General features: G+C 72.5%; 52 protein-coding genes and 1 pseudogene. 20 read left to right on the top strand and 33 right to left on the bottom strand.

Going from position 1 to position 55847, the window contains the following annotated elements:
• Nucleotides 1-3: 3 nt before the first annotated feature.
• Nucleotides 4-480: a MarR family transcriptional regulator gene (locus ACZ56V_RS35730; RefSeq protein WP_398913936.1), complete on the bottom strand. Its 477-nt coding sequence runs from the start codon at nt 478-480 to the stop codon at nt 4-6.
• 113 nt (nt 481-593) lie between these two features.
• Here ACZ56V_RS35730 and ACZ56V_RS35725 point away from each other — a divergent pair, with 113 nt between their 5' ends.
• Nucleotides 594-1466: an alpha/beta fold hydrolase gene (locus ACZ56V_RS35725; RefSeq protein ID WP_468947784.1), complete on the top strand. Its 873-nt coding sequence runs from the start codon at nt 594-596 to the stop codon at nt 1464-1466.
• 3 nt (nt 1467-1469) lie between these two features.
• Here ACZ56V_RS35725 and ACZ56V_RS35720 read toward each other — a convergent pair whose 3' ends face one another.
• Together ACZ56V_RS35720 and ACZ56V_RS35715 are read right to left on the bottom strand one after the other, a co-directional pair.
• Nucleotides 1470-2123, bottom strand: coding sequence for an RlpA-like double-psi beta-barrel domain-containing protein (locus tag ACZ56V_RS35720; protein WP_467383269.1), 654 nt, complete (start codon nt 2121-2123; stop codon nt 1470-1472).
• Nucleotides 2124-2221: 98 nt separating this feature from the next.
• Nucleotides 2222-2599, bottom strand: a complete 378-nt coding sequence (locus ACZ56V_RS35715; protein ID WP_398913930.1) for an arsenate reductase family protein — start codon at nt 2597-2599, stop codon at nt 2222-2224.
• Nucleotides 2600-2774: 175 nt separating this feature from the next.
• Here ACZ56V_RS35715 and ACZ56V_RS35710 point away from each other — a divergent pair, with 175 nt between their 5' ends.
• Nucleotides 2775-3089: a hypothetical protein gene (locus ACZ56V_RS35710; RefSeq protein ID WP_052840238.1), complete on the top strand. Its 315-nt coding sequence runs from the start codon at nt 2775-2777 to the stop codon at nt 3087-3089.
• Nucleotides 3090-3146: 57 nt separating this feature from the next.
• Here ACZ56V_RS35710 and pspAB read toward each other — a convergent pair whose 3' ends face one another.
• The 3 genes from pspAB to ACZ56V_RS35695 form a co-directional block, all read right to left on the bottom strand.
• Complete coding sequence (gene pspAB, locus ACZ56V_RS35705; protein WP_467383272.1) at nt 3147-3725, bottom strand: PspA-associated protein PspAB; 579 nt, start codon at nt 3723-3725, stop codon at nt 3147-3149.
• Between the two features lie 35 nt (nt 3726-3760).
• On the bottom strand, nt 3761-4675 hold the full coding sequence (gene htpX, locus ACZ56V_RS35700; RefSeq protein ID WP_398913925.1) for a zinc metalloprotease HtpX: 915 nt from the start codon (nt 4673-4675) through the stop codon (nt 3761-3763).
• Between the two features lie 65 nt (nt 4676-4740).
• Nucleotides 4741-5112 carry a winged helix-turn-helix transcriptional regulator gene (locus ACZ56V_RS35695; RefSeq protein WP_398913923.1) on the bottom strand — a complete coding sequence of 124 codons (372 nt, stop codon included), beginning with the start codon at nt 5110-5112 and terminating at the stop codon, nt 4741-4743.
• Between the two features lie 93 nt (nt 5113-5205).
• On the opposite strand from ACZ56V_RS35695, the gene ACZ56V_RS35690 reads away from it, so the two are divergent.
• Nucleotides 5206-6045 (top strand): SDR family oxidoreductase, encoded by an 840-nt coding sequence (locus tag ACZ56V_RS35690; RefSeq protein WP_468947781.1) that lies wholly within the window; start codon nt 5206-5208, stop codon nt 6043-6045.
• 23 nt (nt 6046-6068) lie between these two features.
• Here ACZ56V_RS35690 and ACZ56V_RS35685 read toward each other — a convergent pair whose 3' ends face one another.
• Nucleotides 6069-6329, bottom strand: coding sequence for an SCO2583/SCO2584 N-terminal domain-containing protein (locus ACZ56V_RS35685; RefSeq protein ID WP_356362281.1), 261 nt, complete (start codon nt 6327-6329; stop codon nt 6069-6071).
• 159 nt (nt 6330-6488) lie between these two features.
• Nucleotides 6489-7898, bottom strand: coding sequence for a type I glutamate--ammonia ligase (gene glnA, locus ACZ56V_RS35680; RefSeq protein WP_104630851.1), 1410 nt, complete (start codon nt 7896-7898; stop codon nt 6489-6491).
• Nucleotides 7899-8118: 220 nt separating this feature from the next.
• Between glnA and ACZ56V_RS35675 the strand changes: the two genes are divergently transcribed.
• Entirely contained in the window at nt 8119-8586 is a 468-nt protein-coding gene (locus tag ACZ56V_RS35675; protein WP_052839906.1) for an RDD family protein, read from the top strand.
• A 106-nt stretch (nt 8587-8692) separates the two neighbouring features.
• On the opposite strand, the gene ACZ56V_RS35670 is transcribed toward ACZ56V_RS35675, so the two are convergent.
• The 4 genes from ACZ56V_RS35670 to lipB form a co-directional block, all read right to left on the bottom strand.
• Nucleotides 8693-9397 (bottom strand): DUF4191 domain-containing protein, encoded by a 705-nt coding sequence (locus ACZ56V_RS35670; protein ID WP_104630849.1) that lies wholly within the window; start codon nt 9395-9397, stop codon nt 8693-8695.
• Between the two features lie 81 nt (nt 9398-9478).
• Complete coding sequence (locus tag ACZ56V_RS35665; RefSeq protein ID WP_398913917.1) at nt 9479-9694, bottom strand: SCO2195 family GlnR-regulated protein; 216 nt, start codon at nt 9692-9694, stop codon at nt 9479-9481.
• A gap of 244 nt (nt 9695-9938) precedes the next feature.
• The gene (gene lipA / locus ACZ56V_RS35660; protein ID WP_468947777.1) at nt 9939-10892 is read right to left on the bottom strand and encodes a lipoyl synthase; all 954 of its coding nucleotides are present in this window, start codon (nt 10890-10892) and stop codon (nt 9939-9941) included.
• 153 nt (nt 10893-11045) lie between these two features.
• Nucleotides 11046-11846, bottom strand: coding sequence for a lipoyl(octanoyl) transferase LipB (lipB, locus tag ACZ56V_RS35655; protein ID WP_398913915.1), 801 nt, complete (start codon nt 11844-11846; stop codon nt 11046-11048).
• Nucleotides 11847-12081: 235 nt separating this feature from the next.
• Here lipB and ACZ56V_RS35650 point away from each other — a divergent pair, with 235 nt between their 5' ends.
• Entirely contained in the window at nt 12082-13545 is a 1464-nt protein-coding gene (locus tag ACZ56V_RS35650; RefSeq protein WP_104630845.1) for a regulator, read from the top strand.
• A 15-nt stretch (nt 13546-13560) separates the two neighbouring features.
• Here the strand turns inward: ACZ56V_RS35650 and ACZ56V_RS35645 are convergent, their stop codons facing one another.
• Both ACZ56V_RS35645 and ACZ56V_RS35640 read right to left on the bottom strand, forming a co-directional pair.
• The gene (locus ACZ56V_RS35645) at nt 13561-14964 is read right to left on the bottom strand and encodes an NAD(P)/FAD-dependent oxidoreductase (protein ID WP_468947774.1); all 1404 of its coding nucleotides are present in this window, start codon (nt 14962-14964) and stop codon (nt 13561-13563) included.
• A gap of 155 nt (nt 14965-15119) precedes the next feature.
• A complete protein-coding gene (locus tag ACZ56V_RS35640) occupies nt 15120-16064 on the bottom strand; it encodes a TIGR01777 family oxidoreductase (protein ID WP_467383279.1) in 945 nt (314 codons plus the stop codon).
• A 72-nt stretch (nt 16065-16136) separates the two neighbouring features.
• Between ACZ56V_RS35640 and ACZ56V_RS35635 the strand changes: the two genes are divergently transcribed.
• On the top strand, nt 16137-16661 hold the full coding sequence (locus tag ACZ56V_RS35635; protein ID WP_467383281.1) for a GNAT family N-acetyltransferase: 525 nt from the start codon (nt 16137-16139) through the stop codon (nt 16659-16661).
• Here ACZ56V_RS35635 and ACZ56V_RS35630 read toward each other — a convergent pair.
• Entirely contained in the window at nt 16651-17835 is a 1185-nt protein-coding gene (locus tag ACZ56V_RS35630) for a MarP family serine protease (RefSeq protein WP_467383283.1), read from the bottom strand. The genes ACZ56V_RS35635 and ACZ56V_RS35630 overlap by 11 nt on opposite strands.
• Nucleotides 17836-18114: 279 nt before the next feature.
• Here ACZ56V_RS35630 and ACZ56V_RS35625 point away from each other — a divergent pair, with 279 nt between their 5' ends.
• A complete protein-coding gene (locus ACZ56V_RS35625; RefSeq protein ID WP_468947827.1) occupies nt 18115-18861 on the top strand; it encodes a peptidoglycan recognition protein family protein in 747 nt (248 codons plus the stop codon).
• Nucleotides 18862-18883: 22 nt separating this feature from the next.
• On the opposite strand, the gene ACZ56V_RS35620 is transcribed toward ACZ56V_RS35625, so the two are convergent.
• The 7 genes from ACZ56V_RS35620 to ACZ56V_RS35590 all read right to left on the bottom strand — a co-directional run bounded on the left by ACZ56V_RS35620 (nt 18884) and on the right by ACZ56V_RS35590 (nt 30072).
• Nucleotides 18884-19405: a DUF4240 domain-containing protein gene (locus ACZ56V_RS35620; protein WP_398914281.1), complete on the bottom strand. Its 522-nt coding sequence runs from the start codon at nt 19403-19405 to the stop codon at nt 18884-18886.
• Between the two features lie 305 nt (nt 19406-19710).
• Nucleotides 19711-20694, bottom strand: a complete 984-nt coding sequence (locus ACZ56V_RS35615) for a helix-turn-helix transcriptional regulator (protein WP_398913903.1) — start codon at nt 20692-20694, stop codon at nt 19711-19713.
• 72 nt (nt 20695-20766) lie between these two features.
• The gene (gene aceE / locus ACZ56V_RS35610) at nt 20767-23472 is read right to left on the bottom strand and encodes a pyruvate dehydrogenase (acetyl-transferring), homodimeric type (RefSeq protein ID WP_398913901.1); all 2706 of its coding nucleotides are present in this window, start codon (nt 23470-23472) and stop codon (nt 20767-20769) included.
• Nucleotides 23473-23840: 368 nt separating this feature from the next.
• A complete protein-coding gene (locus ACZ56V_RS35605; protein ID WP_052839895.1) occupies nt 23841-24464 on the bottom strand; it encodes a GntR family transcriptional regulator in 624 nt (207 codons plus the stop codon).
• A 211-nt stretch (nt 24465-24675) separates the two neighbouring features.
• Entirely contained in the window at nt 24676-26469 is a 1794-nt protein-coding gene (sucB, locus tag ACZ56V_RS35600; RefSeq protein ID WP_467383287.1) for a 2-oxoglutarate dehydrogenase, E2 component, dihydrolipoamide succinyltransferase, read from the bottom strand.
• 62 nt (nt 26470-26531) lie between these two features.
• Entirely contained in the window at nt 26532-27920 is a 1389-nt protein-coding gene (gene lpdA / locus ACZ56V_RS35595; protein ID WP_356372559.1) for a dihydrolipoyl dehydrogenase, read from the bottom strand.
• 613 nt (nt 27921-28533) lie between these two features.
• Nucleotides 28534-30072 (bottom strand): leucyl aminopeptidase, encoded by a 1539-nt coding sequence (locus ACZ56V_RS35590; protein ID WP_398913897.1) that lies wholly within the window; start codon nt 30070-30072, stop codon nt 28534-28536.
• Between the two features lie 251 nt (nt 30073-30323).
• Here ACZ56V_RS35590 and ACZ56V_RS35585 point away from each other — a divergent pair, with 251 nt between their 5' ends.
• Nucleotides 30324-31112 carry an endo alpha-1,4 polygalactosaminidase gene (locus ACZ56V_RS35585; protein WP_468947770.1) on the top strand — a complete coding sequence of 263 codons (789 nt, stop codon included), beginning with the start codon at nt 30324-30326 and terminating at the stop codon, nt 31110-31112.
• A gap of 9 nt (nt 31113-31121) precedes the next feature.
• Here the strand turns inward: ACZ56V_RS35585 and ACZ56V_RS35580 are convergent, their stop codons facing one another.
• Nucleotides 31122-31907, bottom strand: a complete 786-nt coding sequence (locus ACZ56V_RS35580) for an adenosylcobinamide-GDP ribazoletransferase (RefSeq protein WP_467383291.1) — start codon at nt 31905-31907, stop codon at nt 31122-31124.
• Nucleotides 31908-32046: 139 nt separating this feature from the next.
• Between ACZ56V_RS35580 and ACZ56V_RS35575 the strand changes: the two genes are divergently transcribed.
• On the top strand, nt 32047-32787 hold the full coding sequence (locus ACZ56V_RS35575; RefSeq protein WP_468947768.1) for a hypothetical protein: 741 nt from the start codon (nt 32047-32049) through the stop codon (nt 32785-32787).
• A 460-nt stretch (nt 32788-33247) separates the two neighbouring features.
• Here the strand turns inward: ACZ56V_RS35575 and cobT are convergent, their stop codons facing one another.
• A complete protein-coding gene (cobT, locus tag ACZ56V_RS35570) occupies nt 33248-34321 on the bottom strand; it encodes a nicotinate-nucleotide--dimethylbenzimidazole phosphoribosyltransferase (protein WP_468947766.1) in 1074 nt (357 codons plus the stop codon).
• Nucleotides 34322-34433: 112 nt separating this feature from the next.
• On the opposite strand from cobT, the gene ACZ56V_RS35565 reads away from it, so the two are divergent.
• Nucleotides 34434-35189: a class I SAM-dependent methyltransferase gene (locus ACZ56V_RS35565; protein WP_467383293.1), complete on the top strand. Its 756-nt coding sequence runs from the start codon at nt 34434-34436 to the stop codon at nt 35187-35189.
• On the opposite strand, the gene ACZ56V_RS35560 is transcribed toward ACZ56V_RS35565, so the two are convergent.
• Complete coding sequence (locus ACZ56V_RS35560) at nt 35178-36377, bottom strand: bifunctional adenosylcobinamide kinase/adenosylcobinamide-phosphate guanylyltransferase (protein WP_467383295.1); 1200 nt, start codon at nt 36375-36377, stop codon at nt 35178-35180. The genes ACZ56V_RS35565 and ACZ56V_RS35560 overlap by 12 nt on opposite strands.
• Before the next feature lie 195 nt (nt 36378-36572).
• On the opposite strand from ACZ56V_RS35560, the gene ACZ56V_RS35555 reads away from it, so the two are divergent.
• Nucleotides 36573-36812: a hypothetical protein gene (locus ACZ56V_RS35555; protein WP_468947764.1), complete on the top strand. Its 240-nt coding sequence runs from the start codon at nt 36573-36575 to the stop codon at nt 36810-36812.
• A gap of 42 nt (nt 36813-36854) precedes the next feature.
• Here ACZ56V_RS35555 and ACZ56V_RS35550 read toward each other — a convergent pair whose 3' ends face one another.
• From ACZ56V_RS35550 to ACZ56V_RS35540, 3 genes are all read right to left on the bottom strand, one after another.
• Nucleotides 36855-37943 carry a S1C family serine protease gene (locus ACZ56V_RS35550; RefSeq protein ID WP_467383298.1) on the bottom strand — a complete coding sequence of 363 codons (1089 nt, stop codon included), beginning with the start codon at nt 37941-37943 and terminating at the stop codon, nt 36855-36857.
• 78 nt (nt 37944-38021) lie between these two features.
• The gene (locus tag ACZ56V_RS35545; RefSeq protein WP_468947762.1) at nt 38022-38723 is read right to left on the bottom strand and encodes a class I SAM-dependent methyltransferase; all 702 of its coding nucleotides are present in this window, start codon (nt 38721-38723) and stop codon (nt 38022-38024) included.
• Between the two features lie 83 nt (nt 38724-38806).
• A complete protein-coding gene (locus tag ACZ56V_RS35540; RefSeq protein WP_356372092.1) occupies nt 38807-39445 on the bottom strand; it encodes a DUF3043 domain-containing protein in 639 nt (212 codons plus the stop codon).
• Between the two features lie 271 nt (nt 39446-39716).
• Between ACZ56V_RS35540 and ACZ56V_RS35535 the strand changes: the two genes are divergently transcribed.
• The 5 genes from ACZ56V_RS35535 to ACZ56V_RS35515 all read left to right on the top strand — a co-directional run bounded on the left by ACZ56V_RS35535 (nt 39717) and on the right by ACZ56V_RS35515 (nt 46237).
• Nucleotides 39717-40514 carry a PspA/IM30 family protein gene (locus tag ACZ56V_RS35535; RefSeq protein WP_274543304.1) on the top strand — a complete coding sequence of 266 codons (798 nt, stop codon included), beginning with the start codon at nt 39717-39719 and terminating at the stop codon, nt 40512-40514.
• Between the two features lie 21 nt (nt 40515-40535).
• Entirely contained in the window at nt 40536-40820 is a 285-nt protein-coding gene (gene pspAA / locus ACZ56V_RS35530) for a PspA-associated protein PspAA (RefSeq protein ID WP_159330632.1), read from the top strand.
• 189 nt (nt 40821-41009) lie between these two features.
• Nucleotides 41010-42260 carry a sensor histidine kinase gene (locus tag ACZ56V_RS35525; protein ID WP_467383302.1) on the top strand — a complete coding sequence of 417 codons (1251 nt, stop codon included), beginning with the start codon at nt 41010-41012 and terminating at the stop codon, nt 42258-42260.
• Entirely contained in the window at nt 42257-42940 is a 684-nt protein-coding gene (locus ACZ56V_RS35520; protein WP_356372083.1) for a response regulator transcription factor, read from the top strand. The genes ACZ56V_RS35525 and ACZ56V_RS35520 overlap by 4 nt, the downstream gene beginning before the upstream one ends.
• Nucleotides 42941-43120: 180 nt before the next feature.
• Nucleotides 43121-46237 carry an efflux RND transporter permease subunit gene (locus ACZ56V_RS35515; protein ID WP_468947758.1) on the top strand — a complete coding sequence of 1039 codons (3117 nt, stop codon included), beginning with the start codon at nt 43121-43123 and terminating at the stop codon, nt 46235-46237.
• Nucleotides 46238-46299: 62 nt separating this feature from the next.
• Here ACZ56V_RS35515 and ACZ56V_RS35510 read toward each other — a convergent pair whose 3' ends face one another.
• Complete coding sequence (locus ACZ56V_RS35510; RefSeq protein WP_468947756.1) at nt 46300-47802, bottom strand: DUF4246 domain-containing protein; 1503 nt, start codon at nt 47800-47802, stop codon at nt 46300-46302.
• A gap of 100 nt (nt 47803-47902) precedes the next feature.
• Nucleotides 47903-49087, bottom strand: a complete 1185-nt coding sequence (gene nadA / locus ACZ56V_RS35505) for a quinolinate synthase NadA (protein ID WP_076973977.1) — start codon at nt 49085-49087, stop codon at nt 47903-47905.
• 290 nt (nt 49088-49377) lie between these two features.
• Between nadA and ACZ56V_RS35500 the strand changes: the two genes are divergently transcribed.
• Nucleotides 49378-49734 (top strand): HesB/IscA family protein, encoded by a 357-nt coding sequence (locus ACZ56V_RS35500; RefSeq protein WP_052839876.1) that lies wholly within the window; start codon nt 49378-49380, stop codon nt 49732-49734.
• A 120-nt stretch (nt 49735-49854) separates the two neighbouring features.
• Here ACZ56V_RS35500 and ACZ56V_RS35495 read toward each other — a convergent pair whose 3' ends face one another.
• The gene (locus ACZ56V_RS35495; protein ID WP_468947754.1) at nt 49855-51393 is read right to left on the bottom strand and encodes a hypothetical protein; all 1539 of its coding nucleotides are present in this window, start codon (nt 51391-51393) and stop codon (nt 49855-49857) included.
• A gap of 115 nt (nt 51394-51508) precedes the next feature.
• On the bottom strand, nt 51509-51718 hold the full coding sequence (locus ACZ56V_RS35490) for a hypothetical protein (RefSeq protein ID WP_398912860.1): 210 nt from the start codon (nt 51716-51718) through the stop codon (nt 51509-51511).
• Nucleotides 51719-51850: 132 nt separating this feature from the next.
• On the opposite strand from ACZ56V_RS35490, the gene ACZ56V_RS35485 reads away from it, so the two are divergent.
• The gene (locus tag ACZ56V_RS35485; protein WP_356372089.1) at nt 51851-52825 is read left to right on the top strand and encodes a carbohydrate kinase family protein; all 975 of its coding nucleotides are present in this window, start codon (nt 51851-51853) and stop codon (nt 52823-52825) included.
• Between the two features lie 114 nt (nt 52826-52939).
• Here the strand turns inward: ACZ56V_RS35485 and ACZ56V_RS35480 are convergent, their stop codons facing one another.
• Nucleotides 52940-54325 carry an aminotransferase class V-fold PLP-dependent enzyme gene (locus tag ACZ56V_RS35480; protein WP_468947752.1) on the bottom strand — a complete coding sequence of 462 codons (1386 nt, stop codon included), beginning with the start codon at nt 54323-54325 and terminating at the stop codon, nt 52940-52942.
• A gap of 327 nt (nt 54326-54652) precedes the next feature.
• On the opposite strand from ACZ56V_RS35480, the gene ctaC reads away from it, so the two are divergent.
• Together ctaC and ACZ56V_RS35470 are read left to right on the top strand one after the other, a co-directional pair.
• The gene (gene ctaC, locus ACZ56V_RS35475; protein WP_104636199.1) at nt 54653-55612 is read left to right on the top strand and encodes an aa3-type cytochrome oxidase subunit II; all 960 of its coding nucleotides are present in this window, start codon (nt 54653-54655) and stop codon (nt 55610-55612) included.
• A pseudogene (locus ACZ56V_RS35470) lies at nt 55609-55847 on the top strand (aa3-type cytochrome oxidase subunit I); the annotation flags it as partial. The gene ctaC and the pseudogene ACZ56V_RS35470, both read left to right, overlap by 4 nt.

Genomic DNA, 55847 nt, shown 5'->3' with positions numbered 1-55847 from the left:
GTGTTACCTGGCGTCGTTGTGGTCCGCCTCACGCCCGTCGTCCCCGGCCGCCTCCCGTACGCCGGTCAAAAAGCCCCTGATCGCCGCCAGTTCTCGCTCGTCGTACCCGCGCAGCAGCTCCACCGCCCGCCCGATCAGCGGTCCGAAGTGGGACCAGCCCAGCGCCACGGCCCGTTCGTCCACCTCGACGGTGACCCGGCGCCGGTCCCGCTCGTCGCGCACCCGGCGTACGTGTCCGGCCCGCTCCAGCCGGTCGACCAGCGCCGTGGTGCCCGCGGAGTTCAGCCCGAGCGCGGCGCCCAGGCGCCCGGCGGTCATCGCCTCGCCCGCCCGCGCGGCGTCCATGAGCGCGATGAGCGCACGGACGTCGGTGGGGTGCATGCCGTTGCGCTGCGCGAACCGGGCGCTGTGCGCGCCCAGTTCGACGGCGACCGCGCGCAGGAGGTGGACGAGCTCCATCTCCGGTCCCTGGTCGGGCATGGGGCGCTCCCTTCGGCCCTTTGGGCGATCTTCTCGCTCGACAAGTATCTCGTTCGGCGAGATAATACCGGAGCAGCAGGAACAGGGAGCAAGCGAAACAGGGGGCACCGCTCATGAGCACTCGCGGTCCGTACGACGCCGGCCGTTTCCAGGACGCCTACGACAAGGTCATCGCCAAGTGGCCCGCGGGGACCGAGGCGGTGACCGTGCCCACCCCCTTCGGCGAGACGTACGTCAACGTGACCGGCCCGGCCGGCGGCCGCCCCCTCCTCCTGCTGCCGGGCGGCGGGGCGGCGACCTCCGCGTCCTGGTACGCCCAGGCCGCCGAGCTGTCCCGCACCCACCGCGTGCACGCCGTCGACCTGGTCGGCGCCCCCGGCCGCAGCACACCGGCCGGCGACCGCCACCCCCGTACGGTCGCCGACCTCACCGGCTGGCTGGACGCGCTCCTCGACGGCCTCGGCATCGAGGAGACGGACCTCGGCGGCCACTCCTACGGCGCCTGGATCGCCCTGCACCACGCCCTGCACGCGCCCGACCGGGTACGCCGCCTGTTCCTCCTGGACCCGACCCAGTGCTTCGCCGGGTTCAAGGCGGCCTACCTGCTGCACGCGCTGCCGATGCTGCTGCGGCCGACTCCCCGCCGGGTCCGCGCCTTCCTGGACTGGGAGACCGGCGCGACCCCGCTGGACGCCGACTGGCTCGCCCTCCAGGAGGCCGCCGTCGGCTTCCCGGAGCGGAAGCCGGTCACCGGACCGCGCCCGGCCCCGGAGGCGCTGCGCGCCCTGGACGTACCGGTCCTGCTGCTCCTGGCCCAGAACAGCAGGACGCACGACCCCGCCGAGGTGGCGGACCGGGCGCGGGCCCTGCTGCCGCACGTGGAGTCGGCCGTCCTGCCGGACGTCTCCCACCACGCGCTGCCGCAGTCCGCGCCGTCCGGTCTTGGCCGCCGCCTCGGCGACTTCCTGGCCGCGCCGGGCGACTGAGCCTCAGCCGACCTTCTCGATCAGCGCCCGCCGGATCAGGAACTTGCCCTCCTCGCGGACCTGCTCGAACGCCGCGTTGTTGAGCAGCGCACAGCTTCCCGAGACCGAGTTCACCTCCACGGTCGTGGACTTGTCGTTGTCGAGGTTGGTCACCCTGAGCCTGGTGCCCACCGGGAACTGGTTGCTGGAGGCGGCGGGCGCGCCGCCCTCGCCGGAGAGGGTGACGGTGGAACCGGCACAGACCTGCTCGCCGGCCTGGTCGTCCGCCGGGGCCCCGGCGTCCTGGCCCGCCTCCTGCCCGGCTTGGGGCGGCTGCGCGGTCTGGGAGTCCTGAGCCGATTCCCCGACCGCGCACCCGGACGCCGCCTGCTTGCGCTCGATCTCCGCGACGACGGCCTCGCGGTTCTCGATCCGGGCCTGCGACTGCGCGTCCGGATCGGCCCGCTGGCCCGCGATGAACCGCTGGTTGTTGCCGAGCGCGGTGGCCAGGCCCTGGCAGACGCCCGAGTCCTGGGCGGCCTTCGTCCGCGCGTCCTCGGTGGTCTGCGCGGCGTTCGAGGCGTTCGCCATGACGAAGGCGCCGCCACCGGCCATCGTGGCGGCGCCGACCAGTAGGGCGATCTTCTTCTTCGTGCCGAGAGTTCTCCTGCGCGACATCCGCGCCTCCTGAAGAGGTAGGGGAGCGTACGCCGCTATGTACGAGATACCGAACGGAGTTGCTCACCGGTCGCGTCGACGCGTGCGCGTAACCTGCGTCACACCTCCGGACCGGCCTGACGGGACAGGGCGTCCCGGACCGCCTCGTCGGTGCGGCCCACCACGGCCGTTCCGTCGTCCGCCGTGATGATCGGGCGCTGGATCAGCTTGGGGTGTTCGGCGAGCGCGGTGACCCACCGGTCGCGTGACGCCTCGTCACGGGGCCAGTCCTTCAGGCCCAGTTCCTTGGCGGCCGCCTCCTGGGTGCGGGTGATGTCCCACGGTTCGAGTCCGAGCCGGGTGAGCACCTCGCGGATCTCCGCCGCGCTCGGTACGTCCTCCAGGTAGCGGCGGACGGTGTACTCGGCCCCTTCCGCGTCGAGCAGGCTGATCGCGCTGCGGCACTTCGAGCAGGCCGGGTTGATCCAGATCTCCATGCCGCACACGGTAACCGGAGGGGTGCGGAAACTCGTTCACCACGTGGGTCACAGCGACCCCGAAAGCCCTTGTGGGCAGGGGCTTTTGTCAGTGGTGGGCGGTAAAATAGAAGCAGTGTTCGAGGGTGTCGCCGGGAAGTCCGGACGGCGCCCCGACCGCGACAGGAGGATGCCTGTGCCCGCTGCCGCACTGAAGCCGAAGCCGTTGCCCACCCAGTCCACCGCCAAGCGGCCCGTCCTGCTCGACCTGCCGTACGCGCCCGTGGAGAAGCGTCCGCTGCCGGCGGGCCGCCCCCGCGAGTGGTACGTGACGCACAACCGCCGGCTCAAGGCGATGCGCCTCGCCATCGCCCTGCTCGACTCCGGCGTCTACCTGCCCGACCAGGCGCGCAACGAGAGGATACGGAGCGCCGCGCTGGCCATCGGGGTTCATCCGCCGTCGGACACGACGTGCCACATGGTGCGGGCGTTGATGCGGTACTCGCGGTGACCCCGGCGCCGGGTGCCCTCTCTGCCATGGGTGCCCGGCGTTCGCGTCCCGCGGCGCTCAGAGTCCGGGCGCTCCCCACACGGGGAACCAGCGGCCCAGGTCGCCCTCCACCGGCAGCTCGTCGTCGAGCGCGGCCCGTATCCGCAGCTCGAGCGCGTTGTCCCGCTGCTGCCGCCCGCCGGACAGCGGCGCGAAGGGGTAGAACGTGCCGCGCTTGTAGAGGTAGACGAGGGCGAGCCGCCGCCCGTCGTCGGCCACGAAACCGGCCAGGGAGCACAGCAGCCGTGGGCCGAAACCGGCCGCCTCCAAGGTGCTGTTCACCGCGTGCAGGTCGTTCACCAGGACCGGCAGCTCTCCCGGAGAGCGGTGCGAGACGAGCCAGGAGTAGCCGTAGGCGTCGTGGCTCAGCTCCACCGGGGTGCGGCCGGCGTCCGCGTCCAGCAGGGCGCGGATCTCGCGGTGCGTGCGCTCGAAGGCGGCGCCCTCGACCGTCGCGAAGCACACCGCCCCCTGTCCGGTGGGCCTGAACCCGGCCGCGGCCTCCAGGCCCACCGCCGCCGAGGGCAGGGCGAAGAGCCGGTCGAGATCCGGGCCCACCGCCCTGGACCGGCCGAGCAGGATGTCCAGCAGTCCCATGCCCGTGTGCCCGCCTTCCCGTGACGTCCCGCGCCTCACGCCTTGCCGGGGGCCGTCGCCTCGCCCAGCTCGGCGGAGATCCGGCCCAGCTGGTCGAGCCGCTGCTCCAGGCTGGGGTGAGTGGCGAAGAACCGGCCGAGGCCGGGCTCACTGCCGAAGGCCGGGGTGAAGTAGAAGGCGTTGAAGGCCTGGGCCGTGCGCAGGTCCTTGGTCGGGATCCGGGCGATGTCGCCGGTGACCTTGGTGAGGGCCGCCGCCAGGGCCGAGGGGCGCCCGGTGAGCAGGGCCGCGGCCCGGTCGGCCGCCAGCTCCCGGTACCGGGACAGGGCCCGGATCAGCAGGAAGCTGAGCGCGTACACGGCCGCCGAGACGCCCATGACGACCGCCAGGACCGCCATCGTGTTCTGGTCGCGGCGCCCGCCGAAGAGCTGGGAGTAGAAGGCGAACCGCACGATCAGCCCCGCGATCACGCCGAGGAACGACGCCACCGTGATCACCGCGACGTCCTTGTGCGCCACGTGCGACAGCTCGTGCGCCAGCACGCCCTCCAGCTCCGCGGGCTCCAGCCGCCGCAGCAGCCCGGTGGTGACACAGACCACCGCGTTGTCCGGATTGCGGCCGGTGGCGAAGGCGTTGGGCATCTCCATCTCCGACACCGCGACCACCGGCTTCGGCATGTCGGCCATCGCCGCCAGCCGGTCCACCACCCCGTGCAGCTCCGGATACTCGTCCCGCTCCACGATCCGGCCGCGCATCGCGAACAGCGCGATCCGGTCGGAGAACCAGTACTGCGCCCCGAACAGCAGCGCCACGATCACCACGACCAGGACCCAGGACTTCAGCAGCGCGATCAGCGCGGCGACGAACCCCACGTACAACAGGCCGAGCAGGAAAAGAGTGATCCCCATGCGCACGGTCAACCGCCGGTCACTCCGGAAGCGGCTCTGCATCTGCACCACCTCACACAGTCGGGCACTCGTCCCGCTGTCCAGTGTGCACCCGGCACCCCGGGAGGTCAGGGGGCGCCGAGTGGCGAAAGCCGCCGGGTGATCCGGTCGAACAGGTCCGTCAGCGGCTCCCCGATGTCCCGGCCGAACCCGGTGAGCCCGTACGTGACCTGCGGCGGCGTCGTCGGCTCGACCTTCCGCCAGACCAGGCCGTCCTCGACCAGGACGCGCAGGGTCTGGGCGAGCATCTTCTCGCTGATGCCCTGGATGCTCTCGCGCAGCTCGTAGAACCGGAGGTCGTTGCGCCGCAGGGCGATCAGCACCCAGATGCCCCACCTGCTGGTCACATGGTCGACCACGTCGCGCGCCAGGCAGTCGGTGTGAAACACGTCATACCGCTCGCCGGTCCCGACCCGTCTGTGCTGCACGCCTTCCGTCATGTCATGAGCTTACCTCCAGGTATGCCCTTACCAAAAGTTAGTCCGCGCTCCTAGCGTGCAGGTACACAGAGGACATCCGAGAAGGAGCTGGACATGATCGTGGTGACCGGGGCGACCGGCAACATCGGGCGGCCGCTGACGCGGGCGCTGGCAGCGGCGGGCGAGCAGGTGACGGCGGTGTCACGGCACCCGGCCGCGGTCCCGGACGGCGTCCGCCACCTGGTGGCCGACCTCGCCGACCCGGCCGGCCTGCGGCCCGCGCTGGCCGGGGCGAAGTCGCTGTTCCTGCTGCTCTCCGGCGACCTGCACGCCCTCGGCGCCCACCCGGCCGACATCATCGGCGAAGCCGTGGACAGCGGGGTCCGCCGCATCGTCCTGCTCTCCACGCTCGGCGTGGTGACCAGGCCCTTCGGGGCGACGCGGATCGCGATGCGGGAGCTGGAGGACACGGTGCGGGAATCCGGCCTGGAATGGGCCGTGCTGCGGCCCGGCGGCTTCGCCTCCAACGCCCTGTGGTGGGCCGAGTCCGTCCGCGAACGACGGGTCGTCGCCGCGCCCTTCGGCGACGTCGGAGTACCGGTCGTCGACCCCGCGGACATCGCCGCGGTGGCGGCGGCCTGTCTGCTGGAGGACCGGCACACCGGCGGCGCGTACGAGCTGACCGGCCCGGAGGTGATCACTCCGCGCGGGCAGACCAAGGCCGTCGCCGCCGCGCTGGGCTCACCCGTGGCCTTCCACGAGCTGACCCGCGACGAGGCCAGGGCCGCCATGGCACGGAGCATGCCGACGGAGCTGGCCGACGACACCCTGGACATCCTCGGCAACCCGAGCCCGGCCGAACAGCGCGTCAGCCCGGACGTCGAGCGGGTCCTCGGCCGCGCCCCGCGCCCCTTCGCCGACTGGGCCGCCCGCAACGTCACCGCGTTCCGCTGAGACCGGCGCCGCCCCTGGTACGGCTAGTACGGCGCACGGAAGTTGAGGTAGCCCAGCAGCACGATCACCGCGGCCACGCAGCCGAGGACCACGGCGGTGGACACCCACGACGACCGGCGCCCGGAGCCCACGTGATCGGGGTCGGCGCGGAAGGGGACCGGGCCGGGAGGGTTCTCCTTCCAGCGCGCGGCGAGCATCCGGGCACGCGCCGAGGGCTCCTTGTGCTGGGCGCCGTCCGCCCACCTCAGGTCGTACTCGCGCTCCTCGTCGTCGCGCTCCGGCATCTCCGGCACTCTCCCCGTCCCCCTGACTCGAACAACCGTGTCAGTAGACATGATCCCGGCCCGCCCGCACCCTGTGAAGGGTTTCGGCCACGCACGACGGCGCCCCCGCCCCCGGGAAACGGGGACGGGGGCGCCGTCCGGGTCGGCGTGAGGCGTCGATCACACGTCGAAGTACAGCTCGAACTCGTGCGGGTGCGGACGCAGCTGCAGCGGCGCGATCTCGTTGGCGCGCTTGAAGTCGATCCACGTCTCGATCAGGTCCGGCGTGAAGACGTCGCCCTGGAGCAGGAACTCGTGGTCGGCCTCCAGGCGGTCCAGGACCGCGCCCAGGGAGGTCGGGACCTGCGCCACGTTCGCGTGCTCCTCGGGAGCCAGCTCGTAGAGGTCCTTGTCGATCGGCTCGGCCGGCTCGATCTTGTTCCTGATGCCGTCCAGGCCCGCCATCAGCAGCGCCGAGAACGCCAGGTACGGGTTGCCGGAGGCGTCCGGGGCGCGGAACTCGACGCGCTTGGCCTTCGGGTTCGAGCCCGTGATCGGGATCCGCATCGCGGCCGAGCGGTTGCGCTGCGAGTACACCAGGTTCACCGGCGCCTCGAAGCCCGGCACCAGGCGGTGGTACGAGTTCACCGTCGGGTTGGTGAAGGCCAGCAGCGACGGGGCGTGCTTGAGGATGCCGCCGATGTAGTAGCGGGCGGTGTCCGACAGGCCGGCGTAGCCCTGCTCGTCGTAGAAGAGCGGCTCGCCGCCCGACCACAGCGACTGGTGGACGTGCATGCCCGAGCCGTTGTCACCGAAGATCGGCTTCGGCATGAAGGTCGCCGTCTTGCCGTTCTTCCAGGCCACGTTCTTCACGATGTACTTGAAGAGCTGGAGGTCGTCCGCGGCCGCGAGCAGCGTGTTGAACTTGTAGTTGATCTCGGCCTGGCCGGCGGTGCCCACCTCGTGGTGCTGGCGCTCGACCTTCAGGCCGGACCGCTCCAGCTCCAGGGAGATCTCGGCGCGCAGGTCGGCGAAGTGGTCGACCGGCGGGACCGGGAAGTAACCGCCCTTGTAGCGGACCTTGTAACCGCGGTTGTCCTCCAGGGCACCGGTGTTCCAGGCGCCGGCCTCGGAGTCGATGTGGTAAAAGGACTCGTTCGCACTGGTGGCGAAGCGGACGGAGTCGAAGACGTAGAACTCGGCCTCGGGGCCGAAGAACGCCGTGTCGGCGATGCCCGTGGAGGCCAGGTACGCCTCGGCCTTCTTCGCCACGTTCCGCGGGTCGCGGGAGTACTGCTCGCCCGTGATCGGGTCGTGGATGAAGAAGTTGATGTTGAGCGTCTTGTCGCGGCGGAACGGGTCGACGCGCGCGGTGGACAGGTCGGGGCGCAGGGCCATGTCCGACTCGTGGATGGCCTGGAAGCCGCGGATCGAGGATCCGTCGAAGGCCTGCTCGTCGTCGGGGTCGAACGCCTCGGCGGGCAACGTGAAGTGCTGCATGACGCCCGGCAGGTCGCAGAACCGGACATCGACGAACTTGACGTCCTCGTCCGCGATGAACTTCTTGACGTCGTCGGCGTTCTGGAACATCCAGCTCCTCCTACTCCCGACCGTCCCGCCGGGTTGGTAGATCGTTCGTGCGGCCAGTGCGGGTGGCACACGCTTCCTCGACCCTAGGGACGGGTGATTTCTCGGGCGTGACCCATTTGTTTCGCAGAAGTTAACCGGCTCCCTCCCCAGCCTAGGCCGGATCGGGGGCCCGCACACCCCGCCGTTCCCGGTACGTATACGGGCGCAGTACCGTGTTCGGGTGGACAACAGGCAAGCAATCGGATCGTGGCTCTCCGGCCCCCGCGCGGCCGTGGAAGAGGCCGGCGCCGATCTCGGGCACCGCGGCGAGCAGCTCGGTCTGCCCGAGGAGGGACCGGGTTCGATCGCCCGGCCGGGCAGGCGGCTCGGCGCGCTGGCCGTCGACTGGGCCCTGTGCTCCCTGATCGCATACGGGCTGATCACGGGCAGCTACGGGCAGACGGCGAGCAACTGGGCGCTGCTGATCTTCTTCGTGCTGAGCGTGCTGACCGTCGGCACGGTCGGCTTCACCCCGGGCAAGCGCCTGCTGGGCCTGCGGGTCGTGGACCTCGCCACCGGACGCCCCAGCCCGCTGCGCGCCCTGCTGCGCTCGGTCCTGCTGTGCCTCGCCCTTCCGGCGCTGATCTGGGACCGCGACGGCCGGGGCCTGCACGACCGGCTGGCGCGCACCGTCGAAGTCCGGATCTGACCCGCACGCCACACGACGCCGGCACGACGACCGGTACGGCGAAGGGGGCGGCCCGAGTGATCGGGCCGCCCCCTTCGCCGTACCGGCGTCTCGGAGTCCTACGGGGTCAGCGCTGCCTGGGGTTGCCGCCCCTGGGCATCCGCATGCCCTTGGGCATCGGGCCCTTGGGCAGCGGCATGTTGCTCATCAGGTCGCCCAGGGCGCGCAGCCGGTCGTTGGTCACGGTGACCTGCGGACCGCTCAGGACGCGGGGGAGCTTGAGCATGGTCGTGCGCAGCTTCTTCAGCTCGACCTGGCCCTCGCCGGTGCCCACGAGCAGGTCGTGCACGGGGACGTCGGAGACGATGCGGTTCATCTTCTTCTTCTCGGCCGCGAGCAGGGACTTCACCCGGTTCGGGTTGCCCTCCGCGACCAGCACGATGCCCGCCTTGCCGACCGCGCGGTGCACCACGTCCTGGTTGCGGTTCATCGCCACCGCGGGGGTCGTGGTCCAGCCCCGGCCGATGTTGTCCAGTACGGCCGCCGCGGCGCCCGGCTGTCCCTCCATCTGGCCGAAGGCCGCCCGCTCGGCCCGGCGCCCGAAGACGATCGCCGTCGCGAGGAAGGCGAGCAGCAGGCCCAGGATGCCGAGATAGATGGGGTGACCGATCAGGAAACCGATCGCGAGGAGGACACCGAAGACGACGATGCCGACACCCGCGAGCACAAGACCGATCTTCTTGTCGGCCTTGCGGGTCATCTTGTAGGTCAGAGCGATCTGCTTCAGTCGCCCGGGATTCGCAGCGTCCGCTGCAGGTTCCTTCCTCGCCATGGCACGAAGTCTACGTGTCCCCGAAAGCGCCGACGACGCCAGTGCCCGGCAGTGCCCGGCGAGGGGAGAGGCGGGACGCGGTCAGGGGCGGCCGGCGACGGACTGCCGCAGCGCGCGCTCCGTCTCGATCCGGTCCTTGGCGCGGCGGCGGTCCTCCAGGACGGAGTTCCAGGCGTTGCGCCGGGCGGTGCGCTGGCCGCCGCTCATCAGCAGCGACTCGACGGCCCGCAGGGCGGTGGTGAACGACGGGATGGCGGTGGCGCGGACGGCGGTGGGGCGAACGGGCGCGGCCTGCATCGTGGAGGTCCCCCCTCGGTACGGCTCCGGGTACGGAGACGGGTGTACGTGATGGTGTACGTGCTGTGATTCCAGGGTCACTGATTGGTGTTACCAGGGCGTGACCCGCCGGTCAAACGCACATGAATCCGCGTGGCCGGGTCCCGGAACGGGCTCGCGGCCCCGACCGGTGTCCTCATCAGCGAGGACGGTCGGAGCCGCGGCATCTCGGCCATTACCGGCCGGTAGTGGCTTGTGCGGGACTTCACACGGTGGCGGACCGGCGCTGCTCCATGGCCATGCCGTAGAGCCGTCCGGCCCGGTACGACGAGCGCACCAGCGGGCCCGACATCACGCCGGAGAAACCGATCTGCTCGGCCTCCTCCTTCAGCTCCACGAACTCGTGCGGCTTGACCCAGCGCTCCACGGGGTGGTGGCGCACGGACGGGCGAAGGTACTGCGTGATGGTGATCAGCTCGCAGCCGGCCTCGTGCAACTGCTCCAGCGCCTCGCTGATCTCCTGGCGGGTCTCGCCCATGCCGAGGATCAGGTTCGACTTGGTGACCAGGCCGTAGTCGCGGGCCTCGGTGATGACCTTCAGGGAGCGGTCGTAGCGGAAGCCCGGGCGGATGCGCTTGAAGATCCGCGGGACCGTCTCGACGTTGTGCGCGAAGACCTCGGGGCGGGAGTCGAAGACCTCCCGGAGCAGCTCCGGGACCGCGTTGAAGTCGGGGGCCAGCAGCTCGACCTTGGTGCGGCCGGCCTCGCGGCCGGCGGTCTGCTGGTGGATCTGGCGCACCGTCTCCGCGTACAGCCACGCGCCGCCGTCCGGGAGGTCGTCGCGGGCGACGCCGGTGATGGTGGCGTAGTTCAGGTCCATGGTGACCACGGACTCGCCGACGCGGCGCGGCTCGTCCCGGTCGAGCGCCTCGGGCTTGCCGGTGTCGATCTGGCAGAAGTCACAGCGCCGGGTGCACTGGTCGCCGCCGATGAGGAAGGTCGCCTCGCGGTCCTCCCAGCACTCGTAGATGTTGGGGCAGCCGGCTTCCTGGCAGACCGTGTGCAGGCCCTCGCTCTTCACGAGGTTCTGCATCTTGGTGTATTCGGGGCCCATTTTCGCCCGGGTCTTGATCCACTCGGGCTTGCGCTCGATGGGGGTCTGGCTGTTGCGGACCTCCAGGCGCAGCATCTTGCGTCCGTCGGGTGCGACTGCGGACACGACCGGCTCCCTAGCGTTTGATTCTTCGGCGTTCTTCAGGGTACGCCCGTTGATTTGGTGGTCGGCTTTGGTGCTGGCCCTGCCGGGGGCTGCCGCCCCCAGGCCCCGCTCCGGCCTGAACGGCCTCGTCCTCAAACGCCGGACGGGCTGGTTTTATGCCGCCGGGGCTTTCTCGATCACCCTCGGCTTCAGGTCCGCGTGCTCAAGGACGTCCCGGAGATGGCGTTCGGCCACCGGGAGGACCTCCTCGATGGTCACGTCGCGGCCGAGTTCGCCCGCCAGGGACGCGACGCCCGCATCGCGGATGCCGCAGGGGATGATCTTGTCGAACCACTTGTTGTCGGGGTTCACGTTCAGTGCGAAGCCGTGCATCGTGACGCCCTTGGCGACCCGGATGCCGATCGCGGCGATCTTGCGGTCCTCGCGGCGCTGGCCGGCGTTGGACGGGGCGTAGTCGGGGCCGTTGAGGCGGGGGTCGAACTCCTCGTCCGTCAGGCGCGGGTCGAAGTCCAGGGACAGGCCGCCGAGCTTCGGCCGCTGCTCGACCGGGTCACCGAGGACCCAGACGCCGCTGCGTCCCTCGACCCGGCTGGTCCGAAGGCCGAACTCCGCGCAGGTGCGGATCAGGGCCTCCTCCAGGCGGCGGACGTGGGCCACCACGTCGACCGGACGCGGGAGCTTCTGGATGGGGTAGCCCACCAGCTGGCCCGGACCGTGCCAGGTGATCTTGCCTCCCCGGTCCACGTCGACGACCGGGGTGCCGTCCAGGGGACGCTCGCTGTCCTGGGTGCGCCGGCCTGCGGTGTAGACCGGCGGGTGTTCGAGAAGCAGTACGGTGTCGGGGATCTCGTCGGCGAACCGCGCGGCGTGCACCCGGCGCTGCTCGTCCCACGCCTCCTGGTACTCGACGCGTTCGGCACCGAACCCCATCCGGACGAAGCGCAGCTCACTCACGGCACGTGCCTCCCTGCAAGGTCGTAAGGCACGAAGCGTGCCCAAGCCACTGTACGACCGCCCGCTCGTCGTCAGCCGGGCGGGCAATCCTCACACGATCGGATGAATGCTGGGCGAATTGTGCGATCGGGTGCTTACTCTCCGCTACATTCACGCCGTTCACGAGGCCATAAGGGCTGCTCACAGGCGCTCCGGGCACTTCGAACGCCCGGAAGGCAGGAGACCGCACCGCACCATGACGGAACGACCCGCGCAGCGCACCCCCAACCGCCAGCTCGCCGCGCTCATCGCCGAAGCGGGGTTCTCGAACGCGGGTCTCGCGCGTCGCGTCGACCAGCTGGGACTCGAACACGGCCTGGACCTGAGATATGACAAGACGTCCGTCACCCGGTGGCTGCGCGGTCAGCAGCCCCGCGGCACCACCCCGGCCCTGATCGCCGAGGTCTTCACCCGGCGCCTGGGCCGCCGCCTGACCGCCCAGGACCTCGGCCTGGACGCCTGCGCGCCCGTCTACGCGGGCCTGGAGTTCGCCGGGAGCCCGGAAGAGGCCGTCGACATCGTCGGCGGGCTGTGGCGCAAGGACTCCGGCAGCCACGCCGAACTGCGGAAGATCGCCTTCACTCCGGCCGGGCTCGTGGTGCCCAGCCGCGACTGGCTGATCGGCCGCGCCGACGAGAAGGTGGCCCGCACCGAGGTGCCCGTCCGCATCCCCGCGCAGGGCCGCCCCTCGACCCCCAGGCTCGCCGTCCCGCTCGACCCGTCCAGGCGCCGGGCCCCCGCCGAGCGCGGCCCCGGCCAGAAGGTCAGCGGCGGCGACCTCGCCGCGCTGCGCTCGGTCGGCGAGCTGTTCCGCAGCCTCGACGACCGGTACGGCGGGGGCCACGCCCGCCAGGCCCTGGTGCGCTACCTGGAGCACGAGCTGGAACCGATGCTCCGCGGCACCTACGGCGAGCAGACCGGCCGCCGCCTCTTCGCGGCCGCCGCCGACCTCACCCGGCTCGCGGGCTGGACCTCGTACGACATCGCCGCGCACGGTCTCGCCCAGCGGTACTTCGTGCAGGCGCTGCGGCTGTCGCAGGCGGCGGCGGACCGGGCGTACGGCTCGTACGTGCTGGTCACCATGAGCCGGCAGGCCGTCTACCTGGGCCACGGGCGGGAGGCCGTGCAGCTCGCCCGGGTGGCCCAGCAGGGCGTGGGGACCTCCGCGCCGCCGGTCGTGCAGACCCTGCTGCACGCCGCCGAGGCGCGGGCGCACGGCGTCCTCGGGGAGGTGCGGGCGTGCACGGCGGCGCTGGTGCGGGCCGAGCGCGCGATGGAGGCCGCCCGGCCCGGCGACGAGGTGCCGCACTGGGCGCGCTTCTTCGACGAGGCGCAGCTCGCCGACGAGTTCGGGCACTGCCACCGCGACCTGCAGCAGTTCCGCGCCGCCGCCCAGCACGCGGAGCGCTCGCTGCAACTGCGCGCGCCGGTCTACGCTCGCAGCCGGCTGTTCTGCCGGGTCGTCCTCGCCACCGCGCGCCTCGGTCTCGGCGAGCTGGACCAGGCCTGCCAGCTGGCCGCCGAGGCGGCGGGGCAGGCGGCCGAGATGCGCTCGGTGCGGGCCGCGGAGTACGTCCGCGACTTCGAGCGCCGCCTGGAGCCGTACCGGGACGCCGCCCCGGTACGGGGCTACCGGGACAAGGTGGCCGCCCTGGGATAGCGCCGGACCCCGGGCCTAGGCCGCGTGGGCCGTCGCCGTCGGTTCCGCCGAGTGCATCGGCCGGCCCGCGCCCAGGTCGGTCAGGATCGCCGCCGCGGCCCGGTGGCCCGAGTGCAGCGCGCCCTGGGCGGTGCTGGTGTCGCGGTGGTCGCCGCACACGTACAGCCCGGCCAGCAGCCGTACCGGCCTGCGCGGGTCGTGCGGCGGGCGCATCGCGGGCACCGCCTCGGGCGTGTGGTGCACGGCGAGGGTCTCCCAGCGGGTGGTGGGGGTGCCGTAGAGGCGGGAGAGGTGCATGCGTACGGCGGTGTCGGGATCGGGCGGGGGAGGGCCGAGGACCGTCGAGGAGACCAGGGTGCGTCCGGCGGGCGCGCGGGACGGGTCCACCTGGCTGATCTGCGCCGTGTGGGCGACCGGGCCGCCCCGGTCGGCGTCGAGCAGCAGGGCCGCGCCGGTGGTCGTCGGCTCGTCGGTCGTGTGGTGGACCACCGTCACCGGGTGGAAGTCCGGCACCCTCAGACCCGGCAGCAGTTCGGCCGCCGCACGGGCGTCGGTCGCCACCAGCACGGCCCGGCAGCGGATGACGCCGTGCTCCGCGGTGGTCACGGCGTTGGTCGCGACCGAGGTGACGCGGACGCCGGTGTGCACGGTGCCCGGCGGCAGGGACCGCGCCATGTGCTCCGGCAGTGCCTCGGCGCCGCCCTCCGGCAGCGCGAGCCGTCCGCCGGCGAAGGCGCGCAGCGCGAGGTCCGCGCACCGGCTGGACGTCGTGAGGTCCGGGTCGTACAGCAGGGCGGCGAGCAGCGGGCGCAGGAAGCCGTCGATGGTGCGGGGCGGCAGTCCGCGGGCCGCCAGTGCCCGGGCGGCGGGCAGCTCCGGCCGGGCCAGCAGCCGTTCGGCCGGTGTGTGCGCGAGCCGGGCCAGCGCGGCACCGAGCCGGGCCTGGTCCACGGCCGTGCCGAGCGGGGCACCGGCCCGGGTGCGGGGCGCGTCGGCGGGCCCGCCGGACGCGGCGGGCGGACCGATCGGGCGCCGGGGCGCGGGCATCGAGCGGGGGGCGCTCGCGAGGGCGCGCACGGCATGGAGTGCGCCCCGTGCGCTCCGTACGCCCGCCGGGGCGCCCGCGCGGTGGTGACGGCCCTCGCTGTGCAGCAGGACCCCGGGGGCGAAGGGCAGCAGCGCGAGGCCGTCGAGCCCGGGGGTGCGGCGCAGTTCGGGATACGCCGTGGACAGCGGCTGTCCGATTCTGTCGAGCCGGAAACCGTCGACCTTCTCGGTGGCCATCCGGCCGCCCACCGTATGGGTGGCCTCCAGGACCGTGGTCGTCACTCCTGCGCTGGTCAGCCGTTGCGCCGCGGCGAGTCCGGCGATCCCGGCCCCCACGACGACGACGTCCGCCTGGTACGCGGGCTCAAGCACGTGCCCCTCCTCGAGGTTGCGCGGCCGCTGGAGACGTCATGCCCCCAACAGGCTTGAGGAATACCCGAGTTCAAGACGAGGTTAGGGTCCGCAGCGGTCAACGGGAATCGCACGGAGGCAGCACACGGTCGCACGGCGGTCGCATACCGACCCGCCTACAGCGCCGCCCGGATCGCCCCGTCGATCTCCGGGAACGCGAAGCGGAAGCCCGACTCCAGGAGGCGGGCCGGCAGGACCCGGGCGCTGCCGAGGACGTCGCCCGCCATCTCGCCGAGCACCGCCCGCAGGACCGGCGCGGGCACCGCGAACGGCGCCGGACGGTGCAGCACCCGGCCCATGGCCACCGTCACCTCACGGTTCGTCACCGGCTGCGGGGCGGTCAGGTTGAAGGGGCCGGACAGGTCGTCGCGGTCCATGAGGTGCCGGATCGCCGCCACCTCGTCGTGCAGCGCGACGAAGGACCAGTACTGCGAGCCGTCACCCAGCCGTCCGCCGAGCCCCGCCCGGAAGAGCGGGAAGAGCCGGCCCCAGGCGCCGCCCCCGCGCGCGACGACCAGACCGGTGCGCGGGAACACCGTCCGCACGCCCGCCTCCCGGGCGGGGGCCGCCGCGGCCTCCCACTCCACGCACAGACCCGGCAGGAAGCCCTCGCCCGGGGGCGCGCTCTCGTCCACGGGCCGGTCGCCGGTCTCCCCGTAGTAGCCCATCGCACTGCCGTTCACGAAGACGCGCGGCGGCCGCTCCATCGCGGCGACGGCCTCCGCGAGCGCCGTCGTGCCGTGCACCCGGCTGCTGCGGATGAGGGTCTTGTAGGCGTCGGTCCAGCGGCGGTCGCCCACCCCGGCCCCGGCCAGATTGACCACCGCGTCGCAGCCCTCCAGCGCGGCCGCGTCCACCCACCCGTTCTCGGGGTCCCAGCGGACCTCTCCCGGGCCCTCGGGCGCGCGCCGCACCAGGCGGCACACCTCGTGCCCGTCCGCCGCCAGGGACCGCGCCAGCGCGCCGCCGATGAGACCGGACGCACCGGCCACCGCGACGCGGGAACGTCCCCTGCCGGCGCGTTTGTCCATGTGCCCGCCGTTCACGCGTCCGTCGTCCATGGGCCCATCCTGCCGGGTGGCCCGGAGAAAACCCCGGAACGGTCCCCCTCACCGCGTCGTACAGTGACCGTCATGCCAGCCCCGCACATACGCCGCGCCAGGTCAGAGGACGAAGAGCCGCTGCGCCGGATCGACCTGGAGACCTGGTCCCCTCTCCACGCCGTCTCGCCCCCGCCCGGGCCGGACGACCCCTTCTTCCGCGACATCTGCGGGCCCGACGCCCACCTGGTCGCCGAACTCGACGGCGCCGTCGTCGGCTACGTCCGCCTCGGCTTTCCCACCCCGCTGGCCTCCAACACCCACGTCCGCCAGATCCGCGGCCTCGCCGTCGCCGGCGCGGCCCGCGGCCACGGCGTGGGGCGGGCACTGGTCCGGGCCGCCGTCGAGGAGGCCCGGCAGGAGGGCTTCCGCCGCATCACCCTGCGGGTCCTCGGGCACAACACGGCCGCCCGGGGGCTTTACGAGTCGGAGGGCTTCGTCGTCGAGGGCGTACAGCCCGAGGAGTTCCACCTCGACGGCCGGTACGTCGACGACGTGCTGATGGGGCAGATGCTGACCGGGCCGCACGGCCCGGCCGAGGGCGTGCTCACGAGGTGACCGGCTCGCCCGTGTCCACCGCCCGCGTGGCGTGGGCCGCGTCGCGTGCCTCGGGAGCCACCTCAGCCGCCGTCAGCACGTATCCGGTCTCCGCGTCGGAGGTGGAACGGGCGAACACCACGCCGTACACCCGGCCGTCGGTGGTCAGCAGCGGCCCGCCCGAGTTGCCGGGGCGGACCGTGGAACGGATCGAGTAGATCTCGCGGGTGACGTTCTCGTCGTTGTAGATGTTCTGCCCGGTGGCGCGGACCCGGTTGGCGACCGTCGCCGCCCGCAGATCCAGGTCACCGCTCTGCGGATAGCCCGCCACCACCGCGGCGTCGCCGCGCGAGGCGTCCTCGTCGAACCGCAGCACCGGGGCCCTCAGGCCGGGCACGTACAGCACGGCCACGTCCTTGTCCGGGTCGAACAGCACCACCCGCGCCTCGCGGGCCGGGCCCACGCCGCCGATGCGCACGGTCGGGTCGTCGATGCCGGCCACCACGTGGGCGTTGGTCATCACGCGCTCCGGCGCGTACACGAAGCCGCTGCCCTCCCGGCCCTGGGTGCCGGTCACGCCCTCCACCTTCACCGTGCTGAGCCGGGCGGCGCGAGTGGCCGCGGGCGTGACGCTGTCTCCGGAGGGCTCGGCGACCTCGGCGGCCGACTCGTTCTCGAACGGGTTGAAGACCTGCGGGAACCCCGCGTCGGCGAGTGCCGACGTCGCTCCGGAGAACCACGCGGGGGTGGTGTCCGGCATCACCCGCTGCACCGCGCCCAGCAGCGACGAGTCCCGGATCGCCGAGGCGAGCAGCGTGGACGAGGAGGCCGCCAGAACGCTCGCCGCCACCCACGCCACGATCAGCGCCGCCGCCGAGTTCGCCACCGCCCCGCCGACCCCGTCGGCCAGCCGGAGCGGACCGGCGTCCAGCTCCCGGCGCAGCCGCAGGGCGAGACGTCCCGCCAGCTCGTGGCCCGCCATCGCCGGCAGCAGCACCGTGACCACCGCGACCACCGTCGCCGCCGTCGAGCCCCGCTCCACCAGGTCCGTCACCCACGGCAGGACCCGGACGCCGAGCGCCGCGCCGCCGACGAAGCCGGCCAGCGACACACAGCCCGCCACCAGTCCGCGCCGGTAGCCGGAGGCCGCGTAGACCAGCACCACGAGCGCCAGCACGATGTCGAGCAGGTCCACGCGAACCGCCTTTCTACCGGACCCCGGGACCCTCAGTACGCGCCGTACCGGGCCGATGATCAGCCTGAGTCGCGCGACTGTCCGAAAAGTGGCCACCCGTGCGAGCGAAGATGTGCGGTCACCCCTGAAACGCCGCGCACCGGGACGATGGTTCCACCGGGTGGCACAGCCCACATCGCGGACAGAGCGGAACGGCCGGACAGTAGGACCATGCGAGTCTTCCGAGGACCGCGCCGGGCCCGGGAGCGAAGACCCGCCCGTATACCCGGCGCCGCCCGCATGCCGGCCGCGGCCCGGGTGCTGCTCGGCGCCCTGCCCGGCCTGGCCGCCGTCGCCGCGCTCTTCCTGTGCGCCGACGGCGTGGAACGGGCGGCCGACACGGGGGCGGCCCCGGCCGCCGCCACCGACCGGTACGCCGCGCCCCGCCCCGACATCGTGCCCAGGTCGGTCTGGCTGGGCGACGCCGCCCGCGCGCAGCCCGCCCCCCGCTACGACGACAAGGTGATCGCCGTCTTCGTCCACCACACGGACACGCCGAACGGCTACGACTGCGCGGACGTGCCGGCGATACTGCGCGGGGTGTACCAGGGCCAGACCGGCGCCCGGGACTGGGACGACATCGGCTACAACTTCGTCGTCGACCGCTGCGGCACCGTCTACGAGGGCCGGGCCGGCGGGATCGACCGGCCCGTCACCGGCGCCCACACCCAGGGCTTCAACCACCGCACCACCGGGATCGCCGCCCTCGGCACCTACACCGCCGGGGTGCCCGTGCCCCGCGAGCTGACCGACGCGATCGCCGCCGTGGCCGCCTGGAAGCTCGGCGAGACCGGCACCGACCCGCGCGCCGAGGTCGCCCTGGTCTCCAGCAACGGCCTCAGCCGCTACGCCTCGGGCGCCACCGCGACCCTGCCCGCTGTGGCGGGCCACGACGACGGCTACGCGACGACCTGTCCGGGCGCGGCCCTCGCCGCCCGCCTCGGTGACATCAGGGACACGGCGGCCCGCCTCCAGGGCCGGGTCTGACCGTCCCGGCGGGCGAGGCGCGTCACTCCGGTCCGAACCTCGCCCACAGGCGGGGCAGGCGCTCGGCCAGGGCCCGGTCGTCCTCCAGGTCGATCGGCGTGCCCAGCGGTTCGGCGGGCGCGGGGGCGATGCCCAGGTCCGGGGCCACCGTGCCGGTGAGCTGCTCGTAGGCCTCGTCGGCCGCGTAGCCCAGCTCCTCGCCGTCGCCGTCCAGCTCCTCGTCGAAGTCGTCCAGCGACTCGGCGAGCGAGTCGGGCTCGTGCACCGCGCCCTCGTACACCTCGCGCCCCTGGCCGATCAGCCAGCACCGGAAGAAGTCGAAGGCGTCGTCGCTGGCCCCGCCGAGCAGCACCCACGCGGCACCCCACAGGTCCCAGGTGCAGGCGCGGTTGTAACGGGCCTCGAAGTGGCGGGCGAAGTCGAGCACCAGGTCCGGGTCCATGTCGAGCAGCCGCTCCACGAGCAGGTCGGCCTGGTCCTCGGGATCGCCGTCGGCACGCTGCCGGGCCGAGTCGATCAGCTCCCAGAACTCCGTCTCGTCCATCACGGGTCCAGCATCGGCCCTGGGCGGGGGCGGCGCACGTGGAGTGCGGCGGATCGTTATGTGCGGATGGCCGCGGCGCCTGTGCGGATTCGGTGGGGGTGCGCGTAGCGCGGTGCGTCCGGTGGGGGGCCGGGGCCGCGCCGGGGGGTGTCCCCCCTACGTAGCTGCGGGCAGTCGTGCCTCCCCCCAGTGCCTGAACGGCCTGGGAGGTACCCCCAGGCGGCACGGGTGGGCGCAGCGGCAGCCGGCCGGCGCCGGGCTCGCGTCCCCACCACCCCGGCGCCCACCCCGGGCACCCGGAGGGCTCAGCCCCCGTACAACCCCGCCAACCGCCGCGCGTCCCGCGCGAACCGCTCCCGCAGGGCCGCCGGCGCCAGTACCTCCACCTCAGGACCGAGCCCCCTCAGCTGCGTGTGCGCGACGTCCTCCGACTCCACCGGCAGCGTCACCGTCACCCAGCCCTCCGCGTCCGGCGCCTCCGCGCCCTCCAGCGCCTCCCGGGCGGACAGCGCGTCGACGGCGTACGGCAGCGCGCGCACCCCCCGCTCCGACAGCCGCACCACGACCTCGGCCCGCAGGATCGAGCGCGCGAACTGCTCGGCCCGCTCCGCCCAGAACGCGGGCAGGTCGAAGCCGTCGTCCCGGGTGAAACGTTCCTCGCCCGCGTCCACCGCCGTGAACCGGTCGATGCGGTATACACGGAAGGGTCCGTCGCCCCCCGCCCCCGCGACCCGCGCGCACAGGTACCAGGTCCCGGCCTTCAGCACGAGGCCGTACGGCTCCAGGTCGCGGACGACCTCGTCCGTCCCGCGCCGGTAGCGCGCGGCGACGCGCCGGTCGTCCCAGACCGCGTCCGCCACCGCGGGCAGCAGCTCGGGTGTCTCCGGCTCGCGGAACCAGTTCGGCGCGTCCAGGTGGAAGCGCTGGGCCGCCGTACGGGAGGCGTCCCGCAGGGAGGGGAGCAGGGCCGCCGACACCTTCAGACGGGCCGCCGAGGCCGCGTCCTCCAGGCCCATCTCGCGCAGCGCCCCGGGCACCCCGGACAGGAACAGCGCCTCCGCCTCGCCCCGGGCCAGCCCGGTCAGGCGGGTGCGGTAGCCGCCGACCAGGCGGTAGCCGCCGGCCCGCCCGCGCTCCGCGTACACCGGCACGCCCGCCTCCGACAGCGCCTGCGCGTCCCGCGTCACGGTCCGCTCCGACACCTCCAGCTCCCGGGCCAGCTCGGCGGCGGTCATGGTCGGGCGGGACTGGAGGAGCAGCACCATCTTGATGAGGCGGGCAGCACGCATCCCCACATGATGCAGGAGAACGCCGGGAGGCCCCCGCCGCAGCGGAGGCCTCCCGTTGGTGACGCGTGACCTCTACAGGCCGTAGCGCTCGCGCGCCTCCTTCACGGCCGTCGCCTTGACCTCGCCGCGCTTGGCGAGCTGGGCCAGGGCCGCGACCACGATGGACTCGGCGTCCACGCCGAAGTGGCGGCGGGCGGCGTCGCGGGTGTCCGACAGACCGAAGCCGTCGGCACCGAGCGACGAGTAGTCCTGCTCGACCCACTGCGCGATCTGGTCCGGGACCTGGCGCATGTAGTCGGAGACCGCGAGGACCGGGCCCTCGGCGCCCTGGAGTGCCCGGCGGACGTACGGCACCCGCTCCTCGCCGCGCAGCAGCGCCGCGTCGGCGTCCATGGCGTCCCGGCGCAGCTCCGTCCAGGAGGTCGCGGACCACACGTCGGCGGCCACGCCCCAGTCCTCGGCGAGCAGCCGCTGCGCCTTGAGCGTCCAGTGGATCGCCGTGCCGGAGCCGAGCAGCTGGATGCGCGGGGCGTTGGCGGCCGGGGTCAGGCCCGCCGTCTCCGCCGTGTTGAAGCGGTACAGGCCCTTGACGATGCCCTCGTCGACGCCGGGCGCGGACGGCTTGGCCGGCTGCGGCATCGGCTCGTTGTAGACCGTCAGGTAGTAGAAGACGTTCGGGTCCTCGCCCGGGGCGGCCTCGCCGTACATGCGGCGCAGACCGTCCTTGACGATCGCGGCGATCTCGTACGCGAACGCCGGGTCGTAGGACAGCGCGGCCGGGTTGGTCGCCGCGATGGCCGGGGAGTGGCCGTCCGCGTGCTGCAGGCCCTCGCCGGTCAGCGTGGTGCGGCCCGCGGTGGCGCCGACCAGGAAACCGCGGCCGAGCTGGTCGCCGAGCTGCCACATCTGGTCGGCCGTGCGCTGCCAGCCGAACATCGAGTAGAAGATGTAGAACGGGATCATCGCCTCGCCGTGCGTCGCGTACGCGGTGGACGCGGCGATGAAGTCGGCCATCGAGCCGGCCTCGGTGATGCCCTCGTTGAGGATCTGGCCGTTCTTGGCTTCCTTGTAGTACATCAGCTGGTCGCGGTCGACCGGCTCGTACGTCTGGCCCTTGGGGGAGTAGATGCCCAGGGACGGGAAGAGGCTCTCCATGCCGAAGGTGCGGGCCTCGTCGGGGACGATCGGCACCCAGCGCTTGCCGGTCTCCTTGTCCCGGACCAGGTCCTTGACCAGGCGGACGAAGGCCATGGTGGTGGCCACGTTCTGCGAGCCGGAACCCTTGTCGAAGGACGCGAACGCCTTGTCGGCGGGCGCGGGCAGCGGCGCCAGCGGGTGCACGCGGCGGGCCGGGGCCGGACCGCCGAGGGCGGCGCGGCGCTCCTGGAGGTAGCGCACCTCGGGGGAGTCGGCGCCCGGGTGGCCGTAGGGGACCACGCCGTCGACGAAGTCGCTGTCCTTGATCGGCAGGCCGAGCAGGTCGCGCATGTCCTTGAACTCGTCCACCGAGAGCTTCTTCATCTGGTGGTTGGCGTTCTTGGACGCGAAGCCGCTGCCGAGGGTGTGGCCCTTGACCGTCTGGGCCAGGATCACGGTCGGCGCGCCCTTGTGGGCGAGCGCGGCGCGGTAGGCGGCGTAGACCTTGCGGGACTCGTGGCCGCCGCGCGAGTAGTGGAAACACTCGAGGATCTTGTCGTCGGACAGCAGCTTCGCCATCTCGACGAGCGCCGGGTCCTTGCCGAAGAAGTCCTCGCGGATGTAGGCGGCGTCCCGGGTCTGGTACGTCTGGACCTGGGCGTCCGGTACCTCGCGCAGCCGGCGTACGAGGGCGCCGGTGGTGTCGAGCTGGAACAGCTCGTCCCAGGCCGTGCCCCACAGCGACTTGACGACGTTCCAGCCGGCGCCGCGGAACTGGGCCTCCAGCTCCTGCACGATCTTGAAGTTGGCGCGGACCGGACCGTCGAGACGCTGCAGGTTGCAGTTGATGACGAAGGTCAGGTTGTCCAGGCCCTCGCGGGAGGCGAGGGTGAGCGCGGTGGTGGACTCCGGCTCGTCCATCTCGCCGTCACCGAGGAACGCCCACACGTGGGAGTTCGTCAGGTCCTTGATGCCGCGGCTGGTCAGGTAGCGGTTGAACCGCGCCTGGTAGATCGCCGAGATCGGGCCGAGGCCCATGGAGACGGTGGGGAACTCCCACAGCCAGGGCAGCCGGCGCGGGTGCGGGTAGGACGGCAGGCCGTTGCCCCCGGCCTCGCGGCGGAAGTTGTCGAGCTGCTCCTCGTTCAGGCGGCCGTCGAGGAAGGCCCGGGCGTAGATGCCGGGGGAGGCGTGGCCCTGGACGTAGAGCTGGTCGCCGGAGCCGTCACCCTCCTTGCCCTTGAAGAAGTGGTTGAAGCCGGTCTCGTAGAGCCAGGCCGCGGAGGCGAAGGTGGCGATGTGGCCGCCGACGCCGTACTTGCTGCCGCGGGTCACCATCGCCGCCGCATTCCAGCGGTTCCAGGCGGTGATCCGCTGCTCCAGCTCCTCGTCGCCGTCCACGGTGGGCTCGTCGGCGGTCGGGATGGAGTTGACGTAGTCGGTCTCCAGCAGCTTCGGCAGCGCCAGGCCCGCGCCCTCGGCGCGCTCCAGCGTGCGGCGCATCAGGTACGCGGCACGGTGCGGCCCGGCCGCCTGGGTGACGGCGTCCAGGGAGGCCTGCCACTCGGCGGTCTCCTCGGGGTCGCGGTCCGGGAGCTGGTCGAGCTCGCTCGGCTGGATGGCTTTGGGGTCGGTCGTCATGTCGCCGCCTTCCTCAGTCGAAGGGGGTTCCCTCATCGGCAAGGGTTCGGGGGTGCCCTAGGTCTTTGGCAGGACAGGGCTGAGGGCTTGGGTGCAAGCCCGTCTGTGACTGTAACTCCCTGATCGATGATCGATCAAAGGGTTGAGGGGCAAAAACTCTTGATCACGAGAAAGTCGGCACGGGGTGCCTCCGGCGGTGGCACGGGGTGACCTTGGAGTGGGGGGTTTGTGCAGGTGAGAGGGGGCGGGCGCGGATGAGCCCGGGGGGTTCGGCGGTACGGCTTCCGCGGGTGCGTCGTGGTTGCTCGCGCAGTTCCCCGCGCCCCTGGACGGCTGCGCCGTCCTTCAGAGGCGGCGGGGCGAGGAACTCAGGCGCGGGGGGCGCAGCCCAGGACGTGGGACTTGACGATCTCCGGGATGCGGGGGTCGCGGCGGCGGAAGGCCGCGACCAGCTCCTCGTGCTCCTCGGCGTACGACTGCTGCACCGTCCCCAGCCACCGTATCGACAGCGCCGTGAACACCTCGATCCCCAGCCCCTCCCACGTGTGCAGCAGCACCGAGTTGCCCGCCGCCCGCACCAGCTCCCGGTGGAAGCCCACCGTGTGCCGCACCTGGCCCGTGCCGTCGGAGACCCGGTCGGCTTCGTACAACGCGGCGACGTGCGGCTCCAGGGCCGAGCAGTCCAGGGCCAGCCGGTCCGCCGCCAGCTCGGCCGCGATCGCCTCCAGGCCGGCCCGGACCGGGTAGCTCTCCTCCAGGTCGGCGGCGGTCAGGTTGCGCACCCGCACGCCCTTGTTCGGCGCCGACTCGATCAGCCGCAGCGACTCCAGCTCCCGCAGCGCCTCCCGCACCGGCGTCTGGCTGACCTCCAGCTCGGTCGCGATCCGGCGCTCCACGATCCGCTCGCCCGGCTGCCAGCGTCCGCTGATGATCCCTTCCAGGATGTGCTCGCGGATCTGTTCGCGCAGCGAGTGGACGACGGGCGCGGTCATGAGGGCTCCTTCGGGAGGGTCCCCTTCGGACCCTGGGGCGACTGACGTGGAGAAACAATACGGCCGTCACGGTGGGCGGGAAGGGCGCACGGGGGCGCTTTGACGCAGGTGAGACGAGACTTACACAGCGTGCCCCGCCCGGAACACGGTGATGCCCCCGCCCGGAAGGTTCCGGGCGGGGGCATCACAGGGGCCCACTGGCGGGGGGAGACTACAGGCCGAGCTCGACCTCGAACTCGCCCGCCTCCAGGATCGCCTTGACCGCCGTCAGGTAGCGGGCGGCGTCGGCGCCGTCCACCAGACGGTGGTCGTAGGACAGGGTCAGGTACGTCATGTCGCGGACGCCGATGACCGGACCGTCCTCCGTCTCGATGACGGCCGGACGCTTGACCGTGGCACCGATGCCGAGGATGGCGACCTGGCCCGGCGGCACGATGATCGTGTCGAACAGCGCACCGCGCGAACCGGTGTTGCTGATGGTGAAGGTCGCACCGGCCAGCTCGTCCGGGCTGATCTTGCTGGCCCGGACCTTGCCCGCCAGGTCGGCGGTCGCCTTGGCGATGCCGGCCAGGTTCAGGTCGCCGGCGTTCTTGATGACCGGGGTCATCAGGCCCTTCTCGGAGTCCACCGCGATACCGATGTTCTCGGTGTCGAAGTAGGTGATGGTCCCCTCGGCCTCGTTGATCTTGGCGTTGACCGGCGCGTGCGCCTTCAGCGCCTGGGCCGCGGCCTTGACGAAGAACGGCATCGGCGAGAGCTTGACGCCCTCACGCGCCGCGAACGCGTCCTTGGCACGGGCGCGCAGCTTCATCAGACGGGTGACGTCGACCTCGACGACCGACGAGAGCTGGGCCTGCTCGTGCAGCGCCTTGACCATGTTGTCGCCGATGACCTTGCGGATGCGCGGCATCTTGACGGTCTGGCCCCGCAGCGGGGAGGCCTCCAGGGTGGGGGCCTTCTTCGCGGCGGGCGCGGCGGCAGCGGCGGCCGGGGCCGGAGCGGCGGCCTTCGCTGCCTCGGCGGCGGCGATGACGTCCTGCTTGCGGATACGGCCGCCGACGCCGGTGCCCTTGACGCTGGACAGGTCGACGCCGTTCTCGGCGGCGAGCTTGCGCACCAGCGGGGTGACGTAGGCACCGTCGTCCACCGGCTGGGCGGCGGCCGGGGCAGCCGGAGCGGCGGCCTGGGCCGGCGCGGGCGCCGGGGCGGCGGGCTGCGGGGCGGGAGCCGGCGGCGCCTGCGGGGCAGGGGCCGGGGCGGCCGGAGCCTGGGCCGGAGCAGCCTGCGCGGGAGCCGGGGCTGCCGGAGCCGGAGCCGGGGTGGGCTCGGGCTGGGCCGGGGCGGCCGGGGCCTCCTGGGCCGGGGCGGCCGCCGGGGCGGCACCCGCGGCGCCGATGACGGCGAGCTTGGCGCCGACCTCGGCGGTCTCGTCCTCGCCGACCACGATCTCCAGCAGGGTGCCGGAGGCGGGGGCCGGGATCTCGGTGTCGACCTTGTCCGTCGAGACCTCGAGCAGCGGCTCGTCCTCCTCGACGCTGTCACCGACCGACTTCAGCCAGCGGGTGACGGTGCCCTCGGTGACGGACTCGCCGAGCGCGGGCAGGACCACGTCGGTGCCCTCGGCGGAGCCGCCGCCGGTGGACTGCTCGGCGCTCGGAGCGGGCGCCGGGGCGGCCTGCTCGGTGGACGGGGCGGCAGCCGCGGGCTCGGGAGCGGGCTCGGCGGCCTGCTCGGCCTGCGGGGCCTGCTCGGCGGCCGGGGCACCGCTGCCGTCGTCGATCAGCGCCAGCTCGGCGCCGACCTCGACGGTCTCGTCCTCGGCGACCTTGATGGAGGACAGCACGCCCGAGGCGGGGGCCGGGATCTCGGTGTCGACCTTGTCCGTCGAGACCTCGAGCAACGGCTCGTCGGCCTCGACGCGCTCACCCTCGGCCTTCAGCCAGCGGGTGACGGTGCCCTCGGTGACGCTCTCGCCGAGCGCCGGAAGGGTTACGGAAACCGCCATGGTTTCGGTTGCTCCTTACGAATTGCGGAAGTCTGTGTCGTCGCGCCCGAAGACCGAAGCGGTCAGTCGTGCATGTGGAGCGGCTTGCCGGCCAGCGCCAGGTGGGCCTCGCCGAGCGCCTCGTTCTGCGTCGGGTGGGCGTGGATGAGCTGGGCCACCTCGGCCGGCAGCGCCTCCCAGTTGTAGATCAGCTGCGCCTCGCCGACCTGCTCGCCCATACGGTCGCCGACCATGTGGACGCCGACCACGGCCCCGTCCTTGACCTGGACCAGCTTGATCTCGCCCGCGGTCTTCAGGATGCGGCTCTTGCCGTTGCCGCCCAGGGGGAACTTGATGGAGACGACCTTGTCCGCGCCGTAGACCTCCTTCGCCTTGGCCTCGGTGAGACCGACGGAGGCGACCTCCGGGTGGCAGTACGTCACCCGCGGCACGCCGTCGTAGTCGACCGGCACGGTCTTCAGGCCGGCGAGCCGCTCCGCCACCAGGATGCCCTCGGCGAAGCCGACGTGCGCGAGCTGGAGGGTGGGAACGAGGTCACCGACGGCGGAGATGGTCGGGACGTTGGTCCGCATGTACTCGTCGACGAGGACGAAGCCGCGGTCCATCGCGACGCCGTTCTCCTCGTAGCCCAGGCCCTGCGAGACCGGACCGCGGCCGATGGCGACGAGCAGGACCTCGGCCTCGAACTCCTTGCCGTCGGCGAGGGTGACCTTGACGCCGTCCTGGGTGTACTCGGCCTTCTGGAAGAAGGTGCCCAGGTTGAACTTGATGCCCCGCTTGCGGAAGGCGCGCTCCAGGAGCTTGGAGCTGTTCTCGTCCTCGACCGGGACCAGGTGCTTGAGGCCCTCGATGACCGTGACCTCGGAACCGAAGGACTTCCACGCGGAGGCGAACTCGACGCCGATGACGCCGCCGCCCAGCACGATCGCGGACTTCGGCACGCGGTCGAGCGTGAGGGCGTGGTCCGAGGAGATGATCCGGTCGCCGTCGATCTCCAGGCCCGGCAGGGTCTTCGGCACGGAGCCGGTCGCCAGCAGGACGTGGCGGCCCTGGACACGCTGGCCGTTGACGTCGACGGAGGTGGGGGAGGAGAGCCGGCCCTCACCCTCGATGTAGGTGATCTTGCGGGAGGCGACCAGACCCTGCAGACCCTTGTACAGGCCGGCGATCACCTCGTCCTTGTACTTGTGCACGCCGGCCATGTCGACGCCCTCGAAGGACGTCTTGACGCCGAACTGCTCGCTCTCGCGGGACTGGTCGGCGACCTCGCCCGCGTGGAGCAGGGCCTTGGTGGGAATACAGCCGTTGTGCAGGCAGGTGCCGCCAAGCTTGTTCTTCTCGATCAGGGCGACGTCCAGGCCCAGCTGCGCCCCGCGCAGGGCCGCGGCGTAACCACCGCTACCACCGCCGAGGATCACTAGGTCGAAAACGGTGCTGGCGTCGTTCGCCACGTCACGTCCTCCATGCATGTGCGCCACGCCGGTCTCCAGTGACCGGTCGGCGGCTGGTGTCCGGCCGCTCATTGTTCTCGGCCCTTGGGTGGGCCCTGTCCTGCCGGGCTCCATCTTCGCACTTGTGAGAGGCGAACGAGACGTGGGGCCGGGGTGTGAGACGCCCCACGTTCATGTGAGCGGCATTGTCCTGCGGCTCCGCCGCGTGGGCGCGACGGTCTGCGGTTCTTCTTGGCCGACGCGGCAACAGCCGGCCAAGGGGCGCGGGGCTGTGTCGATCTGCGGCTCCGCCGCGTGGGCGCGACGGTCTGCGGTTCTTCTTGGCCGACGCGGCAACAGCCGCCGCCAAGGGGCGCGGGGCTGTGTCGATCTGCGGCTCCGCCGCGTGGGCGCGACGGTCTGCGGTTCTTCTTGGCCGACGCGGCAACAGCCGCCGCCAAGGGGCGCGGGGCTGTGTCGATCTGCGGCTCCGCCGCGTGGGCGCGACGGTCTGCGGTTCTTCTTCGCCGACGCGGCAACAGCCGCCGCCAAGGGGCGCGGGGAACTGCGCGACGAGCCACGACGGGCCCGCAGCCGCACAACCACCCGCACCCCCCGAGTTCTCAGGCGTACGTCAGCCGAGATCGCCGAGGGCAACCCGCTCGGCGACCCGCACCAGCGTCCGCACCGCCGTCCCCGTGCCGCCCTTCGGCGTGTACCCGAACGGCCCGCCCTCGTTGAAGGCCGGACCCGCGATGTCCAGGTGCGCCCATGTGATGCCCTCGCCGACGAACTCCCGCAGGAACAGACCGGCCACCAGACCGCCGCCCATCCGCTCACCCATGTTCGCGATGTCCGCGGTCGGCGAGTCCATGCCCTTGCGCAGGTGCTCCGGCAGCGGCATCGGCCACGCCGGCTCGCCGGACTCCTCCGCCGCCTCGTGCACCGCGGAGCGGAACGCGTCGTCGTTCGCCATGATCCCGTACGTACGGCTGCCCAGCGCGAGCATCATCGCGCCGGTCAGGGTCGCCACGTCGATGATCGCGTCCGGCTTCTCCTGCGAGGCCGCCCACAGCGCGTCGGCGAGCACGAGCCGGCCCTCGGCGTCGGTGTTGAGCACCTCCACCGTCTTGCCGCTGTACATCCGCAGCACGTCACCCGGGCGGGTGGCGGAGCCGGACGGCATGTTCTCGGCCAGCGCCAGCCAGCCGGTCACGTTGACCTCCAGGCCGAGCCGCGCGGCGGCGACGACCGCGGCGAACACGGCGGCGGCACCGGCCATGTCGCACTTCATCGTCTCGTTGTGCCCGGCCGGCTTCAGCGAGATGCCGCCCGAGTCGTAGGTGATGCCCTTGCCGACGAAGGCGAGGGACTTCTTCGCCTTGGGCGAGGTGTACGACAGCTTCACCAGCCGCGGACCCGACGCCGAACCGGCGCCGACGCCGAGGATGCCGCCGTAGCCGCCCTTGACGAGCGCCTTCTCGTCGAGCACCTGCACCTTGATGCCGTGCTCCTTGGCGGCCGCCTGCGCCACCGCCGCGAAGGCCTCCGGGTTGAGGTCGTTCGGCGGGGTGTTGACCAGGTCGCGGGCGCGGTTCAGCTCCTCGGCGACGGCCGTGGCACGCTCGATCGCCGCCTTGTACGCCTTGTCGCGGGGCTTGCCGCCGAGCAGCGCGGCCTCCGCCAGGGGAGCCTTGCCGTTGCCCTTCGCCCGGGCGCCCTTGGCGTCCTTGGCGGACTCCTTGTACGCGTCGAAGGAGTACGCGCCGAGCAGCACGCCCTCGGCGACGAAACCGGCGTCGGCGGGCTCGGCGAGCGGCAGGGCGAAGGCGGCCTTCTTGGCGCCGGCCAGCGCACGGGCGGCCGCACCGGCGGCCCGGCGCAGCGCCTCGGGGTCGAAACCGGCGTCCTTCTCGGGCTCGGCACCGAGGCCCACCGCCACCACGACGGGCGCCTTGAAACCGGCCGGAGCGGGCAGCTTCGTCACCTCGCCCTCGGCGCCCGAGGCACCGAGGGTCTCCAGGACGCCGGCGAGCCGGCCGTCGTACGCCTTGTCCACGGCCTCGGCGCCCGGGGCGACGGACGGGCCGCCTGCGCCCTTGGCGACGCCGATCACGATCGCGTCGGCCCGGAGGCCGGGCGCCGCGGCGGTGGAGAGAGTGAGAGCAGTCACGGTGGTGAAATCTCGCTTCCGTATGAAGTCTGGTGTGGCCGAATGCGGGTGGGTCGACCGGGCCCGACATCCGACCCTAGATCCCTCCTGCGATGCGGTCCTCGCCTGGGCAGGCGAACACCCGGCACGAGCCTACGCTCGCGCCCCGCCGGGCTCCCTCCCGCGGGGCCGCGGTTTCCCCGCGGCTGTGCGGATGGGAGATCATTCCGGAGGTATGCCGCACATCCCTCCCGCACCCTGGAGCACTTCCCGTGAGACGCCCGGTCCTGTCGACAGCCCTCCTCCTGCTGCTCCTGGCGGGCTGCACGTCGGCCCCCGGCGGCGACGACGGCGAGGCCGCCGACCGCTGGCGTCCGACGCCCGGCACCGACTGGCAGTGGCAGCTCAGCGGCAAGCTCGACACGTCCGTCGACGTACCGGTCTACGACATCGACGGCTTCGACCACGGCAAGGCCACCGTCGCCGGGCTGCACGAGGACGGCCGCAAGGTCATCTGCTACGTCTCCACCGGCGCCTGGGAGGACTTCCGGCCCGACGCGGACAAGTTCCCGGCGGCGGTGCTGGGCAAGGGCAACGGCTGGGAGGGCGAGCGGTGGCTGGACATCCGCGCGACGGACGTCCTGGAGCCGCTGATGGCCGAACGCCTCGACATGTGCCGCGAGAAGGGCTTCGACGCGGTCGAACCCGACAACATGGACGGCTACAAGAACGAGACCGGCTTCCCGCTCACCGGCGAGGACCAGCTCCGCTACAACCGGCTGATCGCCAAGCTCGCCCACGAGCGCGGGATGGCCGTCGGCCTGAAGAACGACCTGGACCAGATCCCGGAACTGGTGGACGACTTCGACTTCGCCGTCAACGAACAGTGCGCCCAGTACGGCGAGTGCGCCGACAACCAGCCGTTCGTCGACGCGGACAAGGCGGTCTTCCACGTCGAGTACGAGCTGCCGACGGAACGCTTCTGCGTCGACTCCCGGGAGCTGCGGCTCAGTTCGATGCTGAAGAGGTACGAGCTGGACGCGTGGCGCGAGGCGTGCTGAGCCCGCGGCTCAACCGAGGACGAGGACCACGAGGGCGGTCGTGGCCGCCGTCTCCGCGACGCCGCCGAAGACGTCGCCGGTGACGCCGCCGAAGCGGCGGACGCAGTGGCGCAGCAGGAGTTCGGCCGCCACGGCGGCGCACACCACGGCGAGTGCCGTGCGCAGTGCGTCGTACGGGCCCAGGTACGCGCCCGCCGTCGCGCCGGCGGCGAGGGTGACGACCGCCGCCGCGGCCAGCGCCCCGCCGGCCGGGACCACCCCGGCGACCGCCGCGCCCAGGCCCTCCGGACGGGCGGCGGGCACCCCGGTCCGGGCCGCCGTCGTGAGCGCCAGCCGGGCGGCGGTCGCCGAGACCACGGCGGCGAGCGCGCCCCGGGCCCACGAGCCGTCGTAGGCCTGGGCGAGGGCGGCCACCTGGGCGAGCAGGGTGAACAGCAGGGTGAGCACGCCGAACGGTCCGATGTCCGACTGCTTCATGATCCGCAGGGCGTCCTCGGCGGGCTTGCCGCTGCCCAGTCCGTCGGCGGTGTCGGCCAGCCCGTCCAGGTGCAGTCCGCGGGTGAGCACGGCGGGGACGGCGGCCGTGGCGACCGCCGCGAGCAGGTGTCCCGCGCCCAGGAGCAGCAGCAGGAGCCCGGTGCCCGCGGCGGCGACACCGACGGCCAGTCCGGCCAGCGGGGCCCACAGCATGCCGCCGCGCGCGGCGTCCCGGTCCCAGCGGGTGACGTTGACCGGGAGCACGGTGAGGGTGCCGAAGGCGAAACGGAGGCCGTCGGGGGAGGGAGTCCTGAGCACCGGCGCAGACTACCCGGCGGTCGGAGGGGCGTTGACCGGCCTCGGGATGCTGCGTCATCCGGGGGACAACCCCCGGACCACCGGCCGGAACAGCGCGAGCGGCACGACCACGGCTGACGTATCGCCGTAACGTGCGCATATGGGAGATTGGTGGCAGCGCAACATCGTGGAACCGGGCAAGCTGCCGCTGCTCCTCGCGCTGGCGGCGTTCGTGCTGACGTTCGTGGTCACCCGGGTGATCACGCGACTGATCCGGGCGGGCAAGGGGCCCTTCGGGAACGTCAAGGCGGGCGGGGTGCACATCCACCACGTGGTCCCGGGGATCGTGCTCACCGTCATCGGCGGGTTCGGCGCGGTCGCGGGGGGCCGGCACGGGTTCGGGTCGGCGTTCGCGGCGGTGGTCTTCGGGATCGGGGCGGGGCTCGTGCTGGACGAGTTCGCGCTGATCCTGCACCTCGACGACGTGTACTGGACCGAGGCGGGGCGCAAGAGCGTGGAGGTCGTGGTGCTCACCGCGGCCCTGGTCGGGCTGGTCCTCGCGGGGTTCACGCCGTTCGGTGTCGACGGGATGTCCCAGGACGAGTTGCAGGACCGCGCGAATGTCATCGCGACCGTCGCGGGGAACTTCTTCTTCTCCCTCCTCGCCCTGGCCAAGGGCAAGGCACGGCTGGCGATCTTCGGGGTCATCGTGCCGGTGATCGCCCCGATCGGCGCGGTCCGCCTGGCCCGGCCGGGCTCCCCGTGGGCCCGCCGCTTCTACGCCCGCCGCCCGCGCGCCCGGGCACGGGCCCGGCTGCGCGCCTACCACCACGACCGCCGCTGGTCCGGCCCACGCCGCGTCGTCCAGGACTGGATCGGCGGCCGCCCGGACCCACGGTGAGGGTGCCTGCGGCGCCTGTGCGGGTTCGGTGGGGGTGCGCGCAGCACCTTGGGTTCGGTGGGTGGGTCGGGGCCGCGCCGGGGGGTGTCCGTCCTCGGAACGGCGCGGAATCGGTCACTTGAAGAGGTGCGGGGCGTTGACGCGCCAACCGCTGCGGGCGGACACCCCCCCCCCGACACGGCCCCTTCCCGCCGTGCGCGCCTGCGGCTCGCCATCCCTCCGGGGCCCCCGCCCCGCCGTACGCGGCTCTCCCGCCCCAGCTGCGGGCAGTCGTGCCTCCCCCAGTGCCTGAACGGCCTGGGAGGTACCCCCAGGCGGCACGGGTGGGCGGTGGGGGTACCTCCCGCTCGAGCGAAGCCGAGAGTGGGGGAGGCACTCGGCCAGCGCCGGTCAGCGTCCCCCACTCCGCGGCCCACACCCGCGCCGGGTGACCAAGGAACCCCGCACCACGGCACCGCGTTCACTCGCCCCCGGTCGCGGCCTCACCGTCGGAGATTTCCGGCAGTTCCGCCGCCAGCGACGCCGCGGCCTGGACCAGGGGCAGCGCCAGCAGTCCACCCGCGCCCTCGCCCACCTTCACGCCCTGGGACAGCAGCGGCTCCATGGCCATCCGGTCCAGCGCCTTGGCCTGCCCCGGCTCCCCGCTGTCGTGCGCGGCCAGCCACCAGTCCGGCGCCCGGAAGGCGACCCGCTGCCCGACCAGCGCGCACGCCGCCGTCACGACGCCGTCCAGGATCACCGGCATCTTCCGCACCGCGCTCTGCAGCAGGAAGCCCGTCATGGCGGTGAGGTCCGCGCCGCCGACCGTGGCGAGGAGTTGCAACTGGTCGCCGAGGACGGGCCGCGCGCGGCGCAGCGCGTCACGGATCGCCGCGCACTTGCGCATCCAGGCCAGGTCGTCGATCGGCAGCCCGCCCCGGCCGGTGACGACCGACGCGTCCGTCCCGCACAGCGCCGCGACCAGCACGCCCGCCGCGGTCGTACCGCCCACGCTCACATCGCCGAGCACCACCAGATCCGTGCCCGAGTCGGCCTCCTCGTCGGCCACCGCCATCCCCGCCCGGAAGGCCGCCTCCGCCTCCTCGGGGGTCAGCGCGTCCTCGATGTCGATGCGGCCGCCACCGCGCCGCACCCGGTGTCCCGCCACCTCGGCCGGCAGCGTCTCCGGGTCGCAGTCCAGGGCCAGGTCGACGACGCGCACGGGCACGTCCAGACGCCTGGCGAGCACCGACACCGGCCGGCCCCCCTCCAGCACCTCGCGCACCAGCTCACCGCCACCGCCCGCGGGCCGCGCCGACACGCCCAGCTCGGCCACCTTGTGGTCACCGGCGAACAGCACCACCCGGGGGCGTACGACGGGGCGCACCGGTACGGCGGACTGGGCCGCCGACAGCCACTCGCCCAGGCCGTCGAGGCGGCCCAGCGATCCGGGCGGAACGACCTGACGCTCCCGGCGCGCCTCGGCGTCGCGGCGTACCCCGCCGTCGGGGCGCTCGATCAGGTCGGTGAAGTCGTCGAGATTCAGCGAGCTCATTCGCCGAACAGTACCGGCCCCGGTCGAACGCCAAGGAGGGCCCGTGGGCAGCACGCCCGGGCAGCGTCGTTGCACGCCTGAGCGCGCTCACCTACGTAACGTTTTGCCTGGAATGTCGTTACCTGTGATCTTGTGTCGGGAGCCGCCCGTGTCCGGAACCTCCGCCCCCTCGGTGCCTCCCGTCCCCTCGTACGGGCCGTACCGCGAGGACTGCCCCTGGTGCGGCTCGCGGCGGCTGCGGGCCCGGCGGCGCGGCGACGGGCCGCGGCAGGGAGCGCCCCACCGGTCACCGGTCGAGCGGTGCTCCGACTGCCGGCACGTCTTCCGCAATCCGCCGCTCACGCCCGGGCCCGAACACCCCCTGGTCCGGGCCGGCGTCCGGATCGGGCACGTGCTGGCCGCGCGGGCGATGGTCCGCCGCTGTCCCGAGCCCGAGAGCTGGCTGGACGTCGGCACCGGGGACGCCGACTTCCCGCTGGCCGCCCGTGCGTACTTCCCGTACACCTCGTTCGACGGCCTGGACCCCACCCCCCGTGTGCTGCGGGCCCGCGTCGTCGAGCGGGTGGAGGAGGCGTTCGTCGGGCGTCTGACGGACCACCATGTCGCGGTCCGGGTGCGGGAGCGCTACGACGTGGTCAGCCTCTTCCAGTACCTGGAGCGGGTTCCGGACCCGCGGACGGAACTGCGGGCCGCGCTGGGGGCGCTGCGGCCCGGCGGGCATCTGCTCGTCGACGTGGCCGATCCGCGTCGTGTGATGCCGGGCCACCCCGTCGGGCTGAGCGCCGAACTGGTGGCCCAGGGCTGCACGATCCTCACCGGCGCCCGGGGGCACCGCGTCATCGCGCGCAAGGACGCCTCAGCCGCGTAGCACCAGCGCCTGGCCCGCCACCACGAGGACGACCTGCTCGCACTCGGCGGCGAACGACGCGTTCAGGCGGCCGAGTTCGTCGCGGTAGCGGCGGCCGGACGCCGTGGCCGGGACGATGCCCGAGCCGACCTCGTTCGACACCGCCACCAGCGTGCGCCGGGTGGCGCGGACCGCCTCGGTCAGCTCCCGCACCCGGTCCCTGAGCGCCCGTTCGCCGCCGTCGGCCCACTCCGCGTCGTCCCACGCGCCGACCGCGTCCATCGCGTCCGTCAGCCACAGGGACAGGCAGTCGACGAGGAGGGGCGGGCCCTCGTCCTTCAGGAGCGGTACGAGATCGCAGGTCTCGGTGGTACGCCACGAACCGGGGCGGCGCTCCCGGTGGGCGCAGACCCGGGCCGCCCATTCGGTGTCGCCGCCCCGGGAGCCGCCGGTGGCGACGTAGAGCACGTCGGGGAAGGACTCCAGCCGGCGTTCCGCCTCCACCGACTTGCCCGACCGGGCGCCGCCCAGCACGAGGGTGCGCCGCGGCACGTCGGGCACGTCCTCGTACGAGCCCACCGCCAGTGTCGTGCCGTCCGGTACCGCCCGCGCGCCGGCCGCCGCGAGCCGCCGCGCGAGTTCCCGGCCCGGCGGCACGTCGTGGTCCAGGTGGACGGCGACGACGTCCGTGGTCGGGCCCGCCGCGCCCACCGCGCGCAGCTTCGCCAGCGCGTCCGGCCGTCCCACGACGTCCGCGAGGATCAGGTCGTACGGCTCCGCGGGCTCCTCCAGGCCCGCCGGGGCGCCGCCCGGCGGTACGTACAGGAGCCGCCCGCCGTCCGGGCCCGTCACCGCGTACCCGGTGCCGGGCGCGTCCAGCGCCACCGCGCGCACCCGGTGCCCGGTCAGCAGCGCCAGCTCCCGCCCGTCCGGCACCCGGCCCGGCTGCGGCAGCCCGGCCGGCACCTCCACGGCGGGGCCGTCGTGCGGGTGGGAGAGCAGCACCTGGCGTACGCCCGCCAGGGAGCGCCCGGCCCGCGCGGCGGCGAACACGGCGCCGGGCGTCAGGTCGAGCAGCAGCGCCCCGTCCACCAGCAGCGCGGTCGCCGCGCGCGCGTGCTCGCCCTGCGCCGCGGCACAGGCCGCGCAGGGACAGTCGGGGCGGGGCAGTCCCGCGGGGGCACCGGTGCCGAGCAGAGTCACGTCCACGCACCGATTTTCACCGGTCGCCCGGCGACGTGCGCGTCCGAGTCCCCCCAGGGGGCGCGCGGCGGGGCCGTTCCCGTCGCCGGATCTTGTCTCCCGGCCTTCTACGGAGTGCCCGGCCGAGCGCATAGGCTGCGGACGGGGGCCGGACCAAGATCCGGCTTCCGCTCTGCATGTGCTCACATCTTGGAGGCGTACATGGCGGCATGGACGTGGCGGTTCGAGACGGCCGGCGGGACGGAGGTCCAGCCCGCGGTGCAGCCCGAGGAGTTCACCACGCAAGGGGACGCCGAGTCCTGGATCGGGGAGCACTGGAAGGACCTCCAGGAGGGCGGCACCGACCAGGTGCGGCTCTTCGAGGACTCCGCCGAGATCTACGGCCCGATGAGCCTGCACGCCGAGGAGGCGGAGGCCGAGGAGGCCGGGACCGAGGCCTGAGGGTCGTGGCCCGGGGGCGGGGCGGGGGCGGCTTCGCCCCCGTCACTGCTCGCCCAGCGTCACCTCGGCGGTGTGCTCGTCGCCGTTGCGGGTGTACGTCACCTTGGTGCGGTCGCCCGGCCGCATCGACGCCAGGGCCTCGGACAGCGAGGTGATGGTGGTGATGTCCGTGTCCCCGAGCCCGACGACGACGTCCCCGGGCCGCAGCCCGGCGTCGTCGGCCGGCCCGCCGTCGCTCACCTCGACGACGGCCACCCCGGCGGGGCGGTAGCTGTCGTCGACGACCGTGCGGGCGGTGATGCCCAGCGCGGCCCGGCCCGAGTCGGTGACCTTGCCGTCCTTGACGATCTGCCCGGCCACCGTCGTCACCATCGACGCCGGGATCGCGAAGCCGATGCCGGGCGCCGCGCTGTCGCCGAGGCCCGGATCGGTGGCCGCCAGGGTCGGGATGCCGATCACCCGGCCGTCCAGGTTCACCAGGGCGCCCCCGCTGTTGCCGGGGTTGATGGCCGCCGACGTCTGCACCATGTTGGCGATGGTCGCGCCCGTGCCGCCCCCGCTGCTGCCCTCCGTCACGGTCCGCCCGGTCGCCGACACGATACCCTGCGTCACGCTGGAGGACAGGCCGAGCGGCGAGCCCATCGCCAGCACGATCTGCCCGACCTCGACCTTCGCGGAGTCCCCGAAACGGGCCGCCTTCATCCCGTCGGGCACCTTGTCGAGCTTGATGACCGCCAGGTCCTGCTCCGGATAGGACGAGACCAGCTTCGCGGTCAGGGAGCCCTCGGCGCGGGCCGTCGTCACCCGGAAGGACTTGCCGTCGCCGACGACGTGGGCGTTGGTGACGATGTGGCCCCGGTCGTCGTACACGACCCCCGACCCCAGCGAGTCGCCCGCCTGGATCTGTACGACCGAGGGCAGTACGTCCTTGATCACCCGCTCGTAGTCGGCCTGCAGGTCACTGGCCGCACGCGGCACCGCGGCCTGCGCCGGGTCGCCCTCCCGCGCGCTCCCGGACCCCCGGTCGGTGCCCGGACCGGCGTCGGAACAGCCGGTCGCGAGCAGCAGGGAGCAGACCGGCACGGCCACCGAGGCGAGCAGACGGCGCGGACGGGCGCGGGAAGTGTCCATGGCCCGAGTCTCACCGCGCCCCCGGCACCCGGCCCCCGGTGAACACCCGAACGGGCGCCGGAACCGGGGTGCCGCCGTCTAGCCCCGCACCCCGCACAGGTGCAGCAGCGCCGCGACCGCGCGGTACGGGTCGGTGCGGCCGGCCCGTTCCTCGGCGGCCAGCAGGGCATCGAGGTCGTCGGGGGGCGTGGTCCCGTCGGGCGCCGTGTCCGTGAAGACCCGTACGCCGTACCAGGTGTGCAGCGGGGCGCCGATGCCCGCGAGCTTCGCCGTCAGCGTCGACAGGCGGTCCGCGCGGACGTCGACGCCCAGGCGGTTGCGGTAGTTCGTGGTGTCGAAGGCGGCCAGCGCGCCCGCCCAGTCACCGTGCAGGCCGGGGCGCAGCGCGAGCGCGTCGCCGTTGCGCACCACGAGGGACAGCAGGCCGCCGGGCGCGAGCATCCGCGCCAGCCCCGCGAGCAGCGGGTCGGGCTCCTCGACGTACATGAGCACGCCGTGGCACAGCACCACGTCGAAGCTGCCCGGCAGGAAGTGCACGCCGGTGTCCCGGCCGTCGCCCTCGACGATCCGCATCCGCTCCCGGATGCCCTCGGGCTGACCGGCCAGGGCCTCGCGCGCGGCGGCGATCATCGTCGCGTCCCGCTCCACGCCGGTCACCTGGTGCCCCGCCCGGGCCAGCCGCAGCGCCTGGGTGCCCTGGCCCATCCCGACGTCGAGCACGCGCAGCCGTCTGCCCACGGCGAAGCGCCCGGCTATCTGCTCGTCCAGCTGCCGGGCCACCAGCTCCTGCCGCACGACGTTGCGAAGCCCGGACAGCCCCGCTGTCCAGGCCTCGGCCGCGCCCTCGGTGAACGGCGTCGTGCTCAGGGCCGTTCCCCGCGCTTGACCTGGGGCTTGGGCAGCCGCAGCCGGCGCATCTGGAGCGAGCGCATCAGCGCGTACGCGACCGCGCCGCGGCGGCGCTCGTCCGGGAAGCGCTCGGCGAGCCGCTTCTTCAGCCGGAAGCCGGTGACGATCGAGTCCAGCACGATCAGCACGATCACGACCAGCCACAGCAGCAGCGCGACGTTCTGCAGCGAGGCCACCCGGATCATGCTCAGCACGAGGATGATCACGGCCATCGGCAGGAAGTACTCCGCGATGTTGAACCGCGAGTCGACGAAGTCGCGCGCGAACTTGCGGACCGGGCCCTTGTCACGGGCCGGCAGGTACCGCTCGTCGCCCTTCGCCAGTGCCTCGCGCTGCCGGGCCATCGCGGTCCGCCGCTCCTCGCGCTGGCGCTTGGCGGCGTCCTTGCGCGTCATCGGCGTGTTGGCGACGCTGCGGCGCTGGGACTGGGCCGCACTGCGCTTGGGCGTCGGCCTTCCCTTCGGGGCCTGAGGGTCACGGGGCTGCTTGGAGTCGGTCACCGGCGCACTGACGGCGCTCTGGGCCTTCTCATCCTTGGCACGGCTACGGAACACAAAACCCAAGGGTACGGGGTGCCGGGGTGTGGACCCCAGTCCGGTGGGGAACGATCCGGCAACGCCGGTCGTCTGTAAGGGGACAGAGGGGACGTTGCGTACAGCCCCGGACACCGGGACTTTCCGGACAACCCCGGGGAGCACCTACTCCCTGCGCCGGACGGGGAGCGTACGCAGTCGTCCTTGGGGATGAGCGCATCCGTCCCCGAACAGTGCGGTAATGGATGCAGGGCCCGTACTGTGGGTTCTGTCGCAGGTGCTGGAGCTGGAGTCGGTCAGAAGGGGGCGCGCGAAGCCCATGAGCGGTGTCATGAAGCGTATGGGGATGATCTTCCGCGCGAAGGCCAACAAGGCCCTTGACCGGGCCGAGGACCCGCGCGAGACCCTCGATTACTCGTACCAGAAACAGCTGGAGCTGCTGCAGAAGGTGCGCCGCGGCGTCGCCGACGTGGCGACCAGCCGCAAGCGACTGGAGCTGCAGCTCAACCAGCTCCAGTCCCAGTCGGGCAAGCTGGAGGACCAGGGCCGCAAGGCGCTGGCGCTGGGCCGCGAGGACCTCGCCCGCGAGGCCCTGTCCCGGCGCGCCGCGCTCCAGCAGCAGGTCACCGACCTGGAGACGCAGCACGCCACGCTCCAGGGCGAGGAGGAGAAGCTCACTCTGGCGGCCCAACGCCTCCAGGCCAAGGTGGACGCCTTCCGCACCAAGAAGGAGACCATCAAGGCCACCTATACGGCCGCCCAGGCGCAGACCCGCATCGGGGAGGCGTTCTCCGGCATCTCCGAGGAGATGGGCGACGTCGGCCTGGCCATCCAGCGGGCCGAGGACAAGACCGCCCAGCTCCAGGCCCGGGCCGGCGCCATCGACGAGCTGCTCGCCTCCGGCGCCCTCGACGACCAGTCCGGCATGCACAAGGACGACATCCAGGCCGAGCTGGACCGGCTCTCCGGTGGTACGGATGTAGAGCTGGAACTGCAGCGCATGAAGGCCGAGCTGGCCGGGGGCTCCACCTCCGACCGCCAGGCCATCGAGGGCGGCCAGGGACAGGGGCAGGCCCCGTCGCAGTCCCAGCAGCAGCCGCAGGACACCCCGCGCTTCGACAAGCAGTAGCCCACGGCTAGGAGGGCCGACATGATCGTACGGATCATGGGGGAGGGACAGCTGACGCTGGCCGACGGCCGGCTCGGTGAGCTGAACAAGCTGGACGACGAACTCCTGGCCGAAATGGAGAACGGCGACGGCCCCGGCTTCCGCGCGACCCTCCAGGCCCTCCTGGCCAAGGTCCGAGAACTGGGCGAGCCGCTCCCGGACGACAGCCTGGAGCCGTCCGACCTCATCCTCCCGTCCCCGGACGCCACCCTGGAGGAGGTCCAGGAACTCCTCAGCGACGACGGCCTCATCCCGGGGAGTGCCTGAGAACGCCGGTCGGCATTTTCAGCCTGTCCGGTGCCTGCCCGACGCGGGTCGTCGCATCCAGCCCGTCCGGCGCTTGAGGACGAGGCCGTCCAGGCCGAAGCGGGGGTCCGGGGGCGCAGCCCCCGGCCAACGCCCACTGCACGCGGGGCCCCTCAAAAGACACCCCCACTCCAGCTACCGTAAAAAACCGTGAGCACCCTCGCCCGCGCCCGCTGCACCATCGGCGCCCACCCCTCCGCCATGGACGCCGCCCTCGCCGCGGCCGTCCTGCTGTGCATGGTCGCCGGCTCCTTCGTGGACCCGCACGGCCCGGAAGGCGTCAGCTGGGGCCTGCGCACCCCCGACGCGCTCAGCCTCGCCCTCATGGCCGCCGGCGCCGCCGCGCTCGCCTTCCGCCGTCGGGCGCCGATGGCGGTCCTCTTCGTCACCGGCGGTGTCTCCGTCGTCGAGAGCGTCACCGGCGACCCGCGCGCCCCGGTCGTCATGTCCGCCGTCATCGCCCTCTACACCGTCGCCGCCTCCACCGACCGCCCCACCACCTGGCGGGTCGGCCTGCTCACCATGACGGTGCTCACCGGCGCCGCGATGCTGGCCGGCCCCCTGCCCTGGTACGCGCAGGAGAACCTCGCCGTCTTCGCCTGGACCGGCATCGGCGCCACCGCCGGGGACGCCGTCCGCAGCCGCCGCGCCTTCGTGCAGGCCATCCGGGACCGCGCGGAGAAGGCCGAGCGCACCCGCGAGGAGGAGGCGCGCCGCCGGGTCGCCGAGGAACGGCTGCGCATCGCCCGCGACCTGCACGACGTCGTCGCCCACCACATCGCCCTGGTCAACGTGCAGGCCGGGGTCGCCTCGCACGTCATGGACAAGCGGCCCGACCAGGCCAAGGAGGCGCTCGCCCACGTACGGGAGGCCAGCCGCAGCGCGCTGGACGAGCTGCGGGCCACCGTCGGGCTGCTCCGCCAGTCCGGCGACCCGGAGGCACCGACCGAGCCCGCCCCGGGCCTCGCCCGCCTCGACGAACTCGTGGGCACCTTCCACCACGCCGGACTGCGGGTCGAGGTGGCCCGCACCGACCAGGGCACCGAGCTGCCCGCCGCCGTCGACCTGGCCGCGTACCGCATCATCCAGGAGGCGCTGACCAATGTGCAGAAGCACGCGGGGCGGCAGGCGAAGGCCGAGGTCAGCGTCGTGCGGGTGGGGCCGAACATCGAGGTGACCGTGCTCGACGACGGGACCGGCGAGGGCGAGGCCCCGGACGCCCCCGCCGAGGGCGGCGGGCACGGGCTGCTCGGGATGCGCGAGCGGGTCACCGCGGTGCGCGGCACCCTCACCACCGGTCCCCGCTACGGAGGCGGTTTCCGCGTGCATGCGATCCTTCCGGTCAGGAACCGCACCGACGCCGCCACCAAAGCCTCCGCAGCCACCAAGGACTCCGTATGACGATCCGTGTCCTGCTCGCCGACGACCAGGCGCTGCTGCGCAGCGCCTTCCGGGTGCTGGTCGACTCCGAGCCCGACATGGAGGTGGTGGGGGAGGCGTCCGACGGCGCGGAGGCGGCCCGGCTGGCCGCCGAGCAGCGGGCCGACGTGGTGCTGATGGACATCCGGATGCCGGGCACGGACGGTCTCGCCGCCACCCGCATGATCAGCGCCGACCCGTCCCTCGCCCACGTCCGCGTGGTCATACTGACCACCTTCGAGGTCGACGACTACGTGGTGCAGTCGCTGCGCGCCGGGGCCTCCGGCTTCCTCGGCAAGGGCTCCGAGCCCGAGGAGCTGCTCAGCGCGATCCGGGTCGCGGCCGGCGGCGAGGCGCTGCTGTCGCCGACCGCCACCAAGGGGCTGATCGCCCGCTTCCTGGCTCAGCACGACACGGCCGACGAGGAGCGCGACCCGGCCCGCGCCGAACGGCTGGAGTCGCTGACCGTGCGGGAGCGCGAGGTGCTGGTCCAGGTCGCCGGCGGGCACTCCAACGACGAGATCGCCGAGCGCCTCGAGGTCAGCCCGCTCACCGTGAAGACCCACGTGAACCGGGCCATGGCGAAACTGGGCGCCCGCGACCGCGCCCAGCTGGTCGTCATCGCGTACGAATCCGGGCTGGTACGTCCAAGGGTGGAGTGACCTCCCCCCGCGTGTACTGCGGTGGGAGTAGGCGGGGGATAAGGAAATGGACCTGGGGCCTAGGGATGCGGGGGCGCGCATGGCCCAGGGTGTTGGGGTGGGCGCTCACCTGTGCCGCCCGCGCCCGGCGCTGCCATGTGCCCCGTCCCCCGCTCTGCCACAGAAGAGAGACCCTGATCCATGTCCTGGCTGTCGAGATTCAGCCTCGCGCAACGGGCCCTGATAGGGCTGATGTCGATCGTCGCGCTCGTCTTCGGGGCGATCGCGATCCCCCAGCTCAAGCAGCAGCTGCTGCCCACCATCGAACTGCCCATGGTGTCGGTGCTGGCCCCGTACCAGGGCGCCTCGCCGGACGTGGTCGAGAAGCAGGTCGTCGAGCCGATCGAGGACAGCCTCGAAGCGGTCGACGGGATCTCGGGCGTCACCTCCACGGCCAGTGAGGGCAACGCCGTCATCATGGCGTCCTTCGACTACGGCCCGAACACCCAGCAGCTGGTCGCCGACGTCCAGCAGGCCGTGAACCGGGCCCGCGCCCAGCTCCCGGACGACGTGGACCCGCAGGTCATCTCCGGTTCGACGGACGACATCCCGACCGTCGTCCTCGCCGTCACCTCGGACAAGGACCAGCAGGCGCTGGCCGACCAGCTCGACAAGACCGTCGTCTCCGAGCTGAAGGACATCGACGGCGTCGCCCAGGTCGTGGTCGACGGCGTCCGCGACGTCCAGGTCACCGTCACGCCGGACCCGGCGAAGCTGGCCGCGGCCAAGGTGAGCCCGCAGGTGCTCGCCCAGTCCCTCCAGGCGGGCGGTGCGACCGTCCCGGCCGGTTCCTTCGACGAGGGCGGCGCCAACCGCACCGTCCAGGTCGGCGGCGGCTTCACCTCGCTGAAGCAGATCCAGGACCTCATGATCACCGGCGAGGGCGTCGACAAGCCGGTCCGCCTCGGCGACGTCGCCACCGTCAAGGAGGAGGAGGCCAAGGCCGACTCCCTCACCCGCACCAACGGCAAGCCGTCCCTCGCGGTCGCCGTGACGATGGACCACGACGGCAGCGCGGTCTCCATATCGAACGCCGTCGAGGACAAGCTCCCCGACCTGCGCGAGCAGCTCGGCGCCGGCGCGACCCTCACCGTCGTCAGCGACCAGGGCCCGGCCGTCTCCAAGGCCATCTCCGGCCTGACCACGGAGGGCGGGCTCGGTCTGCTCTTCGCCGTCCTGGTCATCCTGGTCTTCCTGGCGTCGATCCGCTCCACCCTGGTCACCGCGGTCTCCATCCCGCTGTCGGTGGTGCTGGCGCTGATCGTGCTGTGGACGCGCGACCTGTCGCTCAACATGCTGACGCTGGGCGCGCTGACCATCGCCATCGGCCGCGTCGTCGACGACTCGATCGTCGTCCTGGAGAACATCAAGCGGCACCTCGGCTACGGCGAGGAGCGCAAGGACGCGATCCTGGGCGCCGTCCGCGAGGTCGCCGGAGCGGTCACCTCCTCCACCCTCACCACGGTCGCGGTGTTCCTGCCGATCGGCCTGGTCGGCGGCATGGTCGGCGAGCTGTTCGGCTCCTTCAGCCTCACCGTCACCGCGGCGCTGCTGGCGTCCCTGCTGGTGTCGCTGACGGTCGTCCCGGTGCTGTCGTACTGGTTCCTGCGGCCCCCGAAGGGCACACCGGAGGACGCGGCCGAGGCCCGCAGGCTGGCCGAGGAGAAGGAGGCCAAGAGCCGCCTCCAGCGCTTCTACGTCCCCGTCCTGCGCTTCGCCACCCGCCGCCGGCTGACCAGCGTGGCCATCGCGATCGTCGTGCTGGTCGGCACCTTCGGCATGGCGCCGCTGCTGAAGACCAACTTCTTCGACCAGGGCGAGCAGAAGGTGCTCAGCGTCAAGCAGGAGCTGAAGCCCGGCACCAGCCTCGGCGCGACCGACGAGCAGGCCAAGAAGGTCGAGAAGCTGCTCGGCGACACCGAGGGCGTCAAGGACTACCAGGTCACCATCGGTTCGTCCGGCTTCATGGCCGCCTTCGGCGGCGGCACGGACACCAACCAGGCCTCGTACCAGCTCATGCTGGAGGACTCGGCGAACGCCGAGGACGTCCAGGACCACATCGAGGACGGGCTGGCGAAGCTCGGCGACGGCATCGGCACCACCACCATCGCCGCCGGTGACGGCTTCGGCAGCCAGGACCTGAGCGTCGTCGTCAAGGCGGCCGACGCGCAGGTGCTCCGCGACGCCGCCGAGCAGGTCCGCAAGACGGTCGCCGGGCTCGACGACGTCACCGACGTCACCAGCGACCTGGCGCAGAGCGTGCCGCGGATCTCCGTCAAGGCCAACGCGAAGGCCGCCGGGGCCGGCTTCACCGACCAGACCCTCGGCGCGGCCGTCGCCCAGGCGGTGCGCGGCACCCCGGCCGCCAAGGCCACCCTGGACGACACCGAGCGCGACGTGGTCATCAAGTCGGCCCGGCCCGCCGAGACGATCGCCGAGCTGAAGGCGCTGAACCTGGGCGCGGTCGAGCTCGGTGACATCGCCACCGTGCAGCTGGTCGACGGACCGGTCTCGATGACCCGCATCGACGGTCAGCGCGCGGCGACCATCACCGCCAAGCCGACCGGTGACAACACCGGCGCGGTCGGCGCGGACCTCCAGTCGAAGATCAACGGCCTGGACCTGCCGACCGGCGCCACGGCCGAGATCGGCGGCGTCACCGCGGACCAGGACGAGGCCTTCGTCAACCTGGGCCTCGCCATGCTCGCGGCGATCGCCATCGTGTTCATGCTGCTGGTCGGCACCTTCCGGTCGCTGGCCCAGCCGCTGATCCTGCTGGTGTCCATCCCGTTCGCGGCGACCGGCGCCATCGGCCTGCTGATCGCCACGGGCACCCCGATGGGCGTCCCGGCGATGATCGGCATGCTGATGCTGATCGGCATCGTGGTCACCAACGCCATCGTGCTGATCGACCTGATCAACCAGTACCGAAAGCAGGGCTACGGCGTCGTCGAAGCGGTGATCGAGGGCGGCCGCCACCGTCTGCGGCCCATCCTCATGACGGCCCTGGCGACGATCTTCGCCCTGCTCCCGATGGCGCTGGGCGTCACCGGCGAGGGCGGCTTCATCGCCCAGCCGCTCGCGGTGGTCGTGATCGGCGGTCTGATCACGTCGACGCTGCTGACCCTGCTCCTGGTCCCGACGCTCTACGCGATGCTGGAGCTCCGCAAGGAGCGGCGCGCGAAGAAGCGCGCCGCGAAGAAGGGCCTGCCCGAGCAGTCGCGGCCCTCGGAGGAACCGGAGCCGGCCCAGGTCTGACACCCGCCGGTACGGCCAAGGGCGCCCCCGTGGTTTTCCACGGGGGCGCCCCTCGCGTCGCCTCAGTGCTCACACAGGGAGAACTCGCGCTCGTAGAACTGCTCGTTGTGCTCGTCGACGAAGAACTTGCGTTCCCGCATGAGCTGCTCGCGGTAGTCCCTGGCCTCGTCCAGTGTCATGGTCGAGGTGTCGGACCACGGCTGCTGCGGCGGCACGTCGGACGTCGAGACGATCGTCTCCGACGGGTCGACCAGGAAGAACGCGAGGATCTTGCGGTGCCCCGGTCGGGTGGGGTCGGCGAGGCGGAACGGGCCGACGCGGTGCTGCAGGACGTTCGGGAAGGCCAGGCAGCGGCCCGCCGGTGTCGGCGCCGATCCCAGCACCTGGTTCAGCGCGTCCTCGTCCTCCAGGCCGTAGACCTCGCGCAGGCCCTTGCGGTCGTTCTGCTCGTAGCGCGGGTCGTCGAGCGCCGTCCGGAAGCTCAGCCGGCTCTCGGTGATGTTCTCGCTGTCCCAGTAGTAGATGCCGGTCGAGACGATCCGCTCGTTCAGCATGCCCTCGACATGCCAGGAACCGCCCGCGTACTCGGGCTCGTCCGGGGTGAGGTGGAGGGTGGCGAGCTTGACGACGACCTGGAGACGGCGGCCGCGCAGGTCGACGCGGGCCGTGTCGCCGGGCGTCTCGGGCGGGGTGAAGACCGGGGCGTCCGGGATGTTCGGGCGGCGGTTCTCCCACCAGTCGTCGCAGGCCTCCTCCCAGGCCTGCACGGCCTCTTCGTCGCTGAAGTCGGACTCCTCGGGCTCCTCCGGTTCCTGAGACTCGTCGTACCACCCGTAGGGATCGGCCTCGATCCGCAGGGGACGCGGATGGCGCAGGTCGGTGAGCACGTTCTCCAGCAGGGGGCGCATGCGCGCGAACAGGTCCGGCAGGACGGAGGCCAGTTCGCGGTGCTCCTCGGGGTGCACGTTGTTGACGTACGAACGGAAGGTGACCTCGCCGTCGTCGCTGACGTCCACGTCCGTGGGCAGCCACTGGAACCTCTCCGAGAACTCGTACTTCGCGTACTGGTCCGTCGGGTTCCGCCAGGCCCGCTCGGGGGCGCCGCTCACCTCCCGCACCAGGCAGAACAGGGAGGGGTGGACCAGGTCCAGTACCTGGCCGTCGGACCCGGGATGCCAGTCCCGCTCTTCTTCGGGGACCTCTTCCAGGACCCTGACCGCCTCGCGCAGCCGGGAGCGCAGCCTGTCGTCGATCAGTGTGTCCGACTGCCACACCCCGTCGACGGCGGACACCTCGACGCCGGTCCGCGCGTCCCGCAGCGCCGCGTAGTGCGCGAGTTCGGCGAGCACGTAACGCGCCTGCGCCTCGGTGAGGCCCTGGGCGACCGCTTCCCGCGACCATCTGGCGACGACGGCGGGGTCGTTCATCTTGTCGGACCACTCCGGCTTCGACCGGATGTGGGCGCTGCACCGCATCATCTCGAGCTCCCGCAGCGTCCGGGGTTTCACGGACGGTATGGAGCGCGCCGAGTTGAAGGGCAGCGGGAAAGCAGACAGGCCGGTCAATGCTCTGGATCCTCCCAGTCGGTGTGCGGCGGGAAGCCTATGGCAGCGGACTGACACCGCGGCCATGGGCTTCCCGCCCGCCTGGGCCGATCCGACCCGGTTACGGCAGCGCCAGCATCCGCTCCAGCGCCAGCTTCGCGAACGCCTCCGTCTCCTTGTCGACCTCGATGCGGTTGACCAGGGTGCCCTCGGCCAGCGACTCCAGGGTCCAGACCAGGTGCGGGAGGTCGATGCGGTTCATGGTCGAGCAGAAGCAGACCGTCTTGTCGAGGAAGACGATCTCCTTGTCCTCGGCGGCGAAACGGTTCGCCAGGCGTCGGACCAGGTTCAGCTCGGTCCCGATGGCCCACTTGGAACCGGCCGGGGCCGCCTCCAGGGCCTTGATGATGTACTCGGTCGAGCCGACGTAGTCCGCCGCCGCGACGACCTCGTGCTTGCACTCGGGGTGCACCAGGACGTTCACGCCCGGTATGCGCTCCCGCACGTCGTTCACCGAGTCGAGGCTGAAGCGGCCGTGCACCGAGCAGTGACCCCGCCACAGGATCATCTTCGCGGCGCGCAGCTCCTCGGCCGTCAGCCCGCCGTTCGGCCGGTGCGGGTTGTAGACGACGCAGTCCTCCAGGGACATCCCCAGGTCCCGCACCGCCGTGTTGCGGCCGAGGTGCTGGTCCGGCAGGAAGAGGACCTTCTCGCCCTGCTCGAAGGCCCAGTTCAGGGCGCGCTCGGCGTTGGAGGAGGTGCAGATGGTGCCGCCGTGCTTGCCGGTGAACGCCTTGATGTCCGCGGACGAGTTCATGTACGACACGGGCACGACCTGCTCGGCGATCCCGGCCTCGGTCAGCACGTCCCAGCACTCGGCGACCTGCTCGGCGGTGGCCATGTCCGCCATGGAACAGCCGGCCGCCAGGTCGGGCAGGACCACCTTCTGGTCGTCCGAGGTCAGGATGTCGGCCGACTCCGCCATGAAGTGCACACCGCAGAAGACGATGTACTCGGCCTCCGGGCGGGCTGCCGCGTCCCGGGCCAGCTTGAAGGAGTCGCCCGTGACGTCGGCGAACTGGATGACCTCGTCGCGCTGGTAGTGGTGACCGAGGACGAAGACCTTGTCACCGAGCTTCTCCTTGGCCGCGCGGGCGCGCGCGACCAGGTCCGGGTCGGAGGCCGAGGGCAGGTCCCCGGGGCACTCCACACCGCGCTCGCTCCTCGGGTCGGCCTCGCGGCCGAGCAGCAGCAGGGCAAGGGGCGTCGGCTGTACGTCGAGCTCCTGGGTTTGGGCGGTGGTCACGACACGCACCCTTTCTAGTTTTCGTCGACCCTTTTCGTCGAACTGACGCTATATATCATAACCGGTTCACGTCACTTTGACGATGCCGATAGTGTCGGTGTGACGTGAATCCCGGCGCCCGAGCCGCCCTCCGCGGCCGCCGTCCACAGGCCGCTGACCGCCGGCGGGGGCGTGTGCGAGCATGAAGGGAGCGCCGAGGACAAAGACTCGGCCCCGCCCGGAATGAATCCGCGGCTCCGTCGGTTGAAACCGTCGGCAAGCAGTCTCCGTACAACCCGGGAGAGATGTAGATGTCCGTATCGGACGAGACCACCACCGTCACCGACGGCATCATCCTGACCGACGCCGCCGCGTCGAAGGTCAAGGCGCTGCTCGACCAGGAAGGCCGTGACGACCTCGCGCTGCGCGTCGCCGTCCAGCCCGGCGGCTGCTCCGGCCTGCGGTACCAGCTCTTCTTCGACGAGCGCTCGCTCGACGGCGACGTGGTGAAGGACTTCGGCGGCGTCAAGGTCACCACCGACCGCATGAGCGCCCCGTACCTCGGCGGTGCCACCATCGACTTCGTGGACACGATCGAGAAGCAGGGCTTCACGATCGACAACCCGAACGCGACGGGGTCCTGCGCCTGCGGCGACTCCTTCAGCTGACGGGCCGGGCCGCCGCGCGGCACGAGCGTGAGAAAGGGCGGTGGCCCGGGATTCGTTCCCGGGCCACCGCCCTTCTTCACGCGTCCTCGCCGTCGCGTCCGCGTCCCGCCGCGGGCGGCGTCACCGGGCCCCGGACGGAGCCGGCAGCCGCGCCCCCGGCTTGTGGACGGGGATGTCCTTGCCGTCCTTGCCCACCACCGTCCGGTCGCCCAGCGGCTCGTCGAGCGGCACCGTCCGCTCGTACTCCTTGGCGATCAGGACGCAGACCTTGTCCGGGTGCGGCGTCTCGGTCACCGTGACGGTCACCTTCCCGCCGCTCTCCTCGGCCTTCGCGTCGTAGTCGGAGCACACTCCGCCCGTGAAGTGCACGGTCAGCTCGCCGTCGGCGGCCGTGTAGCCGCTCACCCGCACGTCCCGCGGCTCCCCGGGCTTCGAGGCCGGTTCGTCGGACGGGGCCGGGGACGGCTCGGCGGGGGCCGCGCCGGTCAGGTACTTCGGCTCGACCGCCGGATACGTGAGCGTCACGGCGTCCCGCGCACCCGGCGCCCGCACCTCGAACAGCCAGGACGGCACCAGCGTCTGCCGTCCCCGCACCGGATGCGCGGCCAGCCCGAACACCGCGTCCTCGACGGTGGCGACCCGCTTCTTCCCCGACCCGGGCCGCTCCGGAGCGCCGGTCGGCGGCGCGCACGGCTGGTCCGCACGGTCCTGGTGCGGCACGGGACCGGCACAGCCGCCGATGCCGCCGACCTCCGCACCGGCCCCGGCGCCCGGCGCGTTCAGCAGCGCCAGCGTCTCCTCGGCGTTCAGGACGGGATACGTGTCCCCCTTGACCGGCTCCTTCACCTGACCGCTGCCGCCGACCACCTCGCCCCGCGCGTCGACGACGACCCCGGTCGTCCAGCCGTACGTGGGCAGCCCGCCCACCTCGGGTTCCGCGTTCACGGCACGCCGGGCACCCATGACCTGGCTCGCGTCCAGCTTGGCGTCGTCTTGGCCCAGCGCCTTCAGCACCGGCGCCGCCGCCTTCCTCGCGGCCGCCTCGCCCACCGGGTCCCCGCCGGCGGAGGGAGCCTTGCAGACGGCGCCCTTCTTGCAGTTGTCGGTGCCGGGCGCGTAGCGGTGGAAGGTCCAGGTGCCCGGCGCCTGCCGGCTCACCGTGAGCAGCGGCCCGGAACCGTCCTCGGCGTTGCCGGCCTTCCACGCCTCGCCCTGGGTGCGGGGCGCGCCCTCGACGCCCAGTGCCTCGGCCAGCCGGGCCACCTCGGCCTCGCTGACGTCGCCCTTCGCCCGGTACACCGGCGCCGAGCCGGGCCCCTCGGGGAGCGGCCCGTCGGCGCGGTAGGTGACGCCGTACGGGTCGGGCTCGCCCGGCGCGATGCCGTTCGAGCCGCCCTCCGGGGACGGCGGGGACGCCGCCCCGTGGTCGTCCAGGGGCAGCGGCGGGGGAGTGTCGTCGCCCGAGGCCCCGGACGCCGTACCGCCGTCCGTGTCGTCCCCGGCGGCCGACGTGGCCAGGTAGGCGCCGCCGCCACCCAGCAGCAGTACGCCGGCGGCGACCGACGCGACCGCGACCGCTCCGGGGCGCCGCCGCGCGGGACGCCCGCCGCCCGCCTCGGCACCGGTGGTGTCGTCGTTGTCGGGTCGCTCGGTGTTCACCGCATCGCTCCTTCGGCCGCTACTGGGGACAGCGATGGGACGCGGTGGGCCGGGATCCGGTTCCCGGTGACGGCACAGGTCGCCCGAACGGCCCCGGGGCCGCCCCGGGGCCGGCTCAGTCGCCGTAGTCCGACATCGCGTCCAGCAACCGGGCCGAGGCGGGCGGCACCCGGACGCCGTGGATGAGGGCGAGGGGCACCGGCCGGGGGGAGACGTGGACCGGCGCCGACCAGCGCGGGGTCATCCGGGCGCAGTCACCGCGCAGCGACGCCAGGTCGCCGTCCAGGTCGGCCGGAGCGGGATCGGCGGTCCTCAGGTTCGTCATGACAGAACCGTAGGCACGTCCCGTACCGCGAAGAAAGTTGTACTACCGGGTAGTTTCGCCTGCTTCAGCCTGACGTCGCCGCCGGGTAGCGTGAACCGTCAACCCGCCTCCCCTCAGGAGAGAGTCCACGCCGTGCGCATCGCAGTCACCGGCTCCATCGCCACCGACCACCTCATGACCTTCCCCGGCCGCTTCTCGGACCAGCTCGTCGCGGACCAGCTGCACACGGTCTCGCTCTCCTTCCTGGTCGACCAGCTGGACGTACGCCGGGGCGGCGTCGCCGCGAACATCGCCTTCGGCATGGGCCAGCTCGGCACCCGGCCGGTCCTGGTCGGCGCGGCCGGCGCGGACTTCGACGAGTACCGGGCCTGGCTGGACCGGCACGGCGTCGACACCAGCTCGGTCCGCATCTCCGAGACCCTGCACACCGCCCGCTTCGTCTGCACCACCGACGCCGACCACAACCAGATCGGCTCCTTCTACACGGGCGCGATGAGCGAGGCCCGCCTCATCGAGCTGAAGACCGTCGCGGACCGCGTGGGCGGCCTCGACCTGGTCTCCATCGGCGCCGACGACCCGGAGGCGATGCTCCGGCACACGGAGGAGTGCCGCGCCCGGTCCATCCCCTTCGCCGCGGACTTCTCCCAGCAGATCGCCCGGATGAACGGCGACGAGATCCGGATACTGCTGGACGGGGCGACCTACCTCTTCTCCAACGAGTACGAGAAGGGGCTCATCGAGACCAAGACCGGCTGGACGGACGAGGAGATCCTCGGCCGCGTCGGCCACCGCGTCACCACCCTCGGCGCGCGGGGCGTGCGCATCGAGCGGGCCGGCGGCGAGACCATCGAGGTCGGCGTCCCCGACGAGGAGCGCAAGGCCGACCCCACGGGCGTCGGCGACGCCTTCCGTGCGGGGTTCCTGTCGGGACTGGCGTGGGGGGTCTCGCTGGAGCGGGCGGCACAGGTCGGGTGCATGCTGGCGACGCTCGTCATCGAGACGGTGGGGACGCAGGAGTACCAGCTGCGGCGCGGGCACTTCATGGAGCGGTTCACGAAGGCGTACGGGGACGAGGCCGCGGGGGAGGTGCAGGCGCACCTGGGGTGACGCGGGGGCGACTATTCGCCTGCCTCGCGAGGCGCGCTGCCGTGTGCGGGTGCGTGGGGGCTGGTCGCGCCCGCGCGGCGGAGCCGCGATACAGCCCCGCGCCCCTTCCCGGCATCACCTCGTCCGGCGGACCAGGTACGCCGTTCCTCTTTCCGCGGGTTCCTCACCGGCGTACTCCTGGCCCCGCATCTCGCACCATGCCGGGATGTCCAGGCGGGCCGCCTCGTCGTCGGAGAGGACGCGGACCGTGCCGCCCACGGGGACGTCGCCGATGACCTTGGCCAGTTCGATCACCGGAATGGGGCAGCGCCGGCCCAGCGCGTCCACGACGAGGTCGGGGCCGGCCGCGCGGACGGTCTCCGTCGCGGTCGGCGCCCCCAGCTTCTCGCGCACCGCGGCCACCGTGCCCGGCAGCACCTCCAGGAACCGCTCGACGTCCTCCGCGGCGGTCCCCGGCGGCAGCGACACCCGCACGTTGCCCTCGCTGAGCACCCCCATCGCCCGCAGGACGTGGCTCGGCGTCAGCGTGCTGCTCGTGCAGGACGATCCGGACGACACGGAGAAACCGGCACGGTCCAGCTCGTGCAGCAAGGTCTCCCCGTCGACATAGAGACACGAGAAGGTGACGATCCCGGGCAGCCGGCGTGAGGGATCGCCGACCACCTCCACGTCCGGCACCAGGCCGGGCACCCGGGACCGGATCCGCTCCGTCAGCTCCCGCAGCCGGGCCGCCTCCGCCGCCGCCTCGGCCCGCACCGCCCGCAGCGACGCCGCCGCGGCCACGATCGCCGGCAGGTTCTCGAACCCGGGAGCCCGCCCCGACTCCCGCTCGTCCCCGGGCCCTTGCGGCGCGTACCGGACCCCCTTGCGTACGACGAGCAGCCCCACCCCCGAGGGCCCGCCCCACTTGTGCGCGCTGGCCGTGAGCAACGACCAGTCGCCCTCGACCCGGCCCCAGCCCAGCGACTGGGCCGCGTCCACCAGCAGCGGCACGCCCGCCGCCCGGCAGGCCCGCGCCACCTCCGCCACCGGCTGCTCGGTGCCCACCTCGTGGTTGGCCGACTGGAGACAGGCCAGCGCCGTGTCCTCGCGCAGGGCGGCCGCGTACACCGCGGGGTCCACCGCGCCCGTCCGCTCGACGGGTACCTGCGTGACACTCCCGCCGTCGGCCGCCTCGTGCGCCTCGGCCGCATGCAGTACGGAGGAGTGTTCGACCGCTGACACGATCAGGTGGCGCCCGACGCGCCGCCGCCCGGCCAGCGCCCCCGCCACCCCTGAATGCACCGCCCGCGTCCCCGAAGGGGTGAACACCAACTCGTCCGCCCGGCACCCCACGGCCTCGGCCGCCGCCTCCCGAGCGGCATCCAGCAGCAACCGTGCCCGCCGCCCCTCCCGGTAGAGCCGAGCGGGATCGGCCCACCCCTCGTCGAGAGAGGCCAACAGCGCCTGTCGGGCAACGGGATGAAGGGGAGCAGCGGAAGCAGCATCGAAGTAGGCCACGGGTCAACGCTAGAACGCCGGGGGCTACAGCGCCCCGCCAGGGGCGCGGGGCTGTGACATGTCCGGCTCCGCCGCGCGGGCGCGAGTAACCACGACGAACCGTCAGCCGCCGAACAACCCCCGGGTCCCACCTCCGTAGGCCCCCATCCCACCCTTAAAGAGTGACCCCCGGCGCGTATGCCACCCTCCCCGCGACCCCCCGGAGGGCGTCGGCTAGGGTTTGGTCCGCATAAACATCAAACCCCTGCCCGACGCAGGGCGGCGACCGACCAGCGAGAAGGCAGGCCGCAGCCAACCGCGCGGGCGAGACTCTCGGGAAGGCGCTACGTGAGTCCCAACGGCTCCGACCGCTCGCCGCGGCGCCCGATGCGGCGGAAGCTGCTGCAGGCACTGACCGCGGGCCTGGTCCTGGCGACCGCCACCGGTTGCACATACGAGGACTTCCCCCGCCTCGGCATGCCCACCCCCACCACGGAAGAGGCTCCGCGGATCCTCTCCCTGTGGCAGGGCTCCTGGGCCGCCGCGCTGGCCACCGGCGTGCTGGTGTGGGGCCTGATCCTGTGGAGTGTCTTCTTCCACCGGCGCAGCCGCACCAAGGTCGAGGTCCCTCCGCAGACCAGGTACAACCTGCCCATCGAGGCGCTGTACACCATGGTTCCGCTCGTCATCGTCTCGGTGCTGTTCTACTTCACCGCGCGTGACGAGTCCGATCTCATGAGCCTCAAGAAGAAGCCCGACGTCACGGTCAACGTGGTCGGCTTCCAGTGGAGCTGGTGCTTCAACCACATCGAGGACGTCCCGGGCTCCACCGGCGACGCCAAGACCTCCAAGGAACTGGCCGGCATCCCGGACCGGTTCATCGAGGACTTCCCGGCGAACGCCGGCGGTGTCTACGACTGCGGTACCCCCGGCACGGAGAACCCGCAGACCGGAAACCCCGGCCCGACCCTCTGGCTCCCCAAGGGCAAGACGGTCCGCTTCGTCCTGACCTCGCGTGACGTCATCCACTCCTTCTGGGTGGTGCCGTTCCTCATGAAGCAGGACGTGATTCCGGGCCACACCAACGCCTTCGAGGTGACCCCCAACAAGGAGGGGACCTTCCTGGGCAAGTGCGCCGAACTGTGCGGCGTGGACCACTCCCGGATGCTGTTCAACGTCAAGGTCGTCTCCCCGGAGCGCTACGAGCAGCACCTCCAGGACCTCGCGAAGAAGGGGCAGACCGGTTACGTTCCCGCGGGCATCGCTCAGACGAGCCACGAGAAGAACCGGGAGACGAACAACCTGTGAGCATCCTCAACGAACCCCAGGGTGCCTCGGCAGCGGAGGACTCGTACGAGAACGAGCTGCCGGTACGGCGCAAGCAGCCCGGCAACGTCGTGATCAAGTGGCTCACGACCACTGACCACAAGACGATCGGCACCATGTACCTGGTGACGTCGTTCGCGTTCTTCGTGATCGGCGGCGTGATGGCGCTGTTCATGCGCGCCGAGCTCGCCCGGCCCGGTCTGCAGATCATGTCGAA

Source organism: Streptomyces sp. NPDC034099, assembly GCF_055575415.1.
Note: the sequence above shows the minus strand (reverse complement) of the source record. Positions and strands in the feature narration are given on the sequence as shown.

Bases quoted from the DNA above. Each gene is read 5' to 3' on its own strand.
- ACZ56V_RS35730 (WP_398913936.1), bottom strand. From the start codon at position 480: ATGCCCGACCAGGGACCGGAGATGGAGCTCGTCCACCTCCTGCGCGCG.
- ACZ56V_RS35725 (WP_468947784.1), top strand. From the start codon at position 594: ATGAGCACTCGCGGTCCGTACGACGCCGGCCGTTTCCAGGACGCCTAC.
- ACZ56V_RS35720 (WP_467383269.1), bottom strand. From the start codon at position 2,123: ATGTCGCGCAGGAGAACTCTCGGCACGAAGAAGAAGATCGCCCTACTG.
- ACZ56V_RS35715 (WP_398913930.1), bottom strand. From the start codon at position 2,599: ATGGAGATCTGGATCAACCCGGCCTGCTCGAAGTGCCGCAGCGCGATC.
- pspAB (WP_467383272.1), bottom strand. From the start codon at position 3,725: ATGGGACTGCTGGACATCCTGCTCGGCCGGTCCAGGGCGGTGGGCCCG.
- htpX (WP_398913925.1), bottom strand. From the start codon at position 4,675: ATGCAGAGCCGCTTCCGGAGTGACCGGCGGTTGACCGTGCGCATGGGG.
- ACZ56V_RS35695 (WP_398913923.1), bottom strand. From the start codon at position 5,112: ATGACGGAAGGCGTGCAGCACAGACGGGTCGGGACCGGCGAGCGGTAT.
- ACZ56V_RS35690 (WP_468947781.1), top strand. From the start codon at position 5,206: ATGATCGTGGTGACCGGGGCGACCGGCAACATCGGGCGGCCGCTGACG.
- ACZ56V_RS35685 (WP_356362281.1), bottom strand. From the start codon at position 6,329: ATGCCGGAGCGCGACGACGAGGAGCGCGAGTACGACCTGAGGTGGGCG.
- glnA (WP_104630851.1), bottom strand. From the start codon at position 7,898: ATGTTCCAGAACGCCGACGACGTCAAGAAGTTCATCGCGGACGAGGAC.
- ACZ56V_RS35670 (WP_104630849.1), bottom strand. From the start codon at position 9,397: ATGGCGAGGAAGGAACCTGCAGCGGACGCTGCGAATCCCGGGCGACTG.
- ACZ56V_RS35665 (WP_398913917.1), bottom strand. From the start codon at position 9,694: ATGCAGGCCGCGCCCGTTCGCCCCACCGCCGTCCGCGCCACCGCCATC.
- ACZ56V_RS35650 (WP_104630845.1), top strand. From the start codon at position 12,082: ATGACGGAACGACCCGCGCAGCGCACCCCCAACCGCCAGCTCGCCGCG.
- ACZ56V_RS35640 (WP_467383279.1), bottom strand. From the start codon at position 16,064: ATGGACGACGGACGCGTGAACGGCGGGCACATGGACAAACGCGCCGGC.
- ACZ56V_RS35635 (WP_467383281.1), top strand. From the start codon at position 16,137: ATGCCAGCCCCGCACATACGCCGCGCCAGGTCAGAGGACGAAGAGCCG.
- ACZ56V_RS35625 (WP_468947827.1), top strand. From the start codon at position 18,115: ATGCCGGCCGCGGCCCGGGTGCTGCTCGGCGCCCTGCCCGGCCTGGCC.
- ACZ56V_RS35620 (WP_398914281.1), bottom strand. From the start codon at position 19,405: ATGGACGAGACGGAGTTCTGGGAGCTGATCGACTCGGCCCGGCAGCGT.
- ACZ56V_RS35615 (WP_398913903.1), bottom strand. From the start codon at position 20,694: ATGCGTGCTGCCCGCCTCATCAAGATGGTGCTGCTCCTCCAGTCCCGC.
- aceE (WP_398913901.1), bottom strand. From the start codon at position 23,472: ATGACGACCGACCCCAAAGCCATCCAGCCGAGCGAGCTCGACCAGCTC.
- ACZ56V_RS35605 (WP_052839895.1), bottom strand. From the start codon at position 24,464: ATGACCGCGCCCGTCGTCCACTCGCTGCGCGAACAGATCCGCGAGCAC.
- sucB (WP_467383287.1), bottom strand. From the start codon at position 26,469: ATGGCGGTTTCCGTAACCCTTCCGGCGCTCGGCGAGAGCGTCACCGAG.
- ACZ56V_RS35575 (WP_468947768.1), top strand. From the start codon at position 32,047: ATGGGAGATTGGTGGCAGCGCAACATCGTGGAACCGGGCAAGCTGCCG.
- cobT (WP_468947766.1), bottom strand. From the start codon at position 34,321: ATGAGCTCGCTGAATCTCGACGACTTCACCGACCTGATCGAGCGCCCC.
- ACZ56V_RS35565 (WP_467383293.1), top strand. From the start codon at position 34,434: ATGTCGTTACCTGTGATCTTGTGTCGGGAGCCGCCCGTGTCCGGAACC.
- ACZ56V_RS35555 (WP_468947764.1), top strand. From the start codon at position 36,573: ATGGCGGCATGGACGTGGCGGTTCGAGACGGCCGGCGGGACGGAGGTC.
- ACZ56V_RS35550 (WP_467383298.1), bottom strand. From the start codon at position 37,943: ATGGACACTTCCCGCGCCCGTCCGCGCCGTCTGCTCGCCTCGGTGGCC.
- ACZ56V_RS35535 (WP_274543304.1), top strand. From the start codon at position 39,717: ATGAAGCGTATGGGGATGATCTTCCGCGCGAAGGCCAACAAGGCCCTT.
- pspAA (WP_159330632.1), top strand. From the start codon at position 40,536: ATGATCGTACGGATCATGGGGGAGGGACAGCTGACGCTGGCCGACGGC.
- ACZ56V_RS35520 (WP_356372083.1), top strand. From the start codon at position 42,257: ATGACGATCCGTGTCCTGCTCGCCGACGACCAGGCGCTGCTGCGCAGC.
- ACZ56V_RS35515 (WP_468947758.1), top strand. From the start codon at position 43,121: ATGTCCTGGCTGTCGAGATTCAGCCTCGCGCAACGGGCCCTGATAGGG.
- ACZ56V_RS35500 (WP_052839876.1), top strand. From the start codon at position 49,378: ATGTCCGTATCGGACGAGACCACCACCGTCACCGACGGCATCATCCTG.
- ACZ56V_RS35490 (WP_398912860.1), bottom strand. From the start codon at position 51,718: ATGACGAACCTGAGGACCGCCGATCCCGCTCCGGCCGACCTGGACGGC.